This is a genomic window from Kiloniella sp. (assembly GCF_048259265.1).
Lineage (GTDB): Bacteria > Pseudomonadota > Alphaproteobacteria > Kiloniellales > Kiloniellaceae > Kiloniella.
On sequence record NZ_JBLXHT010000008.1, the window covers coordinates 1 to 57,671 of the forward strand.

Sequence of the window (57,671 nt, forward strand, 5' to 3'; positions counted from 1 at the left end):
GATCATTGCCTTGCTTATTCTGGCAATCTTCCCAGAACTGGCAACATGGTTACCAAAAGTCATCTTTGGATAAATCAAAACCCCAAAGATCCATCAAAAAAGCCGCTGAAGGAAACTTCAGCGGCTTTTTTTTGTAAGATTTTCAACAGATAACAGAGCTTGGTTTTATTCTTGCTACAGAACATAATCGCTTAAATGCTTGGCAATTCCTTGTTGAAGTTGACGATCAATTTCGGTCATCAGGTCTTCTGTCAGTTTGTACCAAACTTTTTCTCTATCACGCAGTTTGATATTTTCAGCAACTGTTACAGAACGCTCTGCCTTCGCAACGACAGAGGCTTCGTTAAAGCCCTGATCATTCAAAACCTGCAATTCAACTTCAAGCACGCCAGTATAACGTTCGGATTGATCATAGGTGAACAAACCTGTGATGCCTTTTTGCTGTTCCAGTTTACTTTCAGTCACAGCAGCATTTTTAATAAGAAAATTCAGAACGTTATTATTACCCTGCGGATATAGACGGTCTTTTGCCCACCGTGCTGATGCCTGAGCAGGTGAAATATCAAACAAATGTTCAACATTCGGCGATTTGGCTGGGCTGACATAGGCTTGATCAATAACTACATCCCGCACAAGAAGGTTATAAGGCGGCAAATGAGTATAGGTAAGCTCGGCATATTCATAGCTGGAAGGGGCTGTTTTACACCCCGTTAAAGCCGCACCACCAATAGCTAACCCACTCAACATAAATGAACGTCGACTTAACATTCTGAAATCTCACCTTTGTACAAACACAATGACTTTACCCACACGCCTTAAAATATACGAAGTGGTATCAGCCCTTATTCCTAAAGAAACAATATGGCACGACAAAGGCCTTTCCTCTTATAAGGATAATTTAGTTCTGATCGCTTTCACTCTGGATTTCGGCAATTTCAGCGTCGTCAAAAACATAGGACCGACCACAGAACTCACACTTCGCATCAATGACACCGTCGACCTTGTAAGAATCAACTTCTTCAGCTGAAACAGTTTTGATCACATTAGCCAGCTTTTCCCGTGAACAACGGCATCCTTCTTTAAGCGGGCGTTGATCATACACTCTCACCTGTTCTTCATGGAACAAACGAAAGAGCAAATCAGATACGCTAAGGTCCCGATCCAACAACTCTTCTTCTGTACAACTCGACATCAAGATCATGGATCGTTGCCAATCTTCTTTGATTTCCTCGTCGTCTTTGTCTACTTGCTGGTTAATCCCACCATCACCGGGTACGTATTGCAATATCATACCGCCGCCCTGCCAAAACCCGTCAATTTGGGCAACATTAACCAGAACGCCTGTGTTAATTTGGTCGGACTGTTTGAAATATCCCTTAATACACTCGGACAGGCTCTCGCCTTCCAGTTCCACAATTCCTTGATAGCGTTCCATGTGTTCGCCCTGATCCACGGTAAAGGCAATATAGCCTTTACCCGTCAGATCAGTGAGAGAAAGTGTTGAATGGTCTTCCGTTTTATCAAGAAGCTCTTTCAGGGCAACATCATCAATCCCCGCGCAGCCTCTAATCACACCTGCAGACGTCATATCACTGACAAGCATTTTCACCGGGCCGTCACTTTTACTTTGTAAGGTAAAACAACCTGAAAACTTCATCAGCGAAGAAAGGACACTCGTCAGGGCCAGAACCTCCCCCAACAACTCATTCACTATTGGTGGATAATCATGCCGTTTGAGAATCTCATCAAGAGCAGGCCCCATGCGGACAACGCGCCCTCTGATTCCTGTTGATTCAAGTAAGAAGGGTTGAATCACATCATCCCTAAAAAAACCAGTTTCAACATTTTCCCCAACGGTGTCATTCATCTTTATTCTCCAACGCCCCTAAAGGTTACTCATACACCAATAAAGGATGCCTTTTTGGGCATGTAATCTGTTCTCAGCTTCGTCAAATACAACGGATTGCGGGCCATCGATAACTTCTGCAACAACCTCTTCACCGCGATGTGCTGGCAAGCAGTGCATAAACAGCGCATCGTTTTTGGCCAAGGACACAACACGTTCATCAACCTGATAAGGTTTCAGCAGATTATGGCGGTTCGCCGCATCCTTATCGCCCATGGATACCCATGTGTCGGCGACAATACAATCACTATCCTTAACGGCGTCATCCATTGAACGAGTTACGGAAATCTTCCCGCCTTGTGACTGCGCCCAATCCAGCGCTTTTTGGTCCGGCGCCAGCTCAGCAGGTGTAGCCAGTTTCAATTCAAAGCCAAATCGGGTTGCGGCATGGATCCATGATGTCGCAACATTATTACCATCACCACACCAAGTAACTGTTTTGCCAGCAATGGCACCGCGATGTTCTTCATAGGTCATGACATCCGCCATTAACTGGCACGGATGAGACTCATCGGTCAAACCATTGATAACAGGAACCGTCGCATATTCCGCAAGCTCTTGCAGGATCTCTTCAGACGTTGTCCGGATCATTATTGCATCCACAAAACGCGATAAAACACGCGCGGTATCCGCAATGGTTTCACCATGCCCCATCTGTGAGCTGCTTGGATCAAGTAAAACCGCATTGCCACCAAGCTGATTAATACCCACTTCAAAAGAAACGCGTGTTCTCGTCGAGGGTTTTTCAAAAATCATCGCAAGCGACTTGCCTTCTAATGGCCGTCCGGAAATTTCTCCAGATTTAAGCTGGGCCCCATAGCCCAGTATTTCTCTTAATTTAGTCGTTTCGAATTGGCTTAAATCAAGAAAATGTTTTGTATTGCTCATTTTATTATACCTTATAGACCCGGCGCCAATTTATCAGGCGGCCAGGGTTAATCCTTTGCAGACGTCGTCTAAAATTGCGATCGCTTGATCAACGTGTGATCGGTCAATAATAAGTGGCGGCAACAATCGAATAACATTATCTGCAGCGCCAACACTAAGCAGGCCACCATCACGCATTGCAGCAATTACATCACTATTAGGAACCCGGCATTTCAAACCAAGCATCAAGCCCGCCCCCCGGACTTCTTCAAAGACGTTCGGGTTTCGGGCAACAAGGCCATCAAGCTTCTCGCGGGTATAATCAGCGATAGAGAGAACACTATCCATGAAGCCGTCTTCTAATAAGACATCCAGAACAGCATTACCAATTGCCATTGCCAAGGGATTTCCGCCGTAGGTACTGCCATGAGTACCCGGCACCATACCAGCAGCAGCCTTGTTTGTTGCCATGAAAGCGCCCATAGGGAAGCCGCCGCCAAGCCCCTTAGCTGTCGCGAGAACATCCGGCTCTATGCCAGCCCATTCATGGGCAAAAAGCTTACCTGTACGACCGTTACCACACTGAACTTCGTCCAAAATCAAAAGCAGACCAAATTCATCACAAACAGTGCGTAAACCCTTAAGGAAATCCATAGACGCAGCACGGATACCACCTTCACCTTGGATTGGCTCAACCATAATCGCTGCGGTATCTTCGCTAATCGCCGCGCGCAATTCGTTTAGATTCTCAAAAGCAACATGGTCAAAGCCCGGTGTCTGAGGTCCAAAACCTTCAAGATGTTTAGCATTCCCCGCCGCTGACAATGCTGTCATCGTCCGGCCGTGAAACGCACTGTCACAGGTAATGATGCGGTATTTCTGAGGTTGTCCATTATGGCTGTGATACTTACGTGCCAGCTTAATGGCACCTTCCAGCGCTTCTGTTCCAGAATTGGTAAAGAAGACCTTATCGGCAAAAGAGTTTGCAACAAGGCGTTCTGCCAGCGTCTCTCCACCTGTAATTCTGTACAGGTTAGAAACGTGCCACAGCTTACGGCCTTGTTCCTCTAGTGCAGCAACAAGCTTTGGATGACTGTGCCCCAAGGAATTAACAGCAATACCACCAGCAAAATCAAGATATCGTCGGTTTTCAGCAGTATATAAGTAAGGACCTTCGCCCCGCTCAAATGCGAGGTCGATACGTGCGTAGGTGGGCATTACTGCGTCACTCATGGTATCTCTCTTTAATATCTGCTGAAAAAACAAAGCCCGGGGCGACAGTCAGTCACCCCGGAGCAACGTATTAACCCAATATCAATGCCCGCTGTCAACTGGAACAAGCAGGATTCACAAGGTTTTTAGCAGAAAAATTATTTCACAGGCGTAATGGTGAAGCCTTTATCCTGCAAAAGCTTCAAAACCCCCTGTTGCCCGGGCAAATAAACTGCGTCTATCACAGTTAAACTATTCCCCTTTTCAAGGGTCTCGCCCATCCGTGAAACCATTTGAAGATTACGGCTGAGAACAAGACTTTCCATGTACCTTGTCTGTGCTTCTGGTGACAAAACAGATATCTCGTCAAGAACCTCTTGATACAGCGCGCCAGAGGATTGCGAGAGAAAATTGTTAATCCGAGTTTGATAAATGGCTTCTACAGTTTGAATTTCTGCGGGCAGCGTATCCAGCAATGCTAATTGGTCCGCTTCGTTTGATGCATCTGCAATTTGGAGCTGTTCTTCGATAGTTTGAAGCTGCACAATTTCTATACCCAGCTCAATCGCGATATCCTGAAACGTTTGATTAAGCGTCCTGATCCCCAATGAAATTCGTGATGCTTCGGACGGGGGGGATGAAAAAACAACCCGTGCGGCCCAAGGTTTCAACACATCCATCTGTCGTGCCAGATATCCGTATTCATAGCCAATAACTTTGATATTCTCGAACGTTTCTGGCGAAACAAGGTCTCTTAGTCGGCGATTATCATTATACAGCATCACACTGAATAACTTCTGTTTAATCGCATCATCATCACGGATATCGACCATAAGATAATCGGCATTTTTTAAGAGCGTATGTGCATAAGCCCCGGCATCGACAACCCGACGATCACTGCTATTCAGTGTCCCGTATATATAGCTCGGCTCAGCGCCTTGCGTTTCAACTTTCCACAACACCGCATCGCCATTAATTAATGGCTCAGCAACACTGGGTTGCCATGAGAAAACAACCGAAAGTAAAAATAAAACACTGAGAAAGAAACGAACAAAAAACATATTTTCAGCCAATCTTTGATATTGGCCAATCTGCATCAAAGCCATCTTAATTCCTGAAGGAATGGGTTCAACAAATTACGTTGGATCTAAGCCATTGTTACAGATATCCATGCAGATTACATGTCTTGATTAGGACAAAAGTGACTTTTTTTACTATCCTCGCATGGGACACGGGAAACCTGATATCCGCGTTGTACGAGCATATTCAAAATTCCTTTCTCACCTGGCAAGTGTAGAGCACCAACAGCCGTAAAAGAATTTCCCTTTATCAACCCCTTGGTCATCCCATTTATCATATTGAGATTTCGTTTATCTAAAAGTCGAGTTATCCAAATATCGTACATTTCTGGCGGCTCTTCTTTTAGGTCGTCCAGAAGTGTCTCATAAAAACTATTCGTATTTTCTGATAGATACATTTCAACGTATTGTTCCATCAAATCATCATGATGTTGTCCGGCATCGTTCTTTTCAAGAATACGAATAATCGCATCCAGATAAATTTGACGGTCGCGGTCACTAAAAACAGAAAGCTGTTCACGGACGGTTTCCAGACCGTTGACTTTAACCCCATGTTCCTTGGCAAAAGCCCCTAATTGAAAATCCAGCGCCACGCCGCTGTCTTGCTGCTTTTCCCTATCCGGGTCGTTTGGCAAGGCCTTTAAGATTGGGTAAATTGCCCAAAGTTCCAAATCACGCAGAACCTCTTCCTTCACATTCTGCTTCGCGGCTATTTTAACTATTTTTGCATAGAGCTCGCTTGGCAAAACCTCATCCAGGGTTCTACCGTCATCCCGTATCCGCACATTGTATGATTCGCGCAATTCGCGCTGTGAGAGATTAATTTCCAAATTAAGAAGATCAGCATTTTTAATAAAAGGCTCAACACGATCTTTGATCTTAAGTACTCTTGGGTCCGCAACGTGCATGGTTCCCAAAAGATAACTCGGCTTTCTATTATCTTTCTCAACTTTCCAAAACAGCCCCTTACCATAAGGAATTTCCCCATCGCTAAGAGTTGGGTTTGAAAACAGTAAACAACCAGCAAGCAAAAGAAATGCAAAGAACTTATACTGGGTAGAAAAAATACCATAAGGGAAAGACATAAAACTCTCTTTGAAACAGTGCGCCTCACTCCCCTCAAACGGGTAGTACAACACAGTCATCGTTTTCAAACAGTCTAGAAATCACTTCCTTACAAAAGATGAAAATAAACAGGAAAATGGGCCGAATGTTATTAAAAGAACGTCCCAGTCAAAAGTTTTCGGCACAAAACCAGGGCCAAAAAACTGAAGGTGCAATATCAGGCCTTAATCTTGTAGCCGCGCTTAAATAATAACCAACCGCAAACAACCATCACCAAAATCAAACACACGAGCGTGCCACCTTGCCAGATTAAATCTTCGACAGATCCATATCCGGTAATGCCATAGCGAAAGCCACTGATGATCCAAAACATTGGGTTTGCTTCGAAAAGCCATTGCCAACTTTCCGGAATACGATCCAAAGTGAAAAATGTGCCCGATAGAAGACCAAGGGGAAGGACGAGAAAATTATCCACTAATGAGAACTGGTCCCACTTGTCAGACCAGAGACCTACAAGGACACCAATCATAGAAAACAGCAATGCAGCTGAAATCCCAAAGAAAGCGGTTGCGGCAAAACTATACAGCATTGGCCCCGTGAAAACCGTCATCGCCCCCAGAAGCAACAGTGCGACGAGAAGAGCGTTGGCGACACCGGCCAGACTATAGCCAAACAGAAGCTCTATTGGTGATAAAGGAGCCATAAGCACATCGGTTATTACCCCTTCCTGTTTGTCGATAATCAGCATAAAACAAACATTTTGAAACGCCGTTTGCGACAGCACAAACACCGCAAGGCCGGGAGCGATAAACTGCAAGGCAGAAAGTCCGGGAGCCATTTCATCACTTGGCCCAAGAGCAAGAGTGAAAACTGTCATAAACAGCATGGTCGAAACCATCGGCCCTAAAAGGCTTTCAACCCAGAACCGCATAAACCGGATAACGCCACGGCGATAGAACAAAGTCCAGATGCGTAAAAATGCGATAATACGGACGCCTTCACCTGGCACAACATTGTTGCTTTGATCTGGCGTCACGTTATTCATCCCATCAGGCTTTCAAACGATAACCAGTGGTAATCAGACGATGTGTAACAAACCACAGGATGAGGTTAACCACAGGAAGTAAAATAGCCCCAATCATAATATTTCCGTCAGCATGACCGATAAAACCATACCGGAAACCATCAATCATATAAAAGAAAGGGTTAAAATGGGCCACAGCAACCCAAGCATCGGGCAGACGGTCGATTGAGTAGAACGTTCCGGAAAGGAAGGAAAGCGGTGTGATAATAAAATTAGTCACCGCAGCAATGTGGTCATATTTTTGTGCCCAAATCCCGCCAAGCATTCCGAGAAGAGCCAGCATCATACAAGCATTAATGGCAAACCATAACGCCGACAAAGGATGCGCCAGTGAAACGGGAAGGAAAAGCATCATCGCTAAAAATACAGTCAGCCCGACCATCAAGCCACGGGTAATCCCCCCCGCCGCAATTCCGAGGGCCATTTCCCATGGAGCCAGAGGCGGCATAAGGATATCAACGATATTCCCTTGAACCTTGGCAATAAGAATAGACGACGATGTATTGGCAAAGGAATTTTGCGTCATGGTCATCATCATCAAACCTGGCGCAAGGAAAGTAATATAATCAACACCACCCACAGTCCTGCTCAGGCCCCCAAGAGCCAGCGCGAAGACGGCTAAAAACAACAAAGTTGTGATGACGGGCGCCATGAGTGTCTGTGTGAAAACGTTTAAAAAGCGTTTTACTTCACGACTGTAGAGAGTCCAAAGACCAAGGGTGTTCACACGACCTATGGTACGGGGAGCTATTTGGGTAAGTTTTTGATCGATCAAAGCCATGCGACACATTTACGCAACCATTCCGTTGGCTTCAAGGGCAAGATCCTAATTACTTCTTATTTTTGCCATTTTTATTTTCCCCGCGTTAAGAAAAGCACAATGAAATCTACTATTTCAAATCTTTTATCAAAGCTTTGAGTTTCGCTTTTCTATTCACAGGTATCAAACGCCAATCACATCCTTTGATCGCGCCCTCCAATGCATAAAGATAATTCACGGAGAGTCGATGTTCATCGCAAAAACGAAAATATAGCCGCCTAAATACTTCTTCCGCACCCAATTCGATTAATTGATCTGACGAAGTAATCCCGATATCTACCAATTGAGTAACGGATTTAGGCCCCATATTTCTCAAGGCAAGAAGCTCGTCTTTTGGATCACGGTTCATTTTGAAATAAATTTTTCGACAAAAAGAATTGGCCCAGGAACATCTCCGTGGCATGTATAAGAACATGATGGAACGGTCAGAAAAAAACAACCGCGAACAACCCAAACGTAAAGTCCCCAGAAAAGCGACAGCAAAATATCTGGGAAATGTTGCTCGATTTTATCTGGAACGCTACGCCACAACAGAAGTCGGTCTGCGCCGTTACCTTATGCGCAAAGTAAACCTCTCTGCCAAAGAGCACGGAACAATCCCGCAAGAAGGGGCCGAGATCATTGAAGGACTGATCTCTAAATTCCGTGGTTTGAATTTCCTGAACGATGCACGTTACGCCGAAGGTCGAAGCGGTAGTTTGCATCGCAAGGGAATGTCACTTCGTGCCATCCGACAGGATCTGTCGCTCAAAGGTGTCCCCGAAGACCTTGCCAATAATGCCATTGACCTAATTCGAGAGGAAAGTAGTAATCCTGATCTGGAAGCGGCTATTTCCTATGCACGAAGGCGCCGCCTTGGTCCTTACCGAACCGACGACAAACGCGAAGAACGACGGGACAAAGATCTCGCCGCACTGGGCCGTAAGGGTTTTTCTTTCGCTATAGCAGAGCGTGTTATTCTTGCTTATGACATTGAAGAACTGGAAGCCGAAGCAGGACTTTAACTCAGTTAGATTCGGTTTCTTTCCTGATTTTAATCATTATGGTTTTCTGGCAACCGCACACCACAGTCGGTGCGGAATGAACAGGGGATCATCAGAAAAATCCCGACGAAGTAAGTCGCCGTGTTCTTTATCAAAAGCAGCAACAGCATCAGGGGACAACGAAGCTGAAACACCAGCAGACGCCCGAATACGCCCCCGCCAGTCTTCATGGCTATAACGAACACGTAAATCCTGGCTGAAAGTTTCTATCGCTTCAAAGCCACCCGTTGCCAAATCTACTGTCCACTGTGGATAAATACCTGTTCCCCCCGACATTTCCCACGCCGGGTTATGTTTGGAAATGAGACTTTCTGTTGCTGAAACGACATTTCCTGGCAAAGGAAGCCAATCAAAGTGACAAATGACAATATATCCGCCGGGTTTGAGTATCCGTTGGCATTCTTTTGTCGCCTTTGTGGCTTCAAACCAATGCCAGCACTGGCCAGCTGTCACGACATCAAAGCGTGCATTATCAAGGCCTGTTGCCTCTGAACTCCCCCGTTGAAAAGTGGCACGAACGTCTGCGTCCTGTGCCATTAATCGCGCCTGTTCCAGTATAGCTTCTGCAGGATCAATTCCGATAACCTCAACACCTTGTGCCGCAAACCCGCGGGCAAGTGTTCCTGTTCCCGTTCCCAGATCTACGAGAAACTGCCCAGCCAAACCTATACCTCGATCTTTTAATAAATCAAAAATAAGCGGAGGAAATCCGGCTCTGTGCTTTGCATAATCTTGCGCGGTTTTGCCAAAATCTATTCCGTCAAAACTTACTTTTCCGATTTCGCGCATTTGTCTCTTCATAAATAATTTATTTTGAAAACTCGAACTTGCTAGAATGGCAAGCCGGATCTTAATTAATATCAAATTATGCCCTAACTATAAGGAGTAGGAAGGCCTAAACACCTGAAGCAGAATTTTATTCATTATTTTTATGTCAGAATAATGTGATCAAGAGATCATTGAAATTCTACGAAAAACCTACAATCATAACTATAGGGCAATAAAACAATAACACTCAGCACAATTGTATTAAATACCCAGTACAATTGGATTAATACAAAGGAATACAACACATGAAGATCAAGGCATTTACCCTCGCACTATCTCTCAGCGGTTTTATTTTGGGTGTAACAGGCCAAAGCTTGGCCGCCGGTAGTGGTAGCTGGAGCAGCAATTCCAACAAAGACCTAAAAAATGCGATAGAGCTGATTGAAGACGAAAAATATAATGATGCTCAACCTTTTCTACAAAAGGCAATAAAAGCCGAACCAGAGAATGCAGATGCTTACAACATGCTTGGGTACAGCCAGCGCAAAATGGGAAACAAAGATGTTGCACTCGACTATTACACCAAAGCACTTGATCTGAACCCGCGTCATCGTGGGGCCAATGAGTATCTTGGTCAGCTATATCTGGAATTAAACAATCCTGACAAAGCAAAAGAACGTCTGGCAGTATTGGATAAAAGCTGCACTTTCGGATGTGACGAATACACCTCACTCAAAGAAGCAATCGAAGCTTACGAAAAAACTCAATAAGCATTCTAATCTTAACCTCAGATCGTCGGTAAATTCTTTGCACTTTCAAGCGACCAGATATCCATTCCGTCCTGCCGCCCTCTGACCTGAATATGTTGCCGAGGAAAATCACTTAGATCGACCCCGGCAATTTTTGCGAGCGGTTGAGACACCACAAGTTGTGATTTTAAATCCTTGGTCATGCCTTCTAGGCGACTGGCTGTATTCACAGCATCGCCAATCGCTGTAATGGACATCGCCTGCCCCCAACCAAGTTCCCCAACAATAACAGCCCCTGTGTGCACACCAATACCGATGCGAAGAGGTTCCGGTAGTTCATGGGCAAGATGTGCATTAAGTTCATCTAATTTTTCTGCCATTCGCCGCGCAGCTCTTAGCGCATTTTTGCATCCTGTCTCAACACCACGATCAATACCAAAAAGTGCCATCACACCATCGCCAATAAACTTATCAAGACGCCCCCCGGAATCTTCCACCGCCGTTCCCATCGCCTCAAAATAACGATTAAGAATGAACACAATATCGTAGGGAAGTTTCTTTTCAGATAGAGTTGTAAAACCTCTTATATCCGCAAATAGGATTGCGATCTCTCTTTCCTGTCCTTGTGCAATTGAACTGTGTTGGCGTCGTGCAGCTTTTAAGCCGCTTTGAGCAGATAACAATGGTGTCATTTCAAGATCAGCAATAGGATAGGTCTGACAGGCCAACCGCATATTGTCTGACGCCCCAATCCGGGTAAGCACCTTAAGCTCACCAGTTTCACTTTCAGGCAATTGATCCAACCCGGTACCAACCCGTACACGACAAGTCGAACAACGCCCCTTACCCCCGCAAACCGCAGCATGAGGTATATTATTCAAATGGCTTACATCAAGTAGGCTGGTACCTTTTATCGCTCGAAATGCTTTTCCATTTGGGTAAGTAACTTTAAAGGTACCTTGCCATCTCTGAATCGCAAAACGGGCCCACCGCCCAATGATCACGACAACAATCAACACTGCAAACGCGCATTGAACAATCACTTCAAGATCATATATTTCTTGAGCTTCTTCCGCCGTAGGCAGGTTGTACCCGCCAAAGAATGCTTTTAGCCATTGAGGATCATCAGCGAGTTTGAGAATATCAAGGCTCGCAACATAGTACCCCGACATGGAAAGAACAGGAATAACAACCGCAAACGAAAGCGCCAGCGACTTATAGTTTTCATAAGCAGGCTTATATCTTAGCCAATAGTGGATACCAACACAGCCATGAACCCACCCTAAAATCATTAATAATGCTTGTCGCAAACCTGTATCAATATTGTAAACAATCAAGGCATAGAGCACATAAAAATAGTTATCCTCTACCCCATATATTTCATGCGCAAACCGTGTCCCTAAAATATGCAGGATCAACAAGAAAGGAATGAGTAACCCAGACAACAGTTGGGCCATTTCCCAGAATTTCATATGTAGATGCTGGCGCTGATAAACACCCCACATAGAAAGCGCCATGTGAGAGGACAGAGAAAGATATAGCAGTACGGTCCCAATAGGATTACGCCACAATGCCAAAAAGGCTTTGCGCCCTTCATCCATAGCCTCAATAGAATGAAGACCAAGAACATGGTTCAACAGATGGGTTAGTATATAAATAAAAAGTACAAGCCCACCATAGAGGCGGATTGTCCGAACCATGTAGTTTTATCCCTATTCTCTACCCCGACTTTATCATTCCATCCCTTGGATACAGGTAATATTGCAGTTAATACATACACTTTACCTCAAACATCCGGGCTTTTTGTCGTTCTAGTTATAAGTTCTTGTCGCGAAAAGAACGAGTAATTAATTAATAGCTGAGTAGGATAATAGGGAATAGGAATGATATCCAGTGCAGGAAAAAGTATCGTGACATCAAGATTATCCAGAGAAGAAAGAACCGCGCGCCGTAAAAAGCGGCGCGAAAAGCTTCTCCAAGAGCTTGATTCCTCTATTCCCTCCCCCTGCACTTCGGTCTGTCAGATGGATGATCTAACGCAGCTTTGCATTGGTTGCCACCGTACAATTGACGAAATAAGAGACTGGGTCATTATGACTGGGGAAGAAAAACAGGAGCTTTTGGAATCAATCGACCAAAGACGAACTGGAATGGTTGCCTAACTCAATGTCCCTAATTGCAACTGAAAGCCACACTTAGCTTTTCTTCCTGAAGCTTTCCGCCTCCATAAGGTTTTCCACGAATGACGCCAGATCCTGCGCCATAATTTCGGGATCGAACCAAAAATCCTTTAATTTATCTATAGCCTCCCCCCGGATATAAGCTTCTAAAGAAATTATTATCAAATGAACCCAACTGAATTGCTCTAGATCAAATATTATTTCCGCAAGTACCGCCATAACCTAGCCTAGTTCATGAGCAAGTACAGGTTTTTTTAATGGTTACAATTGCACCTCGCCCTCAACGATCCGAATTACTTATGCCAGCAGGATCGTTAGAAAATCTAAAAATAGCCGTCTTATACGGTGCGGATGCCGTATATCTGGGCACCCCAGATATGTCGCTTAGGACAAAGTCATCCTTCACATTAGAAGAAGTCGTAGAGGGAGTTAAATTTGCGCATGTTCATGGCAAACGCGTGTATCTGACACTCAATCTTTTTTCCCACAATAAAGATATCCCCAAACTGCCGCTGTTTATTGAAACAATCAAAGCCATCAAACCCGATGGCGTTATCATCGCGGACCCTGGTATTTTCCAATATGTGAAAGAAAACGCCCCGGAACTCGAACTTCATATTTCAACCCAAGCCAATGTTTGTTCGTGGGTTTCAGTTGATTTTTGGCAAAAACAAGGAGCAAGCCTTTGTGTTTTGGCACGTGAAGTTAACTATCACGAGCTGTGCGAGATCCGTGAAAAATGCCCGAACATAAAGCTAGAAGCTTTTGTTCACGGCGCAATGTGCATGACCTATTCGGGCAGGTGTTTGTTATCCAATTTCATGGCGGAACGTGGCGCCAATCAAGGAAACTGTGCCAACAGTTGCAGATGGCACTACAAAGTGCATATGAAGCTCAAAGACGGAACCGTAAAAGAACTAAACCTGTCCGAAGAAAATCTAGAGCTCTTTGAATTTCTGATGGAAGAAGAGTGTCGTCAGGGTGAATTAATGCCTATCGAAGAGGATGAGCGTGGATCTTATATACTCAATTCCAAAGACCTCTGTCTTATGCCGAAACTCGACGACTATCTCAGGATCGGAGTTGATTCGCTCAAAATAGAGGGGCGTAACAAAAGCGCATACTATGTAGCAGTGACCGCTAGAGCTTATAGACAGGCTATTGATGACTGGTACCAAGATCCGGACAAATGGTCACCGAAAGCCTACATGGAAGAACTTTCTACTGTTCCCAGTCGGGGATATACCCTTGCTTTCCATAATGGCCGTCTTGAAAATCACGCCCATAATTACGAACATACAAAAACCTTCGCTGATTACGAATACGCCGGATATATCGAAAAAATTACGGATGAGGGCCTCCACATTGCAGTTAAAAACCGTTTACAAGCGGGCGATGTGCTGGAATTACTTCCCCCTAACACCATGGATGCCACCTTAATCCGCCTATATGAGTTTATCGATGCGAAATCCAGACAAACCCACGATGTCATCAATGCGGGTCAGAAGCCGATAATTCTTATCCCTTGGTCTCTTTTTGATCAGGAAAACACCACATCTTTACAGCAAACACTTTGTGAGCAAACGATTATCAGAAAAGAAAAATCTCTTACACAGGCAGAGTGGGATCGATTAAAGCTTGATGCAACAGCTCAAAGGATAGAACTGGGTATTGGCAGCGATACGCTTTACCAAAGACAGCGTGCCTCACTCCAAGATTCTATCTTTGAAGAGAACGGCGAGCGTATCCCCAAAACACCACGTATTGGCACCGAAGGATGCTGTGGCCGAGGTTGCAACGGATGCGCAATCTTCTGGCACGATCCGATTTATGAGAAGGCTCGGGCACTTTTGGCACAGAAGAAACAGGGTGAGATGTTTGACCGTGACATGCGAAGCGATACCTTTACACCAATTGCATAGAAATAAATACAATTATTACGTTTAAATTAAACGCTTTCTTAGTCTTTTCCCTTAACACTGCCTGTTCTTAAACTTTCCGTACAGATGGATCACCGCACAATTAAGAAGATGATGACCATCGACAAACACAGGTAAAAAACATGAAGAATGCCTTCCAGAGCCTGAGCTTCAGGCTTGTTGGATTGACAGCAATTATGGTTATCCTTGGATTTGCAGCTGTCATATCCTATTCAACAATCAGCCAATATCAAAACGCGCGAGATAATGCCAAAAGCTATCTGTCCAGTTTGTCTGCACAATATGCGCTGGATGTACGACTTGATATTGAAGAAGCTCTTGTTGCAGCCCGCGGCATGGCGCACGCAATCGAAGGGCCGCTAAGAAACGGTTCTATTGATCGGGATGGTTTTGCCCAGATCGTAGAAAATACGATTCGCCGCTACCCCAATCTTGTGGGCGGTGCTGTAGGCTTCGACAACAATGTTGGTGGCAATGACAGTGATTTTGTCGGGAAGGGCTACAACGACAAAGCAGGACGTTTGCTCCCTTATTTCTATCAAGACGGCAACGGCGGTGTTGCCTGGGAACCGCTCGCTCTTGGCGGCGATAGTGGATCAGAACTTTGGTATGATCTCCCAAAAAACAAAAAACAGGAAGTCGTAACGGAACCCTACGTCTATCCAGTAAACGGGGAAGATGTTGTTATGACAACAGCTACCGTTCCCATTTTTGACGCCAAGGATCAGGCTGTCGGTGTGGCAACAACGGATATGGCCCTCAAAGACATTCAGGTCCGTCTGTCAGAATTAAAGTTATTTGAGAGTGGTACCGTTTCTCTTATCACCTCTACGGGTATGTGGATTTCGCATCCTGATGACAAGAAGCTGGCCACAATCGAAGAAAGCAAAGCCCTTACATCTGTTCTAAAAGAACTTGCAGCAGGGAAGAGCTTTTATGGAAACATAAATGATCCATCAATTGGCGGTGATAGATACTTGGCTGTTCAACCTATCAATTTTGGTGACAGTGATGCCATTTGGGGCGTTGTCGTATCCGCCCCTGAAAGTGAGATTATGGCATCGGCCAATGATTCACGTAATCTTACGATCTTGCTTTCTCTATTAGTTGTTATCACGGTGATTGCTATCAATGGCATTATTGGTACCAAAGCGATGTCACTTCTTCGAAAAGTGACCGATAGCATGCAACGTCTTGCCGAGGGCGAGACAGATATCAAAATTCCTGCTCGCAACAGAAGTGACGAAGTTGGTGCCATTGCAAGAACAGTCGAAATCTTCCGCACAAACGCTTTGGACAAGCAACGTCTTGAAGCTGAACAGATACAGCTTCAAGACGCTGCCGCTGCCGAGAAGAAAGCGACCTTGGATCAAATTGCAACTCGTTTCCAACAAGGTGTAAGTACGCTTATCGGTGACATTGAAACTTCCGTTGTCGATATGAAATCCTTTGCCGACAACATGAACGTAATGTCCCAACAGACCAGATCGCGTGCGTCCGAAGCATCGTCGTCGTCAGACACCGCAAATCAGAGCGCACAGGCCGTTGCCAGTGCGTCTGAACAACTTGCTGCTTCTGTGGGTGAAATCGGACGTCAAGTTGGTCAAGCCACATCAATCACCGGCGAAGCTGTTGCTGAAGCCAGTAGATCAAATGAAAATGTGCAGTCTCTTGCACAGGCAGCTCAACGGATCGGTGAGGTATTAAAACTCATCTCTGATATCGCCGAGCAAACCAACTTGCTTGCCCTTAACGCAACAATTGAAGCGGCCCGCGCTGGCGAAGCAGGTAAAGGTTTTGCTGTTGTCGCAAGTGAAGTCAAATCACTAGCGACACAGACATCGAATGCTACGGGTGAAATTGAGCAGCAGGTTATCGCTATTCAGAACGAAACCAAAAATGCTGTTGAATCTATCGGACATATCAGCACTGTTATCGGACAGATTGATGAAATCAGTACCGTCATTGCAGGTGCCGTCGAAGAACAAGGTTCAGCGACACAAGATATCTCGTCCAAGATTCAGCTTGTTGCTTCTGGCGTTGGTTCGATTTTGGAAAGTATTTCCGGTGTTGACGAGGTTTCAATTCAGACCGATACCGCAGCCAACTCCGTTGTTGAAACAATCAACAATCTGGACAAAAAAGTACAAGCACTCAATGAAGAAGCAACAAGACTTGTTTCTGAAGTTCGAAGCGCTTAAGGGCAAATAAGACGTTTTGCACAGAGAAAGGCCTGCGCTTAGCAGGCCTTTCTTGTTTCCCATTAAGAATTAAATCGCAATTAATTTAGCTGATATTTCTTTCGTCAACTTAGCTGCAACCATCGCCGTCATACCAACAAGATCCCGATGGGGATTAAGCTCTACGATATCCGCCCCAATCAAATCAGCATCCAGCCCATGTATCGTATTAATCAAATCACGCACAGACATACCGCCGGGTTCATGATGTGACACACCAGGGGCAAAAGCCGGGTCGAGAACATCTAAATCGACAGACAAATACAAAGGCCCATCAAAGCTAAAAGCTATTCCGGGGTGCCAATCTTTCATCGCAATAATTTCAACACCAAACCTTTCGGCCTGTTCTTGTTGATGTTTGTTCAACGTGCGTATGCCAACTTGGACAAGGCGTTTCACACGGCCAGTTTCCATCGCCCTTGCAAATGGACAGGCATGACTATCCCGATTACCTTGCATTTCATCATACAGATCAGAATGGGCATCAAAGTGTAAAATGTTGAGATCTTGATAGCTTTTACTATGTGCGCGTAACAAAGGTGCAGATACTGAATGATCTCCGCCGATACTAAGAAGTTTTGCCCCTGTGGTAATAATCTCTTCTGCTCGGGTTTCAATCTCGGCGATGGCAGTACTTGTATCATCAAAGATCAAGTCGCCAAGATCTTTCCACCTGTTATCGTTCCCCAGATCATGCCCGTTTTCACAGGTAAGATTCGCCGAACCACAATGTAAAGCTTCGCGCATACGCTGTGGCCCCATGGCAGGGCCAGTCATGAAAGATGAATTGTGATCAACAGGCAGCCCCAATATAGCGAGATCGCCCGGCTTAATATTTCCCAGATCCATTACCAGCCCCAATCAATTTTTCTGTAGAACTCAATTGTTTCAGCGCCAGCTTATGCCGTTAAAGAACTGGGTCAAGCCTGAAAGAAGGAACTGTAAGGCGCAATTAAAGCCGTTATTCCTGATCATCAAAAGGATCAACAACAGTCGTTTCTCTGTACTTAACATAGCAGAACACCGCAGTACTCAGACCCATCCCCAGTAACCACGGGCTTTCAATTCCATAGCCCATCACAATCAGACCAAGAGACAAGACAGCCAGAATAAAAACGGGTCCATCTGCTCGCTCTCCGCAGAGGTTTTTCCAAAACTTGCGCTGATTTAAAAGAATAGAGTTAAAGTGCCCCGTAATGATCGACGTGCCGAGAAAGGTCAGAAAAACGAAACCAATCATGCCTGCAACAGTAAATGCCTGTTTGAATAAATCTGACATTCTAAACCTCTTGGGCACCCCTATAAGCCAAAGTCTTTTCCACTTGAACCATAGTTTAGCCTAGAATTAGTCAGATAGCGAAATTGACAACTGGAATACCCTATTCGTATGCCCCTGCTTCAGGCAAAAGGATGTTTGGGGGTCATCAGTGTGTCAACCAGAAGAAACAGGCCAATCATCACAATAACAATACCACCAAGTAGTGAAATATAGCGCCCGAAATACCCCACATGTACGCCAATTTCATCCATAATCTTCATAAGCGGAAACCGGATACCACGCGCCCCTATAGCCAGAAGCGATACGGTAATACCAGTGCCAAAAGACATTGCAAGTACGGCGGCTAAACCACCCGCCCAGTGACCAAGAACAAACGCAAGGATGAGTACCAGCAGCGCGCCCGTACAAGGTCGGATACCAACAGCAAGAATGATCGCAATCAAATCACGTCTGCTTTTTTGGGCCCCTACTGACGTTGCTTCCGGTTTGTTCTCGTCCAAAACCTTGTGCCCGCAACAACTATGATGTCCACCCGCGCCATCTACACTATGATCATGCCCACACCCCGCATGCGCATCGCCTCTTATCCCACGCCAAATAAGAACAAGCCCAACAATCGACACCGCACCATAACTAAGTGGTTCCATCACATCTTCGATTGCGAGCGATGTGCTTCGAACACTTGTCTCTAGAAGAAAATAACACGTTCCAACGATTATGATCGCGGTTAATCCTTGAACAAAAGAAGAAGCCATAGACAACAAAACTGCGGGCAAGACCTTGGTATCAGTGGTCAGGGTATAACTTGCAATGACTGCTTTTCCATGGCCGGGTCCCAGCGCATGGAAAACACCATAGAGAAAACAAATCCAAACGAGGTGAAGAATAGAATCGAAACCGATATCATCCCCAAGAGCCCGAACGCCTTGGCCCAATAGGTCAGAAAAATTTCTTTGCTGAAGGCGAATTTCATTAAGCGTAAAATCAATTACAGACTGATCTTCGACAGAGAAAATATTAAGTAACGCAACGATTCCTGCCAATAGAAACAAGACCACAAAGATACTAAAAATTGCCGCCGTCGATTTTGTGTTTAGTCCAAATAGTTTTAACATGTCACCGTAACTGTCTTAGCAAAAATTGATCCAAGATCAGGATTTTGGGCAACTTCTTCGTCACTAAAAACCAAATCTGAAAGCGTCGTCCCATTCTCTAGATTGTCATCAGGATGGGTAACACGATGAGTACAAGCACTCATCGCCACAGGAAGATAAGAAACGGTATTGTCCTCGATAACATCAATAGCAATGAAATAAGATGGATCATACATTTGCATTTGAACGGCAGTACCCTGAGTAATCGGTTCTTCAAGTTCCAATCGAAACCTTAATAAGAGACGGTTATTGAGCACAGCTCCATCAGCAATAATTTCTTTTTTATAAAGGGGACTATATTTGTCGTCTCTTTTAACCTTCAAAAAATAGTCCCACTCCCGCAAATTTCCGACGGCCTCTCTCGCAAAGGTTAACAACTCTGTTTTCTCAACTTCACCGCTCTGATCCTTATCCAAATCAGGCAGCAAAGACGCTGTATAAAGATCATCAAAAATCCACACAGGTTCCAGAGCAGAGATTTCTCCATCATCATTTCGATGGATTATAACCGCAGCATCAACCCAAACATGCGGATGGGATTGTGCATAAGCAGGATAGAGCAAGGTAAGTAGAAGTCCTGCACAAAATATCTGCCTCCAGCCCCGCTTTATCCAGCTCAGCCCTACTCGTTTACAAGAAATCACTCTAACCTGTTCCTTTAAAGATAACCGTCACGATTTAAGTCACATAAAATTATGACGGTAAAACGGCATTAGTTATATTATAACATTTTAAAAATACAAGTTACCGAATTCACAATCACGCTCTTTCAGGAATGACAGGATGCTCGCGCCCCTATTCCATAGCCTTAGCGCGCATTTCAAGCGCCGCAAGTTCAGAAGCTTGTGCATAGTTATTTGCTTCTTTTCGATACGCGACAAAGCTATCGAAAATTTCTTTCGCCAATGAACTTGTTTGGCTGATTTCAATCAGCGTTTCTTCCGATGCCTTATAAAGCGCCTTCATCACATCATCCGGGAAGCGACGTAACTCAACTCCCTCTTTTGCCAACAGGGGTTCGAAAGACTTCACATTTCCATAAGTAAAATCAGCATAGCTCTCATTTGCAGACGCCATAACGGCACGCTTTACAATCTCTTTCAGATCATCTGGCAAAACATCATAAGCTTCTTTGTTAACCATTGCTTCCAATGCAGGACCAATTTCGTGGAACGCTGGCATATAATAGTAATTCGCAGCTTTATAGAGCCCGAATGCAATATCGTTCCAAGGACCCACCCATTCCGCGGCATCAACAGTACCCGACTTCATAGCCGCAAAAATCTCACCCGGTGGCATCAAAACAACATTCACACCCAACTTCCGCATGACCTCTCCGCCCAGGCCCGCGATTCGCATCTTGATGCCTTGTAAATCTTCGAGACTATTGATTTCTTTACGGAACCATCCTCCGGCTTGTGGCCCGGAAGATCCGGCGTAAAAAGGTAAAACACCAAAGGGTTCATAAGCCTTCTGCCAAAGATCTTGCCCACCTCCGAAGTAAAGCCAGCCAGTATATTCAGCAACACTCAGCCCAAAAGGGACACCCGTGAAAAAATGAAAGACCTTGTCTTTCCCCTGCCAATAATAAGGCGTTGCATGCCCCATCTCCGCAACACCATTGGACACGGCATCGAAGACTTCAAAGGGGGGAACCAACTCTCCACCAGCATAAACATCAACGCGTAAGCGGCCACCGGACATCGTCGTAATCATCTCGGCTAAACGCTGAGCATTCATGCCCACGCCAGGCGAATTGCGCGGCCAACTCATGGCCATTTTCCAAGTTATTGTATCCTGAGCCTTAACGACAGCGGGAGCAGCAAGTGTCGCGGCACCAGCAGTAACCAAAGCTCCAAGTGCTTGCCTTCTGCCCAAAACCTTAGATTGCTGATCCTGATTTTTACAGGTCTCTGTCGTCGTCTTTTTGTCGGTCATTGCGGCCCCCATAATTATTACCAGAAACCACTTTACCTTCTCTCCTATAAGACGCAATGCCCGAGAAGATCATCTCACAAAAATAACTTTGGGCCAGCTCTGAAATGAAGCATTTTAAGCCGAAGACGAAATAGAAGACTGTTCTGGCTCAAGAAAAAAGGCAGTAAGAGTTGCAACAACAAGCATTGCTGTTGATGCCAATAAACAAGCTTCAAGACCGGCATATTGAAAGATCAACCCGGAAAGCAGCGTACCCACAAGGCGGCCAATGGCATTGGCCATGTAATAAAACCCAACATTGAGAGTAACCTTGTCTGCATCAGAACAGGCAACGATAAGGTAAGAATGCAGAGAAGAATTAACCGCAAAGACAAAGCCGAAGACGAGAAGCCCAACCAGAAGAAAAGCGCCAGAAAAAGGTAAATCATGCCATAAAACGGCTGCGATAACGGCAGGTAAAACTGCCAACACAATCCCCCAGAAACGTGCAGCCACAATCCCGGAACGAGGGTCTTTTACTTTTTTAGTTAATTTTGGCACCAGCGCCTGAACAATACCATAACCAATAACCCAAAGCGCCATGAAGGCCCCGACTTCATCAAAAGACCAGCCAAGAGTAGAATAGAGAAAAACTGGTAACCCAACCACAAACCAAACATCTCTCGCTGCAAAGAGAAAAATTCGCGCAAACGAAAGGACATTTATGGCTCTTGATTTTGAAAAGAGCTCCTTGGCGCGAATTTTTTGCTTTGCCTTTCCCAAGTCAACCTTCACGATCAGAGATGTCGTAACGAGAACGACAACTAAACCCAAAGCCATTGAGAGAAGAGAATTTGTAAAACCGATCCATTCCAGCAAAACACTGCCGAGGAGAAAGCCAAGGCCTTTGAGGGCATTTTTAGAGCCCGTTAAAATAGCGACCCATCGGAACAAAGTTCCTTTTTCTTCGCCATCATCTTTCGCCACAAGCTTCACAGCAGACTTAGAGCTCATTTTCGTCAGGTCTTTGGCAACACCTGATAACGCCTGTGCCCCCATCACATAGATGATCGAAAAGTCGATTGACCACTCAGCACGTAATTGAGAGAGCAATCCTAGCGCCACAATCTGGGTAATCAGACCGAGAAAAAGCGTCAGTCGAAGGCCAAACCGAGCCGCAATCCACCCCCCAACAAAGTTGGTGACGATCCCCATCGCCTCGTAAAGCAAAAACAGATAAGCCAAATCAAGCGGGGTAAACCCAAGACGATGGAAGTGCAGCAACACCAGCATGCGCAAGGCACCATCTGTCAGGGTAAACCCCCAATAGGCTGCCGTTACAGCACCATAACTCCGTAAATCAAACATTGAATCTACCTGTCAATTTAAATCCCGGTCAGCTCTAATCTATGCAGACCTAATTCCTGATCACTAGCTTCAGTGAAGATCACGACTAATCATAGACAGTAAATCTACCATGCGATTCACATATCCCCATTCATTATCATACCAGGCATAAATCTTCAGATGACGCTTATCCACTACCATAGTGCTAGGGCCATCGATGATTACCGAGCGAGGGTCATTGACAAAATCGGTAGAGACAAGTGGCCGACTTTCGAACCCGAGAATGTCCTTTAATTCGCCATCCGCAGCGTTTTGAAAGAGCTGATTAACCTCTTCCACAGTTGTATCCCGGGCCAACTCAAATACACAATCGGTCAAAGAAGCATTTAACAGGGGCACCCTTACGGCATGACCGTTCAATTTTCCTTTTAACTCCGGGTAGATCATCGTAATCGCGGTTGCAGACCCCGTCGTCGTCGGGATCAAAGAATTAAGCCCTGATCGGGCGCGGCGTAAATCCTTGTGCGGCGCATCAACCATGACCTGTGTATTGGTAACATCGTGAATGGTTGTAATGGAACCACGTTCAATACCCAAAGCTTCGTGGATTACCTTAATAACAGGGGCAATACAGTTCGTTGTACAGGATGCAGCAGTTAAGATGTCATCCTTGGTCAGGTCATAAAGATCTTCATTAACGCCATAGACCAAATTAGGAACCCCTTCTGACTTAACAGGCGCAGCCACCAGAACCTTTTTCACCCCCTCATCAAGATAAGGGGTCAGGGCTTCTCTGCTTTTGAACTTGCCCGAACATTCAAGAACCACATCCACACCACGATCGGCCCAACCGACATGGGATATGTTTTTTTCTTCAGAAAAACTCATAGCCTGCCCTTCGATGATGATGGTATCCCCCTCAACATCAATAACTTTATCCCACCGGCCATGGACAGTATCAAATTCCAGCAAGTGAGCCGCGCACTCTACGCCCCCACTGATTTCATTGATATGAACAATGTCGATGCCCTCCATGTCCCACGCCGCCCGCAGCACAAGTTTTCCCATACGGCCAAAGCCATTAATGCCCACACGTACTGCCACAGTTTTGATCCTTCTATTCTCGATATTCGTCCTGTAAAAACACTATTTCGAAAATATTCGAAATAGTGAGTAACGCAAATGAATTTTTCATGACGGCTCAGATAAAAATCACAACTAAATTCCTATTAGCTGAATGAAAGCATCATAAATAAATCTTGTTGGCCTCACCCTCTTGCTTCTGACATCATCAACGTAATGAGCTTAAAGAAACAAGCCACAAGTACGTCAGCAGATATCCGGAAACCTAACATGCCCTCCTCCAACGCCCGCAATTCTCGATATGATATCCTTTTCGAGCCGATAAGAATCGGCCCCGTTACCATGAAAAATCGATTTTATCAGGTGCCACATTGTAATGGGATGGGGTATGCTCGCCCGCAAAGTCTTGCTGCCATGCGTGGTATCAAGGCCGAGGGTGGTTGGGGGGCCGTCTGTACAGAAGAAGTTGAAGTTCATCCCTCATCAGAGATCTCTCCCTCAATCGAAGGGCGGCTTTGGGATAAATCTGACATTCCCGCCCACAGATTAATGACCTCTGCGGTCCACGAACATGACGCACTCGCGGGAATTGAGCTTGTTCACAACGGATTCCACGCTCCCAATAGGACATCTCGGCTGCCCCCTATGGCTCCATCTCCAATACCTGTTGATTCCTACGACCCAGTTCATGCGCGTGCTATGGATTTAACCGACATCAAGAATTTCCGAAAATGGCATCGTCAGGCAGCGTTAAACGCGCGCGAAGCAGGTTACGACATTATCTATGTCTATGCTGGCCATTGTATGACCACCCTTATGCATTTTATGTTGGAACGCTTTAATCACCGAAGCGACAACTACGGAGGCACCATCAAGAACCGGGTACGCCTAACCCGTGAAGTTATCTCTGAGGTGAAAGATGCCGTTGGCGATCAATGTGCCATCGCCTTTCGTTTTGCCGTCGATGAACTTATGGGCAAAGGCGGTATGACCTCTGAAGGGGAAGCGCAAGAAGTTGTCGGACTTCTCGCCGAACTTCCAGATCTTTGGGATGTAAATATCAGTGGCTGGTCGCATGACTCTTCCACGGCACGTTTTGAACCGATAGAAGGCTATCAGGAAAAATATACATCTTTTGTGAAGTCTCTGACCACTAAACCCGTTGTTGGTGTGGGACGGTTCACTTCACCAGATGCCATGGTTTCCCAGATCAAACGCGGTGTCCTTGATCTCATCGGGGCGGCACGTCCATCAATCGCGGACCCTTTTTTACCAAACAAAATAGCCCAAGGGCGCATTGACGAAATACGCGAATGCATAGGATGTAATATCTGCGTTAGCGGTGACAATCTCAGCGTTCCCATCCGATGCACACAAAACCCGACAATGGGCGAAGAATGGCGACGCAAGTGGCATCCGGAAAAAATTGCCCCCAAGGCATCGGATAGTTCTGTGCTTGTCGTCGGTGCTGGCCCTTCAGGGTTAGAAGCAGCCCTACAGCTTGCCAACAGAGGCTATCAGGTCACTTTGGCAGAATCAGGCAAGGAACTTGGTGGGCGAGCCACAAAAGAAAGTCAACTCCCCGGCCTATCCAGTTATGCCCGCGTCCGGGATTACCGCGTAAATCTTCTCACTCAAATGGCCAATGTTGAAATTTACAAAGACAGCCCACTTGATGAAGACGCCATACTGGAATTTGGTTTTCCTCATGTCTTGCTTGCCACGGGATCTCATTGGCGTCGAGATGGCACCGGACGATATTATCAAAAACCGATTCCCGGATTGGATACCATTCCGAGCTTTACACCCGATGATATAATGAATGGAAAGAATCCGACTGGACATACCATTATCTATGATGATGATCACTATTACATGGGAGGTGTACTCGCCGAAAAACTTATCAGCGACGGGGAAAAGGTAGCCTTGGTAACACCCGCGGCAAAGATATCAGCATGGAGTGAATACACACTCGAACAGGAAAAGATACAGGCCAAACTTATCAATCTTGGTGTGGAGCTCATCACGAATCAGGCCGTATCAAATGTTGCCGAAAACCAGATAGGACTATCCTGCACTTTCACAGGCCGAACAAAAACTATTCAAGGTGATAGTTTGTTACTTGTGACCGCAAAACATGCCAACGATGCGCTGTATCATCAACTGCAAAGTAATCCAGACAAGCTCGAACAAGCCGGGATCAAAACCTTGGAGGTCATTGGTGATGCCTATTCACCCGGTTCTTTGGCATCGGCAGTGTACTACGGACACCTTGCTGCGAGATGCCTAGAGGGCGAAAGCTGGGATGCTGCTCTCTTTGATGGGGAAAGACCCGGCCTGATTTCCTAAACCCGTGTTTCAGGCACACATCAGCATATCTGGGTGGTTTGTCTTACCGACCGATGTCTTGATTGGTTCAATGACATAACTTGTAGAGTTGACTGTAAAGATCTCATTGATTTTGCCCGCAAGTATATAAGCGCGTTGCTCAGATACCCCCTCAACAATAATCGAAATAGTTTGTGTGCCGTCCGAGGTAGCATCAGCTTTCACATTGCCTGGAGTCGCCCCGATCAATGCAAAGTATTCCAATATTCGTAACAATGTATTTGGTTCACTCATTGCCACAATATCAAACTCAACCCGCGTATTTATATTTGTTGTTTTTGGCACAGAAATTCATCCCGATTACGATCACTATTTTTTCTTTTTAGGCCAAGATCACTACATCTGTCCTGATATAGCCAATATTACAAAAGTGAGCAGGTATTTCTTCCCCAATGCATCATTTAAATGCTATTGTTAGAAACATAATATCTTAAAAATAAATATTATCAGGAAAAATGACCATAAAATTAGATAACCTTGATATTCGCATCCTGGAAAGCTTGCAAAAAGACGTTACTATACCAGTAACAGAACTTGCCGAAAAATTAGGATCATCAAAATCAGTATGCTGGCGTCGCATTCAACGTTTGCTTGACGAAGGGGTGATCAAGGACCGCGTTGCCATCATAGATCAAAAGAAAATTGGTCTTGGTGTTACCGTTTTTGCACAGGTCAAAATGCACCATCATGTAAAGGACGCCCTGCCAGACTTTGTAAAAGCAGTGCAGAAATTTCCACAGGTTATTGAATGCCATACCCTAATGGGTAGCGTTGATTTCTTGCTAAAGATCATCGTTAAGGATATTGAGGATTATGAACGTTTCTTTTGGCAGGACTTATCGCAAATCGAAGGCGTTCAAGAAATCAGTTCATCAACAGCCCTGACACGTTTTGTCGATACCACCAGCCTTCCTCTTGATCATCTCTATCTTGAGGGCAATCAAGATAGATGACCTAATCTGATACTCTGAATGTACCAGATGGGCCAACCTCGCCATGAAAGAAAAGCATGACCAAAGCGATAACTCCATCCGGTGGAGACCAACCCGTTGGGCTGATCGATTATAGCGTACTCGCGATGATCTTCATTCTTTGGGCGCTGAACTACATCGCAGTCAAAGTCAGTGTAGATGAGTTTCCTGTATGGACGGCCTTGGGTATTCGTTTCAGCATCATCGTCCTACTTCTAGCGCCTTTTGTTAAATTTCCCAAAGGCCAGTTTCGATCTTTACTGTTAATCAGTGCCGCGCTTGTGCCAGGTCATTTCGGACTACTCTTCTGGTCAATCCAGAACACAGCCAGTGTCGGGGCAATCTCTGTCATCATACAAGTCGGCCCCGCCTTCTCAGTATTACTCGCTTGGATCTTTTTCAAAGACACACCCGGCATAAAACGTATAAGCGGATTGATTATTGGCTTTATAGGTATTGTTATTCTTTTTTATGAACCAACGTTCTTCGATACCCTAGATGCCATGGTCGCCGGACTGGGGTCAGCATTCTTTATGGGCACCTACATGGTATTGGTCCGTGGAAAGAACCAAATATCTCCTCTTGCCATTATTTGTTGGTCTTCGGTTCTAGGCATTCCTTTCTCTTTTGGTATGGCTCTCGCTCTCGAAGCCCCCATCGCGGAAACCCTACAAAACGCAAGCACAGAGAGCTGGCTTGGGATTGCCTATGCAGCAATAGCCTCAAGCATCATCGCCCATGGTTCCTGGGCTTGGATGTTAAGACGTCAACCAATCTCTTTCCTCGCACCTTTGACCCTTATCGTTCCTGTACTGGCAGTTTTCGCAACAGTAAGCGTTTTTAATGAACCCCTGACCTTACATATGATTCTCGCCGGATTGATTGTTCTTGCAGGTATGGGGTTGATCACTATTTCCAAAGCCTACAAATAAGCTTTCAAACCAGTCCTAATAAGCGGCCATATCTTCTAGCAACCAGGATGTAAACGCCCCGATATGTGGCTCATCTTTTAGTTCTTTCCGACAGACAATTCCCCATTCACCGGGTGCCTTTGTAATATGTTTGATCGGGTGGACCAAACGTCCTGCTTTGAGGTCATTGTCAGCAAAGGGCCCATTGACCATGGCCACGCCCTCTCCGTCCAATGCCATTTCCAGGGCAATTGCCACAGTATCAACGGCGATAGAATTACGAGATATTTCGGCAAAAATTCCAAGTGACTGAAACCACTCTTCCCAATGATTATCAGCCGTGTAAACCTTCAAAAGAGGTAAAGTAAGCAGCTCTTCGGCAGAGATCTTATTACCTTTTCTCTTTAGAAGATCAGGGCTACAGACAGGCATAAGCTCCGCGGCGAACAAAGGTATCCAATGCAGGTGCTTCGCGACAGGCAGAGGACTATAGATGATCCCCACATCTTCATTCACTTCATCAAAAGCCCCATCAAGAATACTGGACGTTATCTGAACATCCAAATCGGGGTGTGCCACACGAAACCGCGACATTCGCCTAGCCAGCCAGCGAATGGATAAGGTTACAAAGGCTTGAACACGTAACTTTTGCGCTTGTCCACTTGACCGAATCACTTCCGAAGAATGAATCAGCTGTTCAAGAATATTTCTGACTACAAGATAAAACTGCTGCCCCTCAGACGTTAGCTTAACGCCACGTCCATCCCGTTGAAATAATTTAATATTAAGATCTTCTTCCAGAACTTTAATTTGATGACTGATAGCCGTATGCGTCAGATTCAATTCACCCGCAGCGCCTCTAAAACTCAAAAGCCTTGCTGCCGCCTCAAAACCTTTTAAAGCTTTCAAAGGGGGTAATTTTTTTAAATCTATCTGCCCAGCCATCACGACCTCATTTTAAAGCCCACCAGATATTATTCACACAGCACACGAGCAATTGGAACAGGGAAACTGGAATATTTTTTGAACCAATTGGATTAAAAACATCAATTGCGATTTTTTTTCGATAGGCTCATTCTTGATGAGGTAAAATAATAAAAACCATCGGTTAAAGCAGTCTATTGAGGCCAAAATGAAAATTACCGAGTTAAAAACGTTCGTTGTCGGCAATCCTCCTCCTAATTTTGGTGGCAAGTACTGGATTTTTACAAAACTCACAACTGATACAGGTATCGAAGGGATCGGAGAAGTCTATTCAGTTCCCTTCCATCCCAAAGTTGTCGAGGCCATGATTGATGACATGTTTTCGCGACATGTCGAAGGCATGGATCCTTTCAAAATCGAAACACTCTGGCGACGAGTATATTCCGGTGGCTTTACACAGAGAACCGATATTTCGACAATGGGTATTCTAAGTGGTCTGGAGACTGCCCTTTGGGATATTATTGGTAAAGCTCTCGACAAACCTGTGTATGAGCTTCTGGGCGGACAGGTCCATGAGAAGCTCAGATCCTACACCTATCTTTACCCGCAAGAAGGTGACACGACAGACGTTTATATGGATGCTGATCTGGCGGCAGAACGTGCGGCTGATTATGCAAAACAAGGTTTTACTGCTGTTAAATTTGACCCTGCAGGACCTTATACAGCGTTTGATCCCCGGCAACTTTCGCTGGAGGAATTGGATCGCTCAGAAGAATTCGCCCGAAAAATTCGCGAAGCTGTTGGGAACCGGTGTGATCTCTTGTTTGGAACCCATGGTCAAATGACCGCTGCTGGAGCAATAAGACTGGCAAAACGCCTGGAGCCTTATGACCCACTGTGGTTTGAAGAACCAACACCACCAGACAATCAGGAAGAAATGGCCAAAGTCGCACGCAGCACCTCTATTCCCATTGCAACGGGCGAACGACTTGCTACAAAATATGAATTCCAGCGCGTGCTACAAAGCGGTGCGGCTTCTATCCTCCAGTTTGCACTGGGGCGGGTTGGTGGCATCCTTGAAGCCAAGAAAATTTCGGCTATGGCAGAAGCAAGCTATGCGCAAATTGCCCCTCACCTCTACTGTGGTCCCATTGAAGGCGCCGCCAACGTTCAGATCGGGGCCTGTAGCCCGAATTTCCTTATTCAGGAAAGCATCCAACAATGGCAGGGTTTTCATTCTGAAATTCTGAAAAAACCCATGGTTTGGGAAGACGGCTATATTATCCCATCCAAAGAGCCGGGGATCGGCGTTGAATTGAACGAGCAGGTTGCTGAGGCCAATCCTTACAATGGGAAGGCCCTGCATCTGGAAATGCATCCAGACCCTGTTTGACATTAAGCCTTGGTTTAAAAATATAATAATAAAACGTCAGTCCTGATCTTTGGCAGGCTGAGCATTACGGGAGCGCACACAATGAAAATTGGCTTTATCGGTCTGGGAAGTCTTGGTGAACCACTGGCAATGAACCTTGTCACGGCTGGTTGTGATGTCACGGTAACAGATCTCAATAAAGAAGCCGCAAATCGCTTACTCGAGGCAGGGGCAAAATGGTCAAATGATGTCGCCGGAACCTGTAGCGGTGCCGAAGTTGTTATTACCGCCCTTCCATCCCCTGCTGCATCAAGAATTGTGGTCGAAGGTAATAACGGTGTGCTCGAAAACCTAACGTCCGGCGCAACTTGGATAGAAATGAGCACCACAGATTTCGAAGACCTGCAACGCCTGACCGACCTGGCAAAAACAAAGGGCATTGATGCTTTAGAGTGCCCCGTAACCGGCGGTGTTCACAGGGCGCATTCTGGTCTGATCACAATCCTGGTCGGTGGCGAGGAAACCATTTACGACAAGATAAAACCTGTGTTGAAAATCATGGGTGGCGAAATTCTCTACATGGGACCGACAGGCCACGCCACCGTTGTTAAAGTCGTAACAAACATGCTTGCCTTCATCAATCTTGTCGCCGCAAGCGAAGGCATGATGCTCGCCCGTAAATATGGTGTCGATATGGATGCAATCTGGAAAGGTATTCGTCACAGTTCGGGCAATTCTTTTGCTCATGAAACAGAATCAAAGCTTATTCTTAGCGGCAGTTACGACGTCAACTTCCCCATTGATCTTGTCCTAAAAGATCTGGGTCTTGCACAGGATATCGCAGATAAAACAGGCGTCCCGCTAGAACTTGGAAGCGCAACACAACAGATCTATCGTCGGGCGAAAGGACTGTTTGGGGGTGCGGCGCAGTCGCCGGAAGTCGCCAGAATGATCGAACAGGCCTGTGGCATAAAAATGCGTGCAGAAGGCTACCCTGTAGAACTTACAGAAGAAAACGCTGGATAAATCCAAACACGATAAACCGTTATTACTTTCAGGTTAAATACGCTTCAGCGCTATCAACAGGTTTACGTTAAAAAATTCCTGCTTCTAGCCCAGCAGCCATCAACATGCCAAGTTCTTCACATTGACCTTCAAACTCTGATTTATAGTCACCTCGACAGATCAAAGCTTCTTCCTGTACGGAGGTCCAACGTAAGCCAGTAATAATCGTCTCAACAGCACGTTTGGTCCCGGTCCCATCATGTCCTGCTCTGATATAGATGCCGTAAGGCAAGCCTTGCTTTTTCTCAAGACAGGGATAGTAGATACGGTCAAAAAAATCCTTCAAAGCCCCGCTCATATAACCTAGGTTTTCGGTGGTTCCCAATAAAATTCCATCCGCCTTCAAAACATCCTCTGCATTCGCCTCAAAAGGATTTCGCACCACTACCCTTATTCCCGAGATATCAGGGCGTGTTGCTCCTTTAACCACAGCATCACGCAAAATTTCTGTATTGGGCGAAGGAACATGTCCGACGATAAGAAGGTTTTTATTCATGAGGTAAAATCTTAAAAAGGATGACTACACTAATTACTGTTACACCAGTAAGATAACACTAATCGTTTTATTATCAGATTTATTTCGAAAGCTCACCTAAACATGTCCCAACAAAGCACATCCCACGAGAATAAAGTTGTTTTGATTACCGGTGCGACCAGTGGCATTGGCCTCGCAACCGTAGAAAAAATCAAAGAAGCAGGATATCGCCCTGTTTTAACCGGACGCAACCTCAACAAGGTTAAATCCTGTACAGGAAAATTTAGCATACCCGGCTATCAACTGGATGTTGCAAATGAAGAAGAATGTACCCGAATTGTTAAAACCGTAGAACAGGATATCGGACCTGTATGGGGATTGGTAAACAATGCCGGTATTTGGTTAGAAGGTGCTTTTGAAGACTATAACACCGCTGATATCCGTGCGGTTATGGAAACCAACACCCTTGGTACCATGTTCATGACACACGCCGTGTTACCAAACATGTTAAATCGAAAATCTGGGGCAATTATCAATGTTGTCTCCACAGGCGCCCTATATTGCCGAAAATCCATTTCCGTCTATGCTGGAAGCAAATGGGCTATACGCGGCTTCACAGGCTGTATGGAAGTTGAATGCGCCCCGAAAGGCGTTCGAGTCATGGGATTTTATCCGGGAAAAGTTGATACTAATATGTATTCTACTGCCGGAATCGATAGAGCTCTGGATGTAGCAATGACACCAACAGATGCCGCTAGCATGATCGAACACATGTTAACTGACGAGAAAATTCTGTGGGGCCACGTATCAGGTCGCAGCATTAATGATTATTTATAAGTTCACCTTATTCAACATAACAAAAGGCCTCGAAATCGTTTTCGAGGCCTTTTGTTATGTGAACGGTTTTCTCTTATTAGATAATTGCAGCACGTACCTTGGCAGAAACCATTTCGCTAAGGATCACAGCCGCAAAAATAACCAGCAAAATCAAAGAAACTTGTGGCCACGCCAGAACACTAAGGGAAGATTGCATCTGCAAACCAATTCCTCCTGCTCCAACCAGGCCAAGAACCGTTGATTCGCGGATATTAATATCCCACCGGAAAACAGTAATTCCAGCAAAAGATGGCATGATCTGTGGAACGATAGCATAGGCCATAACTTGCCATCTGCTCGCGCCCGTCGCCGTTATTGCCTCTACCTGCTTCTCATCAATCTCTTCAATCGCCTCATAAAGAAGCTTTGCACAAAACCCGATAGATCGCAGAGCAATGGCAATGGTTCCGGCAAAAATCCCGGGACCAATAATCGCCACCAATAACAAAGCCCAGATCAGGGAATTGATTGAGCGTGAGGAGACAATGATCAATAAGGCAGGCCACCGACATAAAATCTGATGCGGTGTTGTGTTCCGTGCAGCCATAAAGGCAACAGGGACAGCAATGATCAAGGACAGAACGGTCCCGATTGTTGCAATGTTAATCGTATCCCAAAGAGGTTCCCATAGCTCATTGATATAGGACCATTTGGGCGGCATTGCCCGACCACCGATGTCACCTGCAATTCGCGGAGCATCAACAACAAAGAACCAGGTCGTAGCTTCAGAGATTGTCAACCAGCAATAAACAATCAAAGCGACAGCTACAAAGTACCCGAACCAACGTGTTAACTGTGTTTTTTGATCGCGGACGGCCCAAATTTTTTGACCCTTTTTATTTGTAGATATAGCCATTATTGTAACCTCGCCCGAATAACGCCAGAGAGATATTCAAGCAGCATAACAATGGCAATAATCATAATGATGATTGCCGCTGCTGTATCAAACTCATAACGATCAAACGCCGTATTTAATGTCGCGCCGATACCACCAGCACCAACCAAACCGAGAATCGCAGATTCACGGAAGTTGATATCCAGCCTGTACATAGACAACCCGATCAAACGCGGCATTACCTGTGGCTGAATGCCATAAGTAACCCATTGCCACCAGCTAGCCCCTGTCGCTTTAATTGCTTCGGCCTGTGATCGGTCTGTATCTTCGATATCTTCCGCAAGCAACTTTGCAAGAAAGCCAATTGTTGCAAAAGACAACGTCACAAACCCGGCAAAAGGCCCGAAACCAAAGATAGCAACCAATAGAATGGCAACAATGATTTCGTGTAACGCACGAGAAATTGCAATAATTCCCCGGCAAATAAAATAAACTGGTAAAGGTGCTATATTTCGCGCAGCCCCAAGACCAATTGGGATCGAGATCAAGATACCACAGGCCGTTGACGTTATTGTCATAATGGCAGATTCAACCATACCATCAATAATATCTGACTTCCGACTTAAAAAATCTGGCTCAGAAAAAGCAAGTATAAACTGCCAGCCACGATCTAATCCCTCGTAAACCCGCGACCAATTTATATCGAACGAGCCAAACGCCAGCACAAGGTAAATTAAGCACCCAGTGGTCAACCCCCAACGCATAAGAGGGTTTTTGATCATCGGCGGCTTTCGCCATTTGCGCGAAGCAGTCATCGAAGCGCTCATGCAACAGCCCCCTGTTCCGCCTCGTCGTCCTCATCCACGGCTTCGATGGTCGCTTCCCAATCTTCTTCACCATAAATTTCAGTTAAGATATCCGGCTTAAGTTGATCGGGTGGGCCGTCATAAACCACTTCGCCAAAACGTAGGCCAATAACCCGCTGAACAAACATTTGCGCCAAAGCAACATCGTGAATGTTAATAATTGCCGCAAGATTACGTTCCGCACAGAGTTCACAGATCAATCGCATAATTTGACGAGATGTTTTCGGATCAAGAGAGGCAGTTGGTTCATCGACTAAAAGAAGTTCCGGATCCTGAATCAAGGCGCGCGCAATACCAACACGCTGTCTCTGACCACCAGACAACTCATCTGCGCGTTTGTCCGCCATATGATCCAGACCAACCCGTTCTAACAAACGAAAAGCTTCATCAACATCGCTTTGCGGATATTTACGGAGAAAAGAACGCCAGAAACCAACGTACCCCAATCGTCCGGAAAGAACATTTTCCATAACCGTCAGTCGCTCAACCAAGGCATATTCTTGGAAAATCATTCCCATACGCCGTCTTGCTTGACGCAGGGCACCAGAACCGAGTTTCGTCAGTTCTTTTCCATTGAGCGTAACACTGCCTGACGTTGGTTCAACCAACCGATTTATGCAGCGAATCAAAGTACTTTTACCCGCACCGGATGGCCCGATTAACGCAACGACCTGTCCCTTAGGAATCTCAAGCTCCACACTCTTGAGAGCCATATCACCCGTTGCATACTGCTTGGTAAGTTTATTCAGGTGTAACATGCTATTTACCTGTCATATCAATAACATACCCGACACCTTGGAAGATGCCGGGTTGTAGTAAAAAAAAATTCAAATACTCCTGTTACTTACAAGAGTAAGAAACATTGTTAGCTGCATCAATTTTGCGGATAACATCCCAGAATTTTTTATAAGTTATTGGTAAAAACTGACCTTCTTTGGATTTCTTAAATTCACGTTCCAAAGATGTCCCTGCCCACTCAAAACTAAAGAAGGCATCTTTAATTTTGTCCTGCAGTTCTGGTTTCAGATTATAGGCAACACCATAGCCTGTTGTCGGGAAAGTTTGCGACTTGTAGATCGTTTTAATCTGATCTTCCTTGATCACATCTCTTGAGATCATGCGGAATTTCACAGAGTTTGCAATAGAAGCCGCAATATAATCTTTATTCGCGACACCCAGGATTGAGTTATCGTGTTTTCCAGAGAAAGTCGCTTCGAAGTCGCGATCTTTTTCCATATCAAAATCAGCTTTCAGGATAGCTGATGGCGCTTTAAATCCAGAGTTTGATGTAGGTGACGTAAAGGCTAACGCTTTACCTTTCAAATCCTGAACTTTTTCAACACCGCTGCCCGGGTATGTAATGATTTCCATTTCATAGCCAAAACTGCCGTCTTCCCTTGCCATAATAGTAAAAGGACTGAAACCGGCACAGTTCACAGCAAGCGGATTTGATCCAGTGTTAAAGCCCGCGATATGAAGGCGTCCCGACCGCATAGCTTCGATTTGGGCAGCATTTGATTGGACTGGGAAGAAAACAACATCTTTCCCGGTTTTTTCTTCCAAATAAGCAAGAAAATCGGACCATGCTTCTTTATAAACGGCAGGATCTTCGACAGGTGTATAAGCAAAAATCAATGTATCCGGATCCAGTTGCTTCGCTGGATCTGTTGGCGTATCTGCAATCAAGTCGCCATCTACATCACAAAACCGCGTATCCAGATCACCACGGGCACAATCTTGAGCCGTCGCGGTTGATACGTTTACAGAAAGACAAGCCAGTACGCTGGCACAGCCAAAAAGAATATCCCGAAGTTTCATCAATACCTCCCTTAGTATTGTATCGCCCATTGTTTGATTAAGAGCATGTACAACATAAGAACACGCTCTTTTCAGGTAATTTTTACAAATAAAGATGAGTTTATTTTTGTTTTTTCCCATCCGATAGTTTCAATTGAAGCACAATATACTTTCATTTGAAATACAATTTTCATTAAACTGTAAAACCAAACAGGGCCAAGCCTAAGCCTCAGTAAAACAAAATAAATCACAAAGAGCTCATAAATTTATAACGCGCCCACACCAGCACAACCATAAGGCTATATGCGTCGATTTTCCAGCCACATTACAAATTAACTCCTCATTTCAGGAGGCATTACGCGACTATGAAATTGGAAATATCCGGCCAAACAGAGACAATCGAATTAGCGTCAGGTTTGGACATTTTTGTTACAGAGGAATTGCTCGCTTTATTTGTCGATGCCGATAATAACAGATAGCTTATCTCAAAAAATAACTAAGCCAAATTAGGCTGGATTTACATGCCCCAGAACCCAAACGCCCCCCCCTGACCTTACTATTCTCGATCTCATCATGCCAATTATGGGGAGCATGGAAGTCTGCTACCAAGTAAGAGAGACGAAAAAAACCGAATCTATACCGATCCTCGTTCAAACCGCAATGCATGACAACGAAGAACGCCTTAAAGCATTTGCTGCCGGGGCAAGACCAAACCAGTTAATGCACTTGAACTGGTAATCCGGACAACTTTACATCTTGAAAGTCTAGTGCTAACCGAAAGCCGGGAAAAATACAGAGCCAGAGTTGCCGACGAACTGGCAATGGCAAAAGATGTACAGCAAAACATTTTACCATCTGCCAAGCATCTTAGAAAAATTCGAGAGCAAACTGGTATTCAAATTTCCTCTATGTGCCAACCATCATCAGAACTCGGTGGCGACTTTTTGGGGGGTGCATGCCTTAAATGATGGGGCAATCGGTTTTTATGTCACCGATTTTTCAGGGCATGGTGTCGTATCGGCCCTAAACACTATTAGGTTGCACACCCTTTTATTTAATGTCGGTGAAGCATGGCAAGAACCAGAGCTTGTGCGATATGCTGCCAACTGAGCAATACGCGACAATGATACTCGGCTTGATTTCTCCCAAAAACAACACCTTGAGTTATGCTGGCGCCGCGGCCCCTCCACCTATTATGGCTTGTGGGAAGAACCCGATAATTTACAGTACCTTGATACAACCGGGTTACCGCTTGGGATAAGTAGAACTGCAGCATATGATCTTCAGACCGTTCCTTTTACAAAGGACCATTTCCTCTTTTCGTTCAGTGATGCCCTGATAGAAACAAAATTGAACAATGATACATATCTGGAGGGTGAAGAATTAATCAGGCTGGTAAAGTACCTTATTGGTGGCAGGCCAACCCCACAGCTGCTGGATCAATTAATATCGACCTTCTTTGAAAGAGGCGGAAATAAGATACGTGATGATCTGACGGCGGTTTGCTTTGATTCTTTATAACAACAATGCGTTACGCATTTTTACAGGGAATAAGATACCCTTTAGTCATAAAGCAATTCGAGCTGTCACACGATTACCTATGTCATTATAAGTAAGTTCGGTAAAGGCCATCATCTTTGCCATAGCAATACCCCGCCCATGACTTGACCGTATCCGTTCATCATCAATCGTCAGATATTTACGCCAGTTAAACCCTTTGCCTTCATCTTCAATGACAAAAATAATTTCATCGTCTGTTCGTTGATAACTAACCCTGACAAATCTTGAATCAAATGGCTCAAGTTTAATACGATTTTGAATTTCATCATACAAACGCCCAGTTTCAAGTAACTCTGTTTTCAAATCATATCCGATTTCAAGATTTCCATGCTCAACTGCGTTTTGAAGTAACTCGTTCAGACCGATTACAATACCATCTGCCCCAGGACAGGCTAAGCTCAACATTGTAGTTAAATTTCGGGCTTCTTCCACGGATTGAAATTCAAAAGTTCCAGACGTGATCAAGCCAATCGCAGAGCTGCGTGTTTCAATTTCGTTTAACAATGCGCGAATATGCTTAAATTGATTAATCGCCGCACAGGTCACAGAGTATAAAATATCTGAATCACACGGCTTTTTAATCGTATGGAACCAGTTATGCACAACCAATTCCAACGATGATTTTCCGCTAACAATTTCAGTCATGATAACAGCCGGAACTTGCTGAGGTAACTTTTTAGGAGCCCCAAGAACCAAAGATGATTCAGACAGAAAATCCCGATCAAATTGGTCCGAAACCAAAATTAATCCGACAGGATCTGTTTTTAAAGCTTCATCAAAAAGAACATTATCCGGCTCTAAAGAACAAATGACTTCAAAATTTTTCTCCGTCAGGAAATCACTGATTTCTGTTCGAGTGGCCTGATCCGGCTCTATCAAAAGTATACGTGGTTCTTTGGAAAACATTAATTCCCCCTGACCTCGGCATGATCATCGGCAACAGAAGAAGTACTCTTTTCACCTTACCCTCAAGAGTATAAACAAACGACAAATACCAACAACCTATAATTGCTAAGCTTTTTGGGAAATAATTTTTATATTCGCCTAAACCATTCAACACGCGCTCAAAACCAAATCACCCCACAAGTGACACACCCGATATTTAATATCGGGTGTGTCACTTGTGGGCGATATTTAATATCGGGTGTGCTTCTTTAGCCTCCCAACAGAACCTTATTCGCCACGGGGGAAGCGCGCATTTCCTTCCAGAACATTAAGATCCATATGATTACGCATGTATCGCTCTGATGCCTTTTGCAAAGGCTGAAAGTCCCACGGGAAATAACCGCCGTTGCGCAGAGCCTCATAAACAACCCAGCGACGCGCCTGACTTTCACGCACTTGCGCATCAAACAAGGACATGTCCCATCTGACTTGAACTTTCGCCGCAAACTCTTTGACCAAGTTTGAATAACGGCTCTCTTCAGCTAAATTATTTAGCTCATGAGGATCTACTGCCAGATCAAAGAGTTGTGGCGGATCCAATTCACAGAATGTAAATTTATATTTTCCCTCACGAATAGCCACCAACGGCGCATAAGAACCTTCTGCAGCATATTCCATATAAACCGGGCTGACCCGTTCCCGTCCCTGCATTAACGGAATCAAGCTCTCGCCATCCGTCCAGGGTTCAACTTGGCTCAAATCAACACCGGCAAGATCAGCGAGGGTCGGAACGACATCCAGATTTGAAACAGGGGCATTTACCAACCCCGTATCACCCTTCGGAACTGAAATCATCAAGGGAACACGCGCGGAACCTTCGAAGAAATTCATCTTGAACCACAGCCCGCGTTCACCCAGCATATCGCCATGATCAGAACAGAAAACGATGATCGTATCATCGCGCATCCGACAACGATCAAGAACACTGACAAGCTCGCCGACCTTATGATCCAGATAGGAAATATTCGCGAAATATGCCTGACGCGACCGCCTCACATTCTCGGGCTTGATATCGAAATTCTCATAGTCATTCGCAAGATATATACGTTGGGAATGTGGGTCTTGATCATCATAAGGAATCTGATCAACCGCTGGCTCCAAGTGTTCACAATCGTTATAGAGATCCCAAAATTCACGACGGGCAACGTAAGGGTCGTGTGGATGCGTAAAGCTAACAGTCAAACACCAAGGACGTTTTTCATCACCTTGCTCACGAGCAAGTTGATAAAGTTTTTGTTGGGCATGAAATGCGACTTCATCATCATATTCCATCTGATTACTTATTTCCGCCACTCCGGCTTCAGTGACAGAACCAAGGTTATGATACCACCAGTCAATGCGCTCGCCGGGCTTTCTGTAATCAGGCGTCCACCCAAAATCAGCAGGATAGATATCCGTCGTCAGACGATCTTCAAAACCATGAAGCTGATCCGGTCCAACAAAATGCATCTTTCCGCTCAGACAGGTGTAATACCCTGCCCTCCGTAGATGGTGTGCATAGGTCGGAATGTCTGACGCATATTCAGCCGCATTATCATAAACCCTTGTTCTCGAAGGCAGCTGCCCCGCCATAAATGACGCACGTCCCGGCGCACAAAGTGGACTTGCCGTATAGTTATTTTGAAAGCGCACAGATTTTTGTGCCAGAGCCTTGAGATGAGGCGCATGAAGAAAATCAGCAGGACCATCTGGGAATAATGTTCCGTTTAACTGATCAACCATGATGATCAAAATGTTTGGTTGCGCGCTCATTGCCAGGATCCTCTATCTAAAAAACATCATCTGAGATATCAACAATTCGATTGACCTCAAGACATAACAAAAATTACGATCAAAATTGTATTACAAATAAATTCCAGCTTGTAGACTGAGATTCCATATGGCTGTCATAAATAATTTAGACAACAAGCTTCACACCCACATCGCTGAATTACACGCCTTTGATGTCGCAAGCAGACTGGGAAGCCTAACCAAAGCCGCTGCACAGCTCAAAATCACTCAACCAGCTCTCAGCCAAAAAATCAAACGACTGGAAGCTTTTGTTGGCGAGCCTCTTTTCCTGCGCCAAAATCGCGGTGTGAAGCTAACCCCCACAGGAAAAGCTCTCTTTGATTCTGCACACGAAAACCTTCAATCCCTTCGCGATATTTTTGGGAATATCGAGAATAGAAAATCAACGAAACAAGTGCGCATCAGCACTGATTTTGCCTTTGCGGGGCACTGGCTAGTCCCACGTTTGGCAGAACTGAGGAATGATCTACGCGGTATAGATATTCAGGTTTTCACGTCCCAAACCCCCAATAACCCGCTTACATTTCAAAGCGACCTCATCATTTCGTTAAAACCGTCACCTCAGACAGATACGCGAAATCATATTCTTTTTGAAGAAGAAGTCTTTGCAATATGCAGCCCCCAATTTCTTGAAGAACATGGTCCCTTTCAAAATGTTTCAGATATAGGGAATAATCCCTTACTTGATTTAACCGCATCACCAGACGCAATCTGGCATAATTGGGAAAGCTGGCTAAAACAGCAAGGCGTAAGGAAATCAACGCAAACAACCGCTGTTGGCTTAAGTAACTATAGCCTTGTTATACAAGCAGCGATAAGAAATCAGGGTCTTGCCCTCGGCTGGAAGGGGCTCATTGAAGAGCATCTTGAACAGAACGAACTTGTCATTGCCTGGCCACAATCAGTGCGAAGTGATCGCTCCTATTGCCTTGAACAAAGAGACGATGCCTCTCCCCACGTCAAAAAGGTTTACAACTGGATCAAGACGAACTCTTTGTGAAGCTCGTGATCAAAAAAATACCTCTACTTGCCTCTTCTTACAGGAGCTCTTATATGAAAAGACATATATTTATGCCTTTTTGAGAGTCCCATGTTATTCACACGTCCGACAGCTCCTCTTAGCTCAGGGGAATTCATAGCCCTTATGGCTTTCTTAATGTCATTGGTCGCCTTGTCAATTGATGCCGTTATGCCTGCCCTTCCTTTGTTAGGGCAACAACTAGCCGTGACAAACCCAAACGATGTACAACTCGTCATCGGAATCATTTTTTTTGGATTGGCCACCGGACAAATTTTCTTTGGACCTTGGTCAGATAGTATTGGGCGGAAGCCGGTTATCTATTGTGGATTAACGATCTTTATCGTCGGCTCCATCATATCTGCCACGGCAAGTGATTTTAATATAATGCTTCTTGGACGTTTACTCCAAGGTGTTGGGGCTTCCGGTCCAAGAACCATATCCGTTGCTCTCGTTCGCGATCAATTCGAAGGCCGTGCCATGGCACGTATCATGTCCTTTATTATGGCCGTTTTCATTATCGTGCCGACAATTGCTCCCGCCTTGGGCCTTTCTATTATGATGTTCTTTGACTGGCAGGCTATCTTCTATAGCTTCTTTCTACTCGCAAGTATCGTCCTCGTCTGGTTTGCGGCGAGACAGCCGGAAACACTGTCAAAAGAAAACCGAATTTCCTTGAGCTTCGGGCACTTCTGGAATGGCTTAAAAACAATTCTCTCCAACAAACAATCTCTTGGCTACACTCTTGCGGCTGGTATTATTTTTGGGGCCTTTATTGGCTACCTCACCAGCGCCCAACAGATCTTTCAGGATATATACGCCATTACAGAACTCTTCCCCCTCTACTTTGCGATCTTGTCCCTTTCTATCGGCGCAGCTTCGCTGACCAATGCCAATCTTGTTATGAAATTTGGTATGAGAAAGTTGTCAAAAATTGCACTGATCACCATGACCATTCTTGCCATACTTTTTCTGGTGCCGGCAAACCTAGCCTCAGGACAACCACACCTTTGGTCATTTATGGTCTATATGATGATGAGTTTCTTTTGTATCGGTATTCTGTTCGGGAATTTCAATACCCTTGCCATGGAACCTCTTGGCAAGCTTGCTGGTCTTGGCTCCGCCGTTGTTGGATCCCTCACAACATATATCTGCATGGCAATCGGTATCACCATTGGACAAAACTACGACACCACGGTTTTGCCTCTGGTTTATTCCTTTGCGATCCTCGGCCTTATTTCGCTAGGTATCATGCTTTGGATAGAAAGACAGCCAGAAACGCAACTTACATAACAATCTTAAAACCCAAAAGTAGCGCACAAAAATCGTGTGCTCTGCTTTCCAACTCTCTAACCAGATACAATTTTAATCAGGCTTAATCGCGTAGCGACCACTACCAGAAAAAAGAAGCGCCAAGGCCGAGATCAGGAAGAACCCCTGTAGTTCTAACTGCCAACCGCCTTGATTGTCCAAGAGCATGAGTTGATGACTATGAACAAGCACCAGCGCAAAAATCATATTAACGGCAACCAGAAAAGATCCCAGTCGTGAATAAAATCCCCCAATAATCATCAGAGGCGCGATCACTTCACCTACAAACACGCCATAGGCCATAAATTCAGGTAACCCCAAAGAGGCTAACTTTCCGCCAATAAATTGAATTGACCCTGGATTTCCCAGCTTGTGAATACCATGCAAGATCATCATCCCGCCGAGACCTAACCGAAGAAGAAATAACCCCAACGACGAATTGTGGAAAATGCCCATCTATCTATCCCCCTAGCGCTTTTCGCACTGCCAGCACATTTTAAGCAGAAAAAGCGCTCTAATTACTGGTTGCATTATCTTGCCCAGTCCTCTGATCTGTTCCCACCAAAAAGAAAGGACTTTCGAATATGATGACACAACAGAAAAAGAAGGTCCATCTTTTCAATGGCTTCCACAAATCGCCTGTCGGGGGGAAACAAAACAGGCCCCACCATTTTCATGATCGGGCCTGAAATATTTTTGCTAAAGTGGTTTATCCGTAATTAGTCACGAACCACCAGAACAGAGCACTTTGCGTGACGAACGACCCGCGCCGCATTTGGTCCCAGCAGATAGTCTTCCATCCGTGGGCGATGTGCCCCCATGATAATCACATCAGTATTTATCTTTTCCGAAATACGTAGAATTTCTTCATAGGCATTTCCGTGTCCGATAATGTGTTGAACCTTGATACCATCAGGAATGTTTTCATCGACAAACTTATGCAACGCTTTGTTTGCGCCTTCCATCATCTGCTCTTCATGATCCTTCGGAAAAAAAGAGCTCACGATGCTGCTACCAAAGTTGGGAACAACCGTCATAATATGAAGGGTTGCCCCAAAAGCCTTGGCATATTCAACGCTGGTCGGCAGTGCCTTACCCCAGCTATCTTTCTGATCAAGATCGACTGCCAATAGGATATGTTTAAACATTATTTTTCTCCACTAAGCAGTTGCAGTTTGCGCAAGAAGATCACGGCGGCGACGTTGCAGCATAATGATTAAGCCCAAAAGCAAGAAAGCAGGTATATAAAAAAGCTCTTTTGCCGGACGCTCAACAGGCACACCAACCGATGTGATAACCTGATCGAAATCAAATCCGGCCTTTTCAGCTGCACTATCAAAACCAACGCCATCAACGATGATTTTACCTTCGTCTTCAAGCAGCTCTAGACCATACGCTTCGACACGCTCTTCGCCTGTGGCTTCATCACCAACTTTAACAAGCATCGTTAAAGTAATCGCATCACCAACATCATCTGTACCATCAATCAACAATCGAAGTTCATCACCAGGATTAACATCGGCCATTGCCTGAATTAACTGATCGCCACCTCTCTCTTCATATGGTGCGACAACGTAATCCAGCCAAAAACCAGGACGGAATAATGTGAATGCAATCAAAAGAAGTGCCGCTGATTCCCACATCTTTGACTTTGCAAAAAAGTACCCTTGTGACCCCGCCGTAAATATCAACATCGCCGCCGTTGCTATTATAAAGATAAGAACCCCTTCTAATGGAGATACATCAATAAGCAGCAAGTCAGTGTTAAAAATAAACAGGAACGGCAACAAAGCTGTTCGCAAGGAATAGAAGAAAGCAACAAATCCTGTCCGGATTGGGTCGCCACCAGATACCGCCGCGGCAGCAAAGGAAGCAAGTCCAACCGGAGGTGTCACATCCGCCATAATTCCGAAATAGAACACAAACAAATGTACGGCAATAAGCGGTACAATAAGACCATTTTGCTGCCCCAGGGCTACGATCACCGGTGCTAGAAGTGACGAAACAACAATATAGTTTGCTGTTGTTGGCAAGCCCATCCCAAGGATCAGGCTTAAAATAGCCGTCCAGAAAAGAATGAGCATGATATGACCAAGTGAGAGGAACTCAACCAAAGCAGCTAGCTTACCGCCAACACCCGTTTGATCCACAGCACCGACGATAATACCGGCTGCTGCAGTCGCAATACCGATACCAATCATGTTGCGCCCACCGGCAATCATACCTTCAACGAGTTCGTCAAGCCCTCGCTTGATGGTTCCGTTCTTTGCTTCATTCCGGAACATTGCGAAAAGGAAACGTTGCGTCAGAAGTATAAACAGCATTAATGCGGTGGCCCAGAAGGCAGACAAGCTTGGCGAAAGCCGCTCAACCATCAAACACCAGATTAAAACGACAACGGGTAAAAGGAAGTGCAGTCCAGATTTTAACGTTGGGCCGACTTCTGGTAACTTCGCAATGGGTTGGTTTGGATCATCAATCTCCAAATCTGGATACCCAGAGCTATACTTTGCCAAGAAAAGATAAGCAATAAGAACCAAGGCCCCAACAACCCAAGGCGTAAGCTCTTTACCAGCCGTATCTTGAATAAAGCTGATCAGGAAGAACAAACCGAAAGAGACGATAACTGCATTACCCAGTACAACAGCACCAGTAGAAATTGTTCTTGCATAGGTACTCACACTAGCCTTGTTTTTCACCATTTTAATTATACCAAACTGTATAACTAAAATAGCCAAAACCGCGATTAATCTTTCCGATGTTCCCTGTAAGAACTGATAAGCTTCAGAAGCATATGTTAGCCCCCCGGCCAATACAAAAATCCCTGATAAAGAGATCAACCAAGACAGGACAACATCACGCGCGGTTTTAACTTCACCAGCACGGGTCAATCCCTTCATGTGCAATTTTTGTGCTTCAAGATGCACAATATACACAAGCGCAATATAAGAAATTATCGCTGGCAAGAAGGCGTGTTTAACAACCTCGAAGTATGGAATATTTACATATTCCACCATCAAGAACGCCGCAGCGCCCATAACCGGCGGCATGATCTGCCCGTTCACAGATGATGCAACCTCAACAGCTCCTGCTTTTTCTGAATTAAAGCCGACACGTTTCATCATCGGAATAGTGAAAGTACCCGTCGTCACAACATTTGCGATGGATGATCCCGAAATAAGGCCTGTCATCCCAGAAGCAACCACAGCCGCTTTTGCTGGACCACCACTAAAGTGCCCCATTAATGAGAAAGCAACCTTGATAAAGTAATTACCAGCACCTGCACGATCAAGCAGCGCGCCAAATAGGACAAATAGGAAAACGAGGTCTGTTGATACGCCTAATGCGATACCAAAGACACCATTCGTTGAAGTCCATTGCTGATCAACCGTCCCCCCAAAAGACGAGCCTTTCCAAGCGATTAGATCAGGGGCATAGGGACCAAAAAATGTGTACCCAAGGAAAACCATTGCCACCACCATCAACGGGGGCCCAAGGGCTCTACGCGTCGCTTCGAGGAGTAAAGCCATACCGATAATTGCCACAACAATATCGACATCATTCGGATTACCAGAACGATCTGATAATCTTGAGCCAGAGATCGCTTTTATTAAGGCTGTATCTGCGAGAAAAAGATAAAAGGCACACAAGCTACCGATAATCGCAAAGGCCCAATCCCCAAGAGGTATCCTCCGCCGTGGAGAACTTTTAAAAGCGGGGTAAGCCAAAAATGCAAGAAATATAGCAAAAGCCAAATGTATTGGTCGCGCTTCACGGCCAGAAAAAGCACCCCACCCAATCGTATATGGTAATGGGGACGCGATCCAAACTTGGAAAATCGACCATATTAGTGCTGTTGCAGCAAGTAATGTGATTATCTTTTGATTAGATGGGACACGTCCACCCGTATCCGTAGAAGCGACAAGGTCTTGTAATTCCTCGTCACTTAATTTTGCACTTTCAGAATTTTCTGATGCCATACCCCATATCCCTGTTATCTGCGCCCGATGCTGATCACACGGTACCCTTGGTAATTTTATTTTTGATTGTCATTCGTGTAATCCAAAATACAGTATTATGCTGGCTGGAAACGTCACACGAACATTTAAAAGGCAACCGTTACACAATTATAGAAAAGGCGGGAAAGTAAAACCTTCCCGCCTTATTTAACGACGACTGATTACATCCAGCCACGTTCTTTGTAATAGCGAACAGCACCATCATGCAGAGGTGCAGACAGATTTTTAGAAATCATGTCTTCTTCTTTCAGGTTCTCAAATGCCGGGTGCATTTTTTTGAAACGCTTGAAGTTATCGAAAACAGCTTTCACCATTTGATAAACTACTTCATCGTCTACTGCTGTAGAACTGATAAATGTTGCACCAACACCAAAGGTTGTCGTGTCATCATCAGAACCATTATACATGCCACCAGGAATAGTGGTCATAGCGTAATAATCATTATCAGCAGCAAGCTTCTGAATTACGTCGTTATCAACATTGATAAGCTTCGAATCACAAGATGTTGTTGCTTCTTTAATCGTGCCTGATGGGTGACCAACTGTGAACACAATGGCATCAACTTTACCATCGCAAAGAGCAGCGGCTTGTTCTGAAGACTTCAGCTCGGACGCAAGAGCGAAATCACTCATTGCCCAACCCATTTTCCCCATAACAACTTCCATTGTTGCGCGTGCGCCAGAACCCGGGTTACCCACATTCACTTTTTTACCTTTTAGATCTTCAAAGGTTTTGATGCCGGAATCTGCACGTGCAACCACTGTAAATGGCTCTGGATGAGCAGAGAATACAGCACGAAGTTCTTTGTAAGCCCCATCTGGGAATTTATCTGGCGCAGTGCCATTATAACCATGGTACTGCCAATCAGACTGAGCAACACCCATGTCCAGATCACCAGCGCGCATGCCATTAATATTAGCAACAGAACCGCCCGTTTTATGTGTACAGTTGATCTCGTGATCTTTCGTACCTTTATTTACCAAACGGCAAATAGCGCCACCAACAGCGTAATAAACGCCTGTCTGACCACCTGTACCGATCACAACGTGATTTGTGTCAGCAAAAGCTGCGGACGTCATCAGTGCCGCACCTGCTACTGCTGTCATTGCCATTTTTTTTACAAACATGCCTACTCCTTGGTTTCATGCTTTTTATTAACTTTATCTATCCTGCAAGATATCAACTTTTTCAGCTGGTTTATCCTACAGACATATTCATGTGCCGAACCACAAACGAATACGATTAACCATCAAATTTATGACAGTTAAATTTCCTAACCATTGGGTCTTTGTCACAAATTCCCAACACTCCCTCGATGCAAAAGCACCGTAGAATTCTTTATATCCTGACAGGTAAATAATTATTTTTGGCAGTAGTGTCCCAAAACAAACAGTCCAGAACGCTACGAAAAGTATCTAGGATCCGTTGTTACCTTTTCGAATCTACTTTCGTTTCATGTGCTTAGCTTACGTCAAACCAATCACCAAAGAAATAGCCAATTCATTTTTCCCTGTCTGATTGAACTACTTTATGAGTTCTTTACCGCTAACATGGTTGCGTATGTAATATTTACAGTCAACAGATAACATTTGTTCTTTTTTCAACCTCAACACCAAGAATTTTCAAAAAATCTAGAGCTACCCATCCTTTGGGAATGGCGTAGCTCATGACTTCCAGAAGACATTTGTTTCTTTCCGGTATTCGTTAAAACTCTGGATTCTTTGCTTTGTATCCGGCGCGCCTTTTTCTATCAACGTTGTCATAAGCCACTCAGCCAAAGCAAAAAAACCGACAAAACTGTCAAAGCCAACAAAGTTTTTATAATTCCGAGGCGTCGTAATCGGTGAGATTAAGGTTACATCGGGCTTGAGAGGAAGGGAATTGGCCGTACTGTCAGACATCAAAATCAACTTGGCCCCTCTTGATTTAGCAATTTTACACGCCTCGATCGTTTCTCTCGAGAAGGGTGAAATCGAAACCGCGAGCACCACATCTTCAGCCTCAACAGTCAGGATTTCATCCACAGGTGAATTGGCATGCCCCGGCGTCACAATTAAATTAGGCAAGGCCATTCGCCCAACGTAATAGAGGTAGTGTATCAAGGTGTAAGGTGCACGTGTCCCCATCAGATATACGTTTCTTGCGCTCAAGATCATATCCGCGGCCTGCTCAATATCCTCAGCCTCATTATGACGCAAAGCTTCCGTAACATTACCAATCACACTGGTAACTGTATCCGCACGTACACGCTCGATCCCGCCACGATCATAAAGTTCATTCACCCATTGTGTCGTGTTTGAATTTGATGCGCTGGCTGTTAAGGCTGTCCTGAATGGCTCCCTTAACTGGTTATAACTTTCAAAACCCAACTTTTGTGCCAAGCGAACCAAGGTATTCGTGCTTACACTTGTGGCTTCAGCACAATCCCTAATTGATTTCATGCCAAACTTGGCAGGATTATCAATGATAAACATAGCAACTCGGCGTAAACTACGAGGATAAGCGTTCAATTCCTTTGTCAGACGCTCAACAATGCGGGCTTTATCTACCTGACTCATTTTATCCTCTATCAACGCACCAAAAACATAACAAATGTTATTATACTTCGCTTATTGACACAAACGGTATTTTAACGAACTCTATTTGTCATATTTTATGTTTAGCAAACGTTTTGCTTCGCTCTTGAGCTTTCCGGAGAAATAAACATGGGGCACGTATTTCCACGCCACACCAAAACCAAACTGCCTACGGCTGTTGCAGGTGAAGGCTGTTACATCATCGATCAAAACGGTAAGCGCTATTTTGATGGCTCGGGTGGCGCAGCAGTTTCCTGTCTGGGGCATTCAGACCAGACAGTTCAAGAGGCCATCAAAAAACAAACAGAGCAACTGGCTTTTGCTCATTCCGGATTTTTCACGACGGAACCAGCAGAACAACTGGCTGACCTACTTATAGAAAATGCGCCGGAAGGGCTGGATCGTGTCTATTACGTATCGGGCGGCTCAGAAGCCGTTGAGGCCGCGCTAAAGCTCGCGAGACAATACCATCTGGAACGCGGAGATAATAACAAATCCCACGTCATCGCCCGCTGGCAAAGCTATCACGGCAACACTATTGGCGCACTTTCCGCAGGGGGCAACAAGTGGCGACGCGAACCCTTCATGCCAATGCTTGTTCCTATGTCGCATATTGATCCCTGTTACCCTTATCGCGACCGACAAGAAGGAGAGAGCGACGAAGCCTATGGGTTACGCGCCGCAAACCGATTAGAGGCTGAGATCCTTAAAGTCGGTCCAGAGAATGTTTCAGCCTTTATTTGCGAACCCGTTGTCGGAGCGACAATGGGGGCCGTTGCTGCAGCGCCGGGATATCTAAAACGTATTCGCGAAATCTGTAACCTGTACGGCGTACTGCTAATTCTCGACGAAGTCATGTGCGGCATGGGGCGCACAGGCACTCTCTTTGCCTGCGAACACGACGGTGTTACCCCAGATATTCTCTGTATCGCAAAAGGGCTGGGTGCGGGCTACCAACCCATCGGTGCCATGTTATGTACCAGTAAGGTCTATAGCGCGATCGAAAACGGTTCCGGTTTTTTCCAGCACGGTCATACTTATCAGGGACACCCGACCGCCTGCGCCGCCGGATACGCTGTTATCTCAACAATGTTAGAACGTAACCTTATCGACAACGTTAATAAGCGTTCAGAACAGCTTATGCAGGCTCTATCAGACAAATTCGGGCAACACCCATTTGTCGGCGACATAAGAGGACGGGGTCTCTTCATTGCCCTTGAGCTGGTGAAGAACAGAGAAACAAAAACACCTTTTGATCCAAGCCTTGCAGTTCACGCAAAGATCAAAAAGACGGCCTTTGAAAACGGTCTGATCTGTTATCCTATGCCCGGAACCATTGATGGTAAGAACGGCGACCATGTGCTGCTCGCACCGCCCTTTATTATCGAAGACCAGCATGTTGAAGAAATTGTCGAGAAACTGTCCACCAGCTTTTCATCCGTCTTTGATTCACTGGAAAACTGAAAATGGCCCCAACCATTCTGATGGCAGCCCCGAATGGCGCCAGAAAAACCAGGTCAGATCATCCCAACTTGCCTGTGACAGTATCTCAAATCATTGAAGAGGCTGTCGCTTGCCAAAAAGCAGGTGCAGCGATGGCTCACCTTCATGTCAGAGACCTTGATCAGCAACATGTTCTTGATTCCGGCCTTTACACAGACGTTCTCTCCGGCATTAAAGAGGCCATCGGCCGTGACCTCTTGGTTCAGATAACGACAGAGGCCGTTGGGCGCTTTAGTCAAAAAGAACAGATTTCTTGCGTTAAGAACGTCCAGCCCGAAGCCGTCAGTGTTGCCTTAAGGGAAATGATGCCCGAAGGTGGAGAGATAAAGGGATCTGAATTCTACCACTGGGCGCAAGAAGCCTTGGTTCACGTCCAACACATTCTCTACGATGCTGAAGACTTCAAACGCTTCCTGTTTTTGATCCAAAAAGGCTCGATACCAGTAAATCAACCATCTCTTCTTTTTGTTCTGGGTCGCTATGCTTCAGACAACCTGGGAAAAGTTGAAGAGCTGGACCTCTTCTTAAAGATTAAACAAGATCCGAAAACCATTGACCTTGGGCCGTGGTTTGTATGCGCCTTTGGTCACAGCGAAGCCCAATGCGTGTCCGAGGCCATCAAACAAGGCGGTCATGCTCGCGTTGGTTTTGAAAACAATTCCCACCTTAGGTCCGGCAAAGAAGCGATATCGACAGCAGAGATAATACAACAAACTCGCGACGATGCCCTAGCAATGGGTAAAAAAATCGCGACGGCGCAGGAGGCACGAGAACTTCTCGGCATCATCTGAACGAAAAACACCAACTATCCAGGACAAGCTATATCCGGATAGTTGGTGTAAACTTCAAAATTTAGAGAACTTTTTCAGCAACAGAAGCTATCGCATCTCTCGCAGCTTCAATAATAATATCGGCTTCATCCTTCGTCATGCAAAGCGGTGGCGCAAACCCAAGAATATCACCTTGAGGCATCGCCCGACCAATTACCTTACTCCGCTCGAGCAGAGCAGTAGCAATTTGCGGTCCAACTTTATCCGCTGCATCAAAGAAAGTACGATCATCTCGGTCTTTAACAAATTCAATAGCCGATAGGATACCTTCGCCTCGGACATCGCCAACAATAGAAATATCAGACAGCGCACTCTTTAGACCTTCGTTGAAATAGGCCCCCATTTCGCGTGCGTTACTAACCAGGTTCATTTCATCAATCAGCTTCAGGTTTGCAACACCCGCAGCAGCACCAATCGGATGTGCCGAATAGGTCCAACCGTGACCGATCGGCCCCAGTTTATCTGTCCCCTCTTCGAGAACTTTCCAAACTTTGTCAGATACAATTGAACCTGACAACGGCGCATACGCTGATGTTAAGCCTTTCGCGATCGTGATAATATCTGGCTCGATGTCATAGTGATCAGATCCAAACATTGATCCCAGACGACCAAAGCCAGTTACAACCTCATCCGCGATCAACAGAATATCGTGTTTATTCAAAACCGCCTGAATAGCTTTCCAGTACCCGGCTGGTGGCGGCACAATGCCACCAGTACCCAAAACAGGCTCACCAATGAAGGCCGCAATAGTATCCGCCCCTTCTCGGGCGATAAGCTCTTCCAGACTATCAACACACTGCTGCACAAATTCAGCTTCTGTCTGGTCCACGTTCTCACGACGGAAGTAATAAGGCGCATCAGTATGTACAACTTGCGACAATGGCAGATCAAATTTGTTATGGAATAACTCAAGACCAGTCAAAGAACCCGTCATCAAGCCAGAACCATGATAACCACGCCATCTTGAAATAATTTTCTTTTTCTTCGGGCGGTCCAACACATTATTATAGTACCAGACCAGCTTGATATTGGTTTCGTTTGCATCAGAGCCAGATAAGCCAAAATACACTTTGGACATATTGGCAGGCGCTCGATCCAAAATCATTTTGGCCAATGTAATAGACGCTTCTGTTCCATGACCAACATAGGAATGGTAATACGCAAGTTCTTTGGCCTGTGCCGCAATTGCATCCGCAACTTCCTGACGCCCATAACCAATATTTACACAATAAAGTCCCGCAAAAGCATCCAACGTTTTGTTGCCATCACGATCTTCGATATAAAGGCCTTCGCCGCCAGCGATCACCCGGTTTTGAAGATCACCACGAGCAAATTGTGCGAGATGTGTTGAAGGGTGGAAAAAGTTATCACGATCCCACTCTGCCAATTGATCATTTCTAAGCATATTACTTTCCTTAAACTTTCTGCCCCAAACGTTCAGGGCTTAAACATATTGGCCGTTGATTACAGCCGTACATTCCTGTTGTCGTTACGCGTAGTTGCGACAGACATATTTAATTTCTGTGAAAGCTTCCAAGCCCTGCCGAGCACCTTCACGGCCCAGACCTGACTGCTTCATTCCCCCAAAAGGAATAGGTGCCCCCGTTACCTTTGTTCTGTTGATCGCAACCATGCCGTACTGCAAATCACGACTTGCCCGATAAATCTTTTTGGGGTCCTGACAATGAACATAAGCGACCAGGCCGTATTCTGATTCGTTTGCCCGGGCGATAATATCGTCGTCGGCCTCAAATGCGGTCAAACAGGCAACAGGGCCAAACGTCTCCTCGCGATTAGCCAAAGCACCGGCAGGAACATTCCCCAACACGGTCGGTTGATAGAACAACGCCCCAAGAGGATCCCGCTTTCCACCACACAAGAGACTTGCGCCCTTTGCCAAAGCGTCTGCGACATGGGCCTCTTGTTTTAAGACAGCGTTTTCGTTCATAAGCGGTCCAATATCCGGATCATTCAATCCGCGCCCAAGACTTAATGCCTTGACCTCTGCAACAAATTTCTGGGTAAATTCTTCATACACGCTCTGCTCAATGAAGAAGCGGTTCGCAGCCAAACAGTCCTGCCCTGACGTCGCAAATTTTGCTGATATTGCGGATTTCACCGCATGATCGATATCAGCATCCCCATAAACAATAAACGGAGCATGTCCCCCCAACTCTAGGACCAACTGCTTAATTGTTGGCGCGGATTGCTGATAGATCAGACGGCCAATTTCGGTCGACCCAGTAAAGGAAACAACCTGCACACGATCATCCGAAGTCCATTGCGGGACAATTTCGCCCGGTTCCCCTGTCACAATATTAAAGACGCCGGCGGGGATCCCTGCGCGTTCAGCAAGTTCAGCCAACGCAGTCGCAGAGAACGGCGTTTCCTTTGACGGATGAATAACGCAGGTACATCCGGCGGCCAATGCTGCGGATGCCTTACGTGTAATCATGGCACAGGGAAAATTCCACGGCGTTATCAAGGCTGCAATTCCCGCAGGTTCACGCCAGACTTCGACCTCTCCACCTGTCATATGAGACGTTACATTTTCAATATTCGGGCGCTTGGCTTCCTCGGCATAGAACTCAATAAAATCTGCGGCGTAGTCGATTTCTCCGCGCGCCTCAGATATTGGCTTGCCTTGCTCAACGGTCATAATTAACGCAAGGTCTTCGCGGTTTTCATGCAACAGCTCAAACCAGCGCCGTAAAATTATTGACCTGTCTTGCGGTAATAAAGCTGCCCAATCTCGAAAAGCTTTTTGCGCAGCGTCAACTGCGGCCAGGCTTTCATTTGCACTCATTTTGGGAACAGTACCAATTACTTCCTGATTGGCAGGATCCTTAACAACAAGGCTTTCCCCGGAAGACGTATCGGACCACTGACCGTCTATATAGCTAAACTGCTTAAATAGCCGTGGATCACGAAGAGAAGATAGGGATACGGATCTGTTTTTCTCACTATCCGTTCCTGTTTCTTTATATGCTTGATTACTCATTCTAGAGACCACCTATTTAACTGCGTTTAATATCACAGCCTAATAATGTCGGATCTCAGGCAAAAAGTGTCTCTAAAGAACAAAGAAAAAGAAGAAGAGCTTTCGTTTATAACTCATAAATCAGACGTTTCGTCTATGAGGATGTCGCTTTCTCTTGCACCAAGAGGTCGATTGGTAAGGCATTGGTTTGTTTTACAGGTTTTGTCACAACATAGGTAAAATATCGTTTTAACCCAACTTCGGCAGCCAACAACCTGTCAACAAAACGCTGATACCCATCCACATCTTTGACCACAACTTTCAAAATATAGTCGAGCCCCCCACCAACAGCCCAACATTCCTGTATTTCAGGATAGTCCTGCACAGCTTTTTCGAAGAGCTCAAAATCTTCAGTTAGATGGCTTCCAAGTTCGGCTTCCATAAACACAAACGATAACGGGGCAAAGAACTTCACAGATAATCGTGCTTCGTATGAATCAATAATACCCGCTTTTTCCAGGCGTTGTAATCGTCCCCAACAAGGGGTTGGGGACAGATTAACCCGTTCGGCAAGAGCCGCTTTTGTTATGCGCCCTTCGGTTTGCAATATCTTTAGTATTGCAATATCGCGATCATCTAAACGAAGGCCAGCAGCGTACATCAGTAACCTAACTTTCTTTTCTTGTTATAATTGGCTTCTCTTATCGAGACTGGTGTTTCGCCAGATCATGCAAGAAAGTAAGACAGCGCTCAAGCTCTGAAATTTCGATAAACTCATCCGGTTTATGTGCCTGATCAATTGATCCCGGTCCAAAAACGACTGTCGACAACCCAACACGCTCAAAGTATCCAGCATCAGTTCCAAAAGAAACAACGTTTTGTACATTACTTCCGGTCAAAGTCCTGATTAGCTGAACCGCTGGGGAATCATCACAAGCGTCCAAGCTGGGAACATCGGCATCAAGTATTGTTTCGATATTGGCATCGGGAGAAATTTTTCTCATCTCAGGCAACAATACATGATCAGAGAAATCGAGAATTTCCTGGAAAATAGCCTGCCCATTATCACCCGGGATCGGCCTGATTTCCCAAATCATTTCGCAACGTCCCGCCGTAATGTTACTTGCCGCCCCACCATCTATGCGCCCAACATTACAGGTGGTATAAGGTGGATCAAATGGTGAGCCAATCTTTGGGGCGGCAGCAAGGCGCGCACCGACCTCTAGGATTTTCCCAATAAAGCGCGACGCGAATTCAATTGCATTCACGCCCTTTTCCGGTTGAGAAGAATGAACCTCAAACCCTGTAAAACGGGTTGTTATTTCCATTCCCGCTTTATGACCAGTTACAAGGCTCATGTTTGTCGGCTCCCCAACGATCACAGCGTCAGGTTTGAAATTCTTAGTAATAATATCATCCGCCAACACTGGCGCACCAAATCCGCCAATTTCTTCATCGTAACAGAATGACACATGAATCGGGCGCTGTAGATTTTGAGCCTGGAAGACAGGAACCATAGCCAGTGAACAAGCAAGAAACCCTTTCATGTCAACCGCACCGCGTCCATACAGGCGATTATTTCGCTCCGTGAGAACAAAGGGATCGATTGTCCATGTCTGGCCTTTGACTGGCACAACATCAGTATGCCCATTCAACACAACGCCCCCCTTCACCTCGGGGCCGATGGTGGCATAGAGATTAGCTTTCTGCTTCGTCTCGTCATAAGACAGTGACGGTGAAACACCGTGTTCTTTCAAATATTCTTCGATATAGCCAATCAAGTCCAGATTGGACTGCCCCGACAGACTTTGAAAAGAAACCAGCTTACTCAAGATTTCTTTGGTTGAGGCCAGAAGTTCCGTCATGAAATTACAGCCAACTCACGGGGCACAGAGGACAAGAACTCTGGACCATTCTCTCCAATTGCAATCGTCTCTGTAATCTCAAGGCCCCAATCATCCGACCAAAGCCCCGGCATAAAGTGAAATGTCATTCCCTTTTGCAAGATGGTCTTATCTCCTTTACGCAAGCTCATGGTATGCTCACCCCAATCAGGTGGATAAGCAAGTCCAGTAGAATAGCCCGTCCGGCTATCTTTAATAATGCCATGCTTTTCCAATACGGCGAAGAAGGCAATTGCTATATCTTCGCAGAGGTTACCTGCTTTAGCCTTTTCCAGCCCTGCGGCCAAACCCTCCAAAACAGCTTTTTCACTGTCCAGGATGTCTTGACCAGGCTTCCCTAAAAATACGGTTCGTGACAAAGGACAGTGATAGCGTCTGTAAACACCCGCAATCTCAAAGAAAGTACCCTCACCCGACTTCATCGGCTTATCATTCCAGGTCAAATGAGAGGCAGAGGCATCTACCCCCGAAGGAAGCAGCGGTACAATCGCGGGATAATCACCACCGTATTCAGGAACACCGCACAACGACGCATCGTAGATAGCGGCTACCAGCTCGTGTTTACGTAATCCTGGACGGATCGTTTCTCTGATTCGCTGGTGCATAACCTCTACAATTTTACCAGCTTTACGCATGTAGGATAACTCTTGTTCCGATTTCACCGACCGTTGCCAGTGAACAAGGTTTTTACAATCCTTAAAATGGGCATTTGGCAAATTGCGCACTAACGAAGCGAAAGCCGCAGCCGTGAAATAGTAATTATCCATCTCGACGCCGATTGAGAAGCTGCCAAACCCTTTACTCCCCAGAATCTGTGCCAAATAATCCATCGGATGTCGTTCTTCAGCTTGAACATAATAATCTGGATACTCGATGATATTATCATCTGAAAGATAAGTGGTGCGCTTTGCTCCATTTACATCAATGCCCCGGCCATACCACATCGGCTCGCCTGCAAGTGTTATGATGACACATTGATGCACATAAAAAGACCAACCATCATATCCAGTCAGCCAGGCCA

General features: G+C 45.4%; 56 protein-coding genes and 1 pseudogene (1 of these 57 running past the window's edge). 19 read left to right on the plus strand and 38 right to left on the minus strand.

The window, feature by feature from the left end:
- Positions 1–174 precede the first annotated feature (174 nt).
- From ACN0QW_RS13145 to ACN0QW_RS13185, 9 genes are all read right to left on the minus strand, one after another.
- Entirely contained in the window at positions 175–768 is a 594-nt protein-coding gene (locus ACN0QW_RS13145; protein ID WP_417432083.1) for a hypothetical protein, read from the minus strand.
- Positions 769–898: 130 nt separating this feature from the next.
- Complete coding sequence (locus ACN0QW_RS13150; protein ID WP_417432084.1) at positions 899–1,867, minus strand: Hsp33 family molecular chaperone HslO; 969 nt, start codon at positions 1,865–1,867, stop codon at positions 899–901.
- Positions 1,868–1,885: 18 nt separating this feature from the next.
- A complete protein-coding gene (gene argF / locus ACN0QW_RS13155; protein ID WP_417432085.1) occupies positions 1,886–2,794 on the minus strand; it encodes an ornithine carbamoyltransferase in 909 nt (302 codons plus the stop codon).
- A 33-nt stretch (positions 2,795–2,827) separates the two neighbouring features.
- A complete protein-coding gene (locus ACN0QW_RS13160) occupies positions 2,828–4,006 on the minus strand; it encodes an aspartate aminotransferase family protein (RefSeq protein ID WP_417432086.1) in 1,179 nt (392 codons plus the stop codon).
- A 137-nt stretch (positions 4,007–4,143) separates the two neighbouring features.
- Positions 4,144–5,091, minus strand: coding sequence for a TraB/GumN family protein (locus tag ACN0QW_RS13165; RefSeq protein WP_417432087.1), 948 nt, complete (start codon positions 5,089–5,091; stop codon positions 4,144–4,146).
- 71 nt (positions 5,092–5,162) lie between these two features.
- On the minus strand, positions 5,163–6,149 hold the full coding sequence (locus ACN0QW_RS13170) for a TraB/GumN family protein (RefSeq protein ID WP_417432088.1): 987 nt from the start codon (positions 6,147–6,149) through the stop codon (positions 5,163–5,165).
- Positions 6,150–6,346: 197 nt separating this feature from the next.
- The gene (locus tag ACN0QW_RS13175; RefSeq protein ID WP_299381454.1) at positions 6,347–7,165 is read right to left on the minus strand and encodes an ABC transporter permease; all 819 of its coding nucleotides are present in this window, start codon (positions 7,163–7,165) and stop codon (positions 6,347–6,349) included.
- Positions 7,166–7,178: 13 nt separating this feature from the next.
- Positions 7,179–8,003 (minus strand): ABC transporter permease, encoded by an 825-nt coding sequence (locus ACN0QW_RS13180; protein ID WP_417432089.1) that lies wholly within the window; start codon positions 8,001–8,003, stop codon positions 7,179–7,181.
- A 100-nt stretch (positions 8,004–8,103) separates the two neighbouring features.
- Positions 8,104–8,382, minus strand: a complete 279-nt coding sequence (locus tag ACN0QW_RS13185; RefSeq protein ID WP_417432090.1) for a TfoX/Sxy family DNA transformation protein — start codon at positions 8,380–8,382, stop codon at positions 8,104–8,106.
- Positions 8,383–8,434: 52 nt separating this feature from the next.
- Here ACN0QW_RS13185 and ACN0QW_RS13190 point away from each other — a divergent pair, with 52 nt between their 5' ends.
- Positions 8,435–9,037: a regulatory protein RecX gene (locus ACN0QW_RS13190; RefSeq protein ID WP_417432091.1), complete on the plus strand. Its 603-nt coding sequence runs from the start codon at positions 8,435–8,437 to the stop codon at positions 9,035–9,037.
- Between the two features lie 36 nt (positions 9,038–9,073).
- Here the strand turns inward: ACN0QW_RS13190 and ACN0QW_RS13195 are convergent, their stop codons facing one another.
- Positions 9,074–9,865 carry a class I SAM-dependent methyltransferase gene (locus ACN0QW_RS13195; RefSeq protein WP_417432092.1) on the minus strand — a complete coding sequence of 264 codons (792 nt, stop codon included), beginning with the start codon at positions 9,863–9,865 and terminating at the stop codon, positions 9,074–9,076.
- 284 nt (positions 9,866–10,149) lie between these two features.
- On the opposite strand from ACN0QW_RS13195, the gene ACN0QW_RS13200 reads away from it, so the two are divergent.
- Positions 10,150–10,614 carry a tetratricopeptide repeat protein gene (locus ACN0QW_RS13200; RefSeq protein ID WP_417432093.1) on the plus strand — a complete coding sequence of 155 codons (465 nt, stop codon included), beginning with the start codon at positions 10,150–10,152 and terminating at the stop codon, positions 10,612–10,614.
- A gap of 17 nt (positions 10,615–10,631) precedes the next feature.
- Here ACN0QW_RS13200 and ACN0QW_RS13205 read toward each other — a convergent pair whose 3' ends face one another.
- Positions 10,632–12,293: an adenylate/guanylate cyclase domain-containing protein gene (locus ACN0QW_RS13205; RefSeq protein ID WP_417432094.1), complete on the minus strand. Its 1,662-nt coding sequence runs from the start codon at positions 12,291–12,293 to the stop codon at positions 10,632–10,634.
- A 183-nt stretch (positions 12,294–12,476) separates the two neighbouring features.
- Between ACN0QW_RS13205 and ACN0QW_RS13210 the strand changes: the two genes are divergently transcribed.
- Positions 12,477–12,755, plus strand: coding sequence for a DUF1289 domain-containing protein (locus ACN0QW_RS13210; protein WP_417432095.1), 279 nt, complete (start codon positions 12,477–12,479; stop codon positions 12,753–12,755).
- A gap of 33 nt (positions 12,756–12,788) precedes the next feature.
- On the opposite strand, the gene ACN0QW_RS13215 is transcribed toward ACN0QW_RS13210, so the two are convergent.
- A complete protein-coding gene (locus ACN0QW_RS13215) occupies positions 12,789–12,992 on the minus strand; it encodes a hypothetical protein (RefSeq protein ID WP_417432096.1) in 204 nt (67 codons plus the stop codon).
- A gap of 38 nt (positions 12,993–13,030) precedes the next feature.
- Here ACN0QW_RS13215 and ACN0QW_RS13220 point away from each other — a divergent pair, with 38 nt between their 5' ends.
- Together ACN0QW_RS13220 and ACN0QW_RS13225 are read left to right on the plus strand one after the other, a co-directional pair.
- Positions 13,031–14,695: a U32 family peptidase gene (locus ACN0QW_RS13220; protein ID WP_417432097.1), complete on the plus strand. Its 1,665-nt coding sequence runs from the start codon at positions 13,031–13,033 to the stop codon at positions 14,693–14,695.
- Between the two features lie 140 nt (positions 14,696–14,835).
- Positions 14,836–16,914: a methyl-accepting chemotaxis protein gene (locus ACN0QW_RS13225; RefSeq protein WP_417432098.1), complete on the plus strand. Its 2,079-nt coding sequence runs from the start codon at positions 14,836–14,838 to the stop codon at positions 16,912–16,914.
- Between the two features lie 69 nt (positions 16,915–16,983).
- On the opposite strand, the gene speB is transcribed toward ACN0QW_RS13225, so the two are convergent.
- From speB to ACN0QW_RS13260, 7 genes are all read right to left on the minus strand, one after another.
- Positions 16,984–17,802, minus strand: coding sequence for an agmatinase (gene speB / locus ACN0QW_RS13230; protein ID WP_417432099.1), 819 nt, complete (start codon positions 17,800–17,802; stop codon positions 16,984–16,986).
- 112 nt (positions 17,803–17,914) lie between these two features.
- Positions 17,915–18,232 (minus strand): hypothetical protein, encoded by a 318-nt coding sequence (locus ACN0QW_RS13235; RefSeq protein WP_417432100.1) that lies wholly within the window; start codon positions 18,230–18,232, stop codon positions 17,915–17,917.
- Positions 18,233–18,351: 119 nt separating this feature from the next.
- Positions 18,352–19,347 carry a nickel/cobalt transporter gene (locus ACN0QW_RS13240; RefSeq protein ID WP_299376506.1) on the minus strand — a complete coding sequence of 332 codons (996 nt, stop codon included), beginning with the start codon at positions 19,345–19,347 and terminating at the stop codon, positions 18,352–18,354.
- A complete protein-coding gene (locus ACN0QW_RS13245) occupies positions 19,341–20,030 on the minus strand; it encodes a DUF1007 family protein (protein WP_417432101.1) in 690 nt (229 codons plus the stop codon). Before ACN0QW_RS13245 ends, ACN0QW_RS13240 begins: the two co-directional genes overlap by 7 nt.
- A gap of 151 nt (positions 20,031–20,181) precedes the next feature.
- Entirely contained in the window at positions 20,182–21,324 is a 1,143-nt protein-coding gene (locus ACN0QW_RS13250; protein ID WP_417432102.1) for a TRAP transporter substrate-binding protein, read from the minus strand.
- A gap of 114 nt (positions 21,325–21,438) precedes the next feature.
- A complete protein-coding gene (gene arsJ, locus ACN0QW_RS13255) occupies positions 21,439–22,671 on the minus strand; it encodes an organoarsenical effux MFS transporter ArsJ (protein ID WP_417432103.1) in 1,233 nt (410 codons plus the stop codon).
- A 69-nt stretch (positions 22,672–22,740) separates the two neighbouring features.
- Complete coding sequence (locus ACN0QW_RS13260; protein ID WP_417432104.1) at positions 22,741–23,754, minus strand: ArsJ-associated glyceraldehyde-3-phosphate dehydrogenase; 1,014 nt, start codon at positions 23,752–23,754, stop codon at positions 22,741–22,743.
- Between the two features lie 249 nt (positions 23,755–24,003).
- On the opposite strand from ACN0QW_RS13260, the gene ACN0QW_RS13265 reads away from it, so the two are divergent.
- Entirely contained in the window at positions 24,004–26,082 is a 2,079-nt protein-coding gene (locus ACN0QW_RS13265; RefSeq protein ID WP_417432105.1) for an FAD-dependent oxidoreductase, read from the plus strand.
- A 9-nt stretch (positions 26,083–26,091) separates the two neighbouring features.
- On the opposite strand, the gene ACN0QW_RS13270 is transcribed toward ACN0QW_RS13265, so the two are convergent.
- Positions 26,092–26,406 carry a hypothetical protein gene (locus ACN0QW_RS13270; RefSeq protein WP_417432106.1) on the minus strand — a complete coding sequence of 105 codons (315 nt, stop codon included), beginning with the start codon at positions 26,404–26,406 and terminating at the stop codon, positions 26,092–26,094.
- 170 nt (positions 26,407–26,576) lie between these two features.
- Here ACN0QW_RS13270 and ACN0QW_RS13275 point away from each other — a divergent pair, with 170 nt between their 5' ends.
- Both ACN0QW_RS13275 and ACN0QW_RS13280 read left to right on the plus strand, forming a co-directional pair.
- On the plus strand, positions 26,577–27,074 hold the full coding sequence (locus ACN0QW_RS13275; protein WP_417432107.1) for an Lrp/AsnC family transcriptional regulator: 498 nt from the start codon (positions 26,577–26,579) through the stop codon (positions 27,072–27,074).
- A 56-nt stretch (positions 27,075–27,130) separates the two neighbouring features.
- A complete protein-coding gene (locus ACN0QW_RS13280; protein WP_417432108.1) occupies positions 27,131–28,024 on the plus strand; it encodes a DMT family transporter in 894 nt (297 codons plus the stop codon).
- Positions 28,025–28,039: 15 nt separating this feature from the next.
- On the opposite strand, the gene ACN0QW_RS13285 is transcribed toward ACN0QW_RS13280, so the two are convergent.
- On the minus strand, positions 28,040–28,948 hold the full coding sequence (locus ACN0QW_RS13285; RefSeq protein ID WP_417432109.1) for a LysR substrate-binding domain-containing protein: 909 nt from the start codon (positions 28,946–28,948) through the stop codon (positions 28,040–28,042).
- Between the two features lie 187 nt (positions 28,949–29,135).
- Between ACN0QW_RS13285 and ACN0QW_RS13290 the strand changes: the two genes are divergently transcribed.
- Both ACN0QW_RS13290 and ACN0QW_RS13295 read left to right on the plus strand, forming a co-directional pair.
- A complete protein-coding gene (locus ACN0QW_RS13290; protein ID WP_417432110.1) occupies positions 29,136–30,320 on the plus strand; it encodes a mandelate racemase/muconate lactonizing enzyme family protein in 1,185 nt (394 codons plus the stop codon).
- A 63-nt stretch (positions 30,321–30,383) separates the two neighbouring features.
- Complete coding sequence (locus ACN0QW_RS13295; protein WP_417432252.1) at positions 30,384–31,325, plus strand: NAD(P)-dependent oxidoreductase; 942 nt, start codon at positions 30,384–30,386, stop codon at positions 31,323–31,325.
- 67 nt (positions 31,326–31,392) lie between these two features.
- Here ACN0QW_RS13295 and ACN0QW_RS13300 read toward each other — a convergent pair whose 3' ends face one another.
- Entirely contained in the window at positions 31,393–31,860 is a 468-nt protein-coding gene (locus ACN0QW_RS13300; RefSeq protein ID WP_417432111.1) for a flavodoxin family protein, read from the minus strand.
- Positions 31,861–31,962: 102 nt separating this feature from the next.
- On the opposite strand from ACN0QW_RS13300, the gene ACN0QW_RS13305 reads away from it, so the two are divergent.
- Complete coding sequence (locus tag ACN0QW_RS13305; RefSeq protein ID WP_417432112.1) at positions 31,963–32,676, plus strand: SDR family oxidoreductase; 714 nt, start codon at positions 31,963–31,965, stop codon at positions 32,674–32,676.
- A gap of 76 nt (positions 32,677–32,752) precedes the next feature.
- Here the strand turns inward: ACN0QW_RS13305 and phnE (ACN0QW_RS13310) are convergent, their stop codons facing one another.
- From phnE (ACN0QW_RS13310) to phnD, 4 genes are all read right to left on the minus strand, one after another.
- On the minus strand, positions 32,753–33,571 hold the full coding sequence (phnE, locus tag ACN0QW_RS13310) for a phosphonate ABC transporter, permease protein PhnE (protein ID WP_417432113.1): 819 nt from the start codon (positions 33,569–33,571) through the stop codon (positions 32,753–32,755).
- Positions 33,571–34,377 (minus strand): phosphonate ABC transporter, permease protein PhnE, encoded by an 807-nt coding sequence (gene phnE, locus ACN0QW_RS13315; RefSeq protein ID WP_417432114.1) that lies wholly within the window; start codon positions 34,375–34,377, stop codon positions 33,571–33,573. The genes phnE (ACN0QW_RS13310) and phnE (ACN0QW_RS13315) overlap by 1 nt, the downstream gene beginning before the upstream one ends.
- On the minus strand, positions 34,374–35,174 hold the full coding sequence (phnC, locus tag ACN0QW_RS13320; RefSeq protein WP_417432115.1) for a phosphonate ABC transporter ATP-binding protein: 801 nt from the start codon (positions 35,172–35,174) through the stop codon (positions 34,374–34,376). The genes phnE (ACN0QW_RS13315) and phnC overlap by 4 nt, the downstream gene beginning before the upstream one ends.
- 82 nt (positions 35,175–35,256) lie before the next feature.
- The gene (gene phnD / locus ACN0QW_RS13325) at positions 35,257–36,234 is read right to left on the minus strand and encodes a phosphate/phosphite/phosphonate ABC transporter substrate-binding protein (RefSeq protein WP_299374232.1); all 978 of its coding nucleotides are present in this window, start codon (positions 36,232–36,234) and stop codon (positions 35,257–35,259) included.
- Between the two features lie 525 nt (positions 36,235–36,759).
- Between phnD and ACN0QW_RS13330 the strand changes: the two are divergent.
- The 4 genes and pseudogenes from ACN0QW_RS13330 to ACN0QW_RS13345 form a co-directional block, all read left to right on the plus strand.
- A pseudogene (locus ACN0QW_RS13330) lies at positions 36,760–36,951 on the plus strand (response regulator); the annotation flags it as partial.
- Between the two features lie 29 nt (positions 36,952–36,980).
- Entirely contained in the window at positions 36,981–37,181 is a 201-nt protein-coding gene (locus tag ACN0QW_RS13335) for a hypothetical protein (protein WP_417432116.1), read from the plus strand.
- 128 nt (positions 37,182–37,309) lie between these two features.
- On the plus strand, positions 37,310–37,474 hold the full coding sequence (locus ACN0QW_RS13340; RefSeq protein WP_417432256.1) for a hypothetical protein: 165 nt from the start codon (positions 37,310–37,312) through the stop codon (positions 37,472–37,474).
- Positions 37,414–37,734, plus strand: coding sequence for a SpoIIE family protein phosphatase (locus tag ACN0QW_RS13345; protein ID WP_417432117.1), 321 nt, complete (start codon positions 37,414–37,416; stop codon positions 37,732–37,734). The genes ACN0QW_RS13340 and ACN0QW_RS13345 overlap by 61 nt, the downstream gene beginning before the upstream one ends.
- 45 nt (positions 37,735–37,779) lie before the next feature.
- Here the strand turns inward: ACN0QW_RS13345 and ACN0QW_RS13350 are convergent, their stop codons facing one another.
- Both ACN0QW_RS13350 and betC read right to left on the minus strand, forming a co-directional pair.
- Positions 37,780–38,679 (minus strand): ATP-binding protein, encoded by a 900-nt coding sequence (locus ACN0QW_RS13350; RefSeq protein ID WP_417432118.1) that lies wholly within the window; start codon positions 38,677–38,679, stop codon positions 37,780–37,782.
- 267 nt (positions 38,680–38,946) lie between these two features.
- The gene (gene betC, locus ACN0QW_RS13355) at positions 38,947–40,470 is read right to left on the minus strand and encodes a choline-sulfatase (protein ID WP_417432119.1); all 1,524 of its coding nucleotides are present in this window, start codon (positions 40,468–40,470) and stop codon (positions 38,947–38,949) included.
- 127 nt (positions 40,471–40,597) lie between these two features.
- Here betC and ACN0QW_RS13360 point away from each other — a divergent pair, with 127 nt between their 5' ends.
- Positions 40,598–41,509, plus strand: a complete 912-nt coding sequence (locus ACN0QW_RS13360; protein ID WP_417432120.1) for a LysR substrate-binding domain-containing protein — start codon at positions 40,598–40,600, stop codon at positions 41,507–41,509.
- Between the two features lie 90 nt (positions 41,510–41,599).
- On the plus strand, positions 41,600–42,820 hold the full coding sequence (locus ACN0QW_RS13365; protein WP_417432121.1) for a multidrug effflux MFS transporter: 1,221 nt from the start codon (positions 41,600–41,602) through the stop codon (positions 42,818–42,820).
- Between the two features lie 72 nt (positions 42,821–42,892).
- Here the strand turns inward: ACN0QW_RS13365 and ACN0QW_RS13370 are convergent, their stop codons facing one another.
- The 5 genes from ACN0QW_RS13370 to ACN0QW_RS13390 form a co-directional block, all read right to left on the minus strand.
- Positions 42,893–43,294 (minus strand): DoxX family protein, encoded by a 402-nt coding sequence (locus ACN0QW_RS13370; protein WP_417432122.1) that lies wholly within the window; start codon positions 43,292–43,294, stop codon positions 42,893–42,895.
- 263 nt (positions 43,295–43,557) lie between these two features.
- Positions 43,558–43,986, minus strand: a complete 429-nt coding sequence (locus ACN0QW_RS13375; protein ID WP_417432123.1) for a universal stress protein — start codon at positions 43,984–43,986, stop codon at positions 43,558–43,560.
- 12 nt (positions 43,987–43,998) lie between these two features.
- The gene (locus ACN0QW_RS13380; RefSeq protein ID WP_417432124.1) at positions 43,999–46,818 is read right to left on the minus strand and encodes a TRAP transporter permease; all 2,820 of its coding nucleotides are present in this window, start codon (positions 46,816–46,818) and stop codon (positions 43,999–44,001) included.
- Positions 46,819–47,018: 200 nt separating this feature from the next.
- Positions 47,019–47,984, minus strand: a complete 966-nt coding sequence (locus ACN0QW_RS13385) for a TAXI family TRAP transporter solute-binding subunit (RefSeq protein WP_299381088.1) — start codon at positions 47,982–47,984, stop codon at positions 47,019–47,021.
- Positions 47,985–48,521: 537 nt separating this feature from the next.
- Positions 48,522–49,415, minus strand: coding sequence for a MurR/RpiR family transcriptional regulator (locus tag ACN0QW_RS13390; protein WP_417432125.1), 894 nt, complete (start codon positions 49,413–49,415; stop codon positions 48,522–48,524).
- A gap of 147 nt (positions 49,416–49,562) precedes the next feature.
- Between ACN0QW_RS13390 and ACN0QW_RS13395 the strand changes: the two genes are divergently transcribed.
- Both ACN0QW_RS13395 and ACN0QW_RS13400 read left to right on the plus strand, forming a co-directional pair.
- A complete protein-coding gene (locus tag ACN0QW_RS13395; protein ID WP_417432126.1) occupies positions 49,563–50,897 on the plus strand; it encodes an aspartate aminotransferase family protein in 1,335 nt (444 codons plus the stop codon).
- Between the two features lie 2 nt (positions 50,898–50,899).
- Positions 50,900–51,727 carry a 3-keto-5-aminohexanoate cleavage protein gene (locus tag ACN0QW_RS13400; RefSeq protein WP_417432127.1) on the plus strand — a complete coding sequence of 276 codons (828 nt, stop codon included), beginning with the start codon at positions 50,900–50,902 and terminating at the stop codon, positions 51,725–51,727.
- Between the two features lie 61 nt (positions 51,728–51,788).
- Here ACN0QW_RS13400 and ACN0QW_RS13405 read toward each other — a convergent pair whose 3' ends face one another.
- From ACN0QW_RS13405 to doeA, 5 genes are all read right to left on the minus strand, one after another.
- A complete protein-coding gene (locus tag ACN0QW_RS13405; RefSeq protein WP_417432128.1) occupies positions 51,789–53,171 on the minus strand; it encodes an aspartate aminotransferase family protein in 1,383 nt (460 codons plus the stop codon).
- Between the two features lie 84 nt (positions 53,172–53,255).
- Entirely contained in the window at positions 53,256–54,767 is a 1,512-nt protein-coding gene (locus ACN0QW_RS13410; RefSeq protein WP_417432129.1) for an NAD-dependent succinate-semialdehyde dehydrogenase, read from the minus strand.
- 133 nt (positions 54,768–54,900) lie between these two features.
- A complete protein-coding gene (locus tag ACN0QW_RS13415) occupies positions 54,901–55,407 on the minus strand; it encodes an Lrp/AsnC family transcriptional regulator (RefSeq protein WP_417432130.1) in 507 nt (168 codons plus the stop codon).
- Between the two features lie 40 nt (positions 55,408–55,447).
- Positions 55,448–56,611: an acetylornithine deacetylase gene (argE, locus tag ACN0QW_RS13420; RefSeq protein ID WP_417432131.1), complete on the minus strand. Its 1,164-nt coding sequence runs from the start codon at positions 56,609–56,611 to the stop codon at positions 55,448–55,450.
- Positions 56,608–57,671, minus strand: the 3' portion of a protein-coding gene (doeA, locus tag ACN0QW_RS13425) for an ectoine hydrolase DoeA (protein WP_417432132.1). 124 nt of this gene lie beyond the right edge of the window; only the last 1,064 of its 1,188 coding nucleotides appear in the window; the start codon falls outside the window, past its right edge; the stop codon is at positions 56,608–56,610. Before doeA ends, argE begins: the two co-directional genes overlap by 4 nt.

What these genes read in the sequence shown, in the direction of transcription:
- ACN0QW_RS13145 (WP_417432083.1), bottom strand. Translation starts at nt 768, where the DNA reads ATGTTAAGTCGACGTTCATTTATGTTGAGTGGGTTAGCTATTGGTGGT.
- ACN0QW_RS13150 (WP_417432084.1), bottom strand. Translation starts at nt 1,867, where the DNA reads ATGAATGACACCGTTGGGGAAAATGTTGAAACTGGTTTTTTTAGGGAT.
- argF (WP_417432085.1), bottom strand. Translation starts at nt 2,794, where the DNA reads ATGAGCAATACAAAACATTTTCTTGATTTAAGCCAATTCGAAACGACT.
- ACN0QW_RS13160 (WP_417432086.1), bottom strand. Translation starts at nt 4,006, where the DNA reads ATGAGTGACGCAGTAATGCCCACCTACGCACGTATCGACCTCGCATTT.
- ACN0QW_RS13165 (WP_417432087.1), bottom strand. Translation starts at nt 5,091, where the DNA reads ATGGCTTTGATGCAGATTGGCCAATATCAAAGATTGGCTGAAAATATG.
- ACN0QW_RS13170 (WP_417432088.1), bottom strand. Translation starts at nt 6,149, where the DNA reads ATGTCTTTCCCTTATGGTATTTTTTCTACCCAGTATAAGTTCTTTGCA.
- ACN0QW_RS13180 (WP_417432089.1), bottom strand. Translation starts at nt 8,003, where the DNA reads ATGTGTCGCATGGCTTTGATCGATCAAAAACTTACCCAAATAGCTCCC.
- ACN0QW_RS13185 (WP_417432090.1), bottom strand. Translation starts at nt 8,382, where the DNA reads ATGAACCGTGATCCAAAAGACGAGCTTCTTGCCTTGAGAAATATGGGG.
- ACN0QW_RS13190 (WP_417432091.1), top strand. Translation starts at nt 8,435, where the DNA reads ATGTATAAGAACATGATGGAACGGTCAGAAAAAAACAACCGCGAACAA.
- ACN0QW_RS13195 (WP_417432092.1), bottom strand. Translation starts at nt 9,865, where the DNA reads ATGCGCGAAATCGGAAAAGTAAGTTTTGACGGAATAGATTTTGGCAAA.
- ACN0QW_RS13200 (WP_417432093.1), top strand. Translation starts at nt 10,150, where the DNA reads ATGAAGATCAAGGCATTTACCCTCGCACTATCTCTCAGCGGTTTTATT.
- ACN0QW_RS13205 (WP_417432094.1), bottom strand. Translation starts at nt 12,293, where the DNA reads ATGGTTCGGACAATCCGCCTCTATGGTGGGCTTGTACTTTTTATTTAT.
- ACN0QW_RS13210 (WP_417432095.1), top strand. Translation starts at nt 12,477, where the DNA reads ATGATATCCAGTGCAGGAAAAAGTATCGTGACATCAAGATTATCCAGA.
- ACN0QW_RS13215 (WP_417432096.1), bottom strand. Translation starts at nt 12,992, where the DNA reads ATGGCGGTACTTGCGGAAATAATATTTGATCTAGAGCAATTCAGTTGG.
- ACN0QW_RS13220 (WP_417432097.1), top strand. Translation starts at nt 13,031, where the DNA reads ATGGTTACAATTGCACCTCGCCCTCAACGATCCGAATTACTTATGCCA.
- ACN0QW_RS13225 (WP_417432098.1), top strand. Translation starts at nt 14,836, where the DNA reads ATGAAGAATGCCTTCCAGAGCCTGAGCTTCAGGCTTGTTGGATTGACA.
- speB (WP_417432099.1), bottom strand. Translation starts at nt 17,802, where the DNA reads ATGGATCTGGGAAATATTAAGCCGGGCGATCTCGCTATATTGGGGCTG.
- ACN0QW_RS13235 (WP_417432100.1), bottom strand. Translation starts at nt 18,232, where the DNA reads ATGTCAGATTTATTCAAACAGGCATTTACTGTTGCAGGCATGATTGGT.
- ACN0QW_RS13240 (WP_299376506.1), bottom strand. Translation starts at nt 19,347, where the DNA reads ATGTTAAAACTATTTGGACTAAACACAAAATCGACGGCGGCAATTTTT.
- ACN0QW_RS13250 (WP_417432102.1), bottom strand. Translation starts at nt 21,324, where the DNA reads ATGACCGACAAAAAGACGACGACAGAGACCTGTAAAAATCAGGATCAG.
- arsJ (WP_417432103.1), bottom strand. Translation starts at nt 22,671, where the DNA reads ATGTTTGATTTACGGAGTTATGGTGCTGTAACGGCAGCCTATTGGGGG.
- ACN0QW_RS13265 (WP_417432105.1), top strand. Translation starts at nt 24,004, where the DNA reads ATGCCCTCCTCCAACGCCCGCAATTCTCGATATGATATCCTTTTCGAG.
- ACN0QW_RS13275 (WP_417432107.1), top strand. Translation starts at nt 26,577, where the DNA reads ATGACCATAAAATTAGATAACCTTGATATTCGCATCCTGGAAAGCTTG.
- ACN0QW_RS13280 (WP_417432108.1), top strand. Translation starts at nt 27,131, where the DNA reads ATGACCAAAGCGATAACTCCATCCGGTGGAGACCAACCCGTTGGGCTG.
- ACN0QW_RS13285 (WP_417432109.1), bottom strand. Translation starts at nt 28,948, where the DNA reads ATGGCTGGGCAGATAGATTTAAAAAAATTACCCCCTTTGAAAGCTTTA.
- ACN0QW_RS13290 (WP_417432110.1), top strand. Translation starts at nt 29,136, where the DNA reads ATGAAAATTACCGAGTTAAAAACGTTCGTTGTCGGCAATCCTCCTCCT.
- ACN0QW_RS13300 (WP_417432111.1), bottom strand. Translation starts at nt 31,860, where the DNA reads ATGAATAAAAACCTTCTTATCGTCGGACATGTTCCTTCGCCCAATACA.
- ACN0QW_RS13305 (WP_417432112.1), top strand. Translation starts at nt 31,963, where the DNA reads ATGTCCCAACAAAGCACATCCCACGAGAATAAAGTTGTTTTGATTACC.
- phnE (WP_417432113.1), bottom strand. Translation starts at nt 33,571, where the DNA reads ATGGCTATATCTACAAATAAAAAGGGTCAAAAAATTTGGGCCGTCCGC.
- phnE (WP_417432114.1), bottom strand. Translation starts at nt 34,377, where the DNA reads ATGAGCGCTTCGATGACTGCTTCGCGCAAATGGCGAAAGCCGCCGATG.
- phnC (WP_417432115.1), bottom strand. Translation starts at nt 35,174, where the DNA reads ATGTTACACCTGAATAAACTTACCAAGCAGTATGCAACGGGTGATATG.
- phnD (WP_299374232.1), bottom strand. Translation starts at nt 36,234, where the DNA reads ATGAAACTTCGGGATATTCTTTTTGGCTGTGCCAGCGTACTGGCTTGT.
- ACN0QW_RS13340 (WP_417432256.1), top strand. Translation starts at nt 37,310, where the DNA reads ATGCTGCCAACTGAGCAATACGCGACAATGATACTCGGCTTGATTTCT.
- ACN0QW_RS13350 (WP_417432118.1), bottom strand. Translation starts at nt 38,679, where the DNA reads ATGTTTTCCAAAGAACCACGTATACTTTTGATAGAGCCGGATCAGGCC.
- betC (WP_417432119.1), bottom strand. Translation starts at nt 40,470, where the DNA reads ATGAGCGCGCAACCAAACATTTTGATCATCATGGTTGATCAGTTAAAC.
- ACN0QW_RS13360 (WP_417432120.1), top strand. Translation starts at nt 40,598, where the DNA reads ATGGCTGTCATAAATAATTTAGACAACAAGCTTCACACCCACATCGCT.
- ACN0QW_RS13365 (WP_417432121.1), top strand. Translation starts at nt 41,600, where the DNA reads ATGTTATTCACACGTCCGACAGCTCCTCTTAGCTCAGGGGAATTCATA.
- ACN0QW_RS13370 (WP_417432122.1), bottom strand. Translation starts at nt 43,294, where the DNA reads ATGGGCATTTTCCACAATTCGTCGTTGGGGTTATTTCTTCTTCGGTTA.
- ACN0QW_RS13375 (WP_417432123.1), bottom strand. Translation starts at nt 43,986, where the DNA reads ATGTTTAAACATATCCTATTGGCAGTCGATCTTGATCAGAAAGATAGC.
- ACN0QW_RS13380 (WP_417432124.1), bottom strand. Translation starts at nt 46,818, where the DNA reads ATGGCATCAGAAAATTCTGAAAGTGCAAAATTAAGTGACGAGGAATTA.
- ACN0QW_RS13385 (WP_299381088.1), bottom strand. Translation starts at nt 47,984, where the DNA reads ATGTTTGTAAAAAAAATGGCAATGACAGCAGTAGCAGGTGCGGCACTG.
- ACN0QW_RS13390 (WP_417432125.1), bottom strand. Translation starts at nt 49,415, where the DNA reads ATGAGTCAGGTAGATAAAGCCCGCATTGTTGAGCGTCTGACAAAGGAA.
- ACN0QW_RS13395 (WP_417432126.1), top strand. Translation starts at nt 49,563, where the DNA reads ATGGGGCACGTATTTCCACGCCACACCAAAACCAAACTGCCTACGGCT.
- ACN0QW_RS13400 (WP_417432127.1), top strand. Translation starts at nt 50,900, where the DNA reads ATGGCCCCAACCATTCTGATGGCAGCCCCGAATGGCGCCAGAAAAACC.
- ACN0QW_RS13405 (WP_417432128.1), bottom strand. Translation starts at nt 53,171, where the DNA reads ATGCTTAGAAATGATCAATTGGCAGAGTGGGATCGTGATAACTTTTTC.
- ACN0QW_RS13410 (WP_417432129.1), bottom strand. Translation starts at nt 54,767, where the DNA reads ATGAGTAATCAAGCATATAAAGAAACAGGAACGGATAGTGAGAAAAAC.
- ACN0QW_RS13415 (WP_417432130.1), bottom strand. Translation starts at nt 55,407, where the DNA reads ATGTACGCTGCTGGCCTTCGTTTAGATGATCGCGATATTGCAATACTA.
- argE (WP_417432131.1), bottom strand. Translation starts at nt 56,611, where the DNA reads ATGACGGAACTTCTGGCCTCAACCAAAGAAATCTTGAGTAAGCTGGTT.